The sequence below is a fragment of the Methylobacter tundripaludum genome (assembly GCF_002934365.1).
In the GTDB taxonomy this organism is placed as follows: domain Bacteria; phylum Pseudomonadota; class Gammaproteobacteria; order Methylococcales; family Methylomonadaceae; genus Methylobacter_A; species Methylobacter_A tundripaludum_A.
This window is the reverse complement of sequence record NZ_PTIY01000017.1, coordinates 1-57,671: the sequence shown is the minus strand read 5'-3', so window position 1 is coordinate 57,671 and position 57,671 is coordinate 1. Positions and strand designations below refer to the sequence as shown.

The window sequence follows — 57,671 nt, the reverse complement described above, 5'->3', positions numbered from 1 at the left end:
CACGGCAGATCAAGCCCTGTTTCATCGCTTGCCAGGGTTTCCCAATCAATGATCGTGCGCTGCGGCTGGTAACGGATATAACTGTCATCCGGGCAAAAACTGTTCTCCGTCAGTTTCACCGCCAGAGACTCTGCGCTATTGTCGGAGCCGGTAACAATAAGCTGGGCAATCATTTTCGGATTTTCCAGCCTGGCGGTTTTCAGCAGCCCGGACAGGCCGGCATAGAGCTGCTGTTCTCCGTCCCCGGCCAGCACAACCTGAATCAGCGTGTTCTGGGCATTGTCCGCGGCAAGCCGTTTAATGACGTCGAAAACCTGCATACAGACCGATTGATACCGCTGCGCCGGTGTAGTGCCGGTCGGCTGCAACTCAATACAATCAGAGCCTTGCATCCGCGTTTGAAGGACGGTTCGAACCGTCGCATCCAAGCCGTAATGCATGACCAGATGCCGACCGTAAACCGGCGGTTTTATCGTGGTGTCGGCTGTTTTCTGTTTCCATAGCGGGTGTGCAATCAGCTCCGCATTGGCTGCATCGGCCTGTACAAAGGGAGTCGATTTGGAATTCCGGCTATCGCCCGGCGTTGCTTCGACCCAGTAGCGTTCCTCCGCAAACGGATAGGTCGGCAGACTGATACGGCGGCACGCACTGTCCCGATGCAACAACGACCAGTCAAAATCCAGACCGCTTGCCCAGGCTCTGGCGACTTTATCCAGACGGCCGCGCGCCAGCCATAGGGAAACCAGATCATTACCGTCCTCATGATCGACCGGAAGCGCTGTCGCGTCACCGGCTGATTTGGCTTGTCCCTGAAAGCAGTCTTCGATCGCGGCAGCGCCCGCAGTAAACCGCTTCAGTTTACCGGCCAGTTCGCTGATCCCGGCAACCCGGAACGCAACCCGCCAGGACATGGCCTCCCGTCCTAATTGCAGGGTAAAAGCCAGATCTTGTAGCCTGACTTGCAGAGTATCAAGCTCTGTCTCAATAGTCTGCAACAACTTGGCGGCATAGGTCTTTAGCTGCGCTTCGGTTTTGGCCGACAGCACTATGACCTGATCACCTTGAGCAGGTTCCTGCGGCGTAGCGATGTCGCGTCTTGTCGATAGCGACCGATATTCCTCGAGTATCGCATGCGCATTGGTTCCGCCGATGCCGAACGAACTTAGCGCCGCGCGGCGCGGCTCGCTACCGTTTGGCCATTTGGTCAGCTTGTCGACTACGCGAAAAGCGGAAGATGTAAAGTCGATCTCCGGGTTTGGGGTTTTGTAGTTGATCGACGGCGGAATTTCACCCTGCTGCAAACTGAGCGCAACCTTGATGACGCCGGCCAGTCCGGCTGCGGTATCCAGATGGCCGATATTAGGTTTAACCGAACCGATGCCGCAGAACTGTTTTTTTGCCGTGTAGCGTTGATAAACCTCGTTCAAGGCCATCACTTCGACCGGGTCGCCCAGTTTGGTGCCGGTTCCGTGCGCTTCGACATAGCCGATAGTTTCGGGATTAACGCCGGTGGCGTTCAGCACCTTTTGAATCACATCGGCCTGCCCCTTGACGCTCGGCACATAAAAACCCGCCTTATCCGAACCGTCATTATTGACCGCAATGCCGCGTACCAGCGCATAGATATGGTCGCCGTCCTCGATCGCATCGATGGCTTTTTTGACCATCACCACCGCCACACCTTCGCCGCCGACCAGCCCGTCGGCGGACGCATCGAAGGCCTTGCAGTGGCCGTCGCTGGAAAAGTTCATGCCGGGCTGGTAAACATGGCCCGCGCCCGGTATCGGAAACAAGGTTGCGCCGCCGATCAAGGCATATTTAGCCTCATTCAACTGCAAGCTCTGGTTGGCAAGATACAAGCCGACCAGCGACGACGAACAGTTCGAATGCACCGAAAAACTCGGCCCTTTCAGCCCCAGTTGATAGGAAATCATGGTTGGAATGGTTCCGCCCTGCCCGGCAATCCATGCGGCATACTCGTCCGCGGCGTCTACGGCCCCGGAATTATGCAGCAGCGTTTTATAAAAACTGTTGCTGGCCGACATGAACACCGCTGTCTCGGGAATTTCCCCGGCAACATACCCGGCATCCTCGATCGCCTGCCAGGAATGCTGCAACAGCATCCTAAATTGCGGGTCCATGAAGGCGGCGTTCTTAGGGGAAATATTGAAAAAACCCGGATCGAACAGGTCCTTTCCTTCCATGCTGTATTGCAGCGGGACAAAGTTCGGGTTGTTGATCAATTCTTCGGCAATGCCCGCGTTACGCAGTTCATCGACGGAAAGCAGCGTCGAACTTTCCTTGCCTTGGCGTAAATTCCGCCAGAATTGCATCGGGTTTTTAGCGCCCGGCAAATGACAGGACATGCCGATAATCGCCAGACTGTGCTGATAGTAATCCGGGTAGGTTCTGACATCTGTAGCAATGCGCGGTTTACTTGCAGTTGAAAACAGGCTCAAATTTGGCGATGCCTGTTTCACGGCAGGAGAAACGGTTTCGCGCCCTCCGGCCTTGCCGATGAACAAGCTGATGTCCTGCACGGTCGGATACTTAAACAAATCCGGCGCGCTGAATTTAACATCAAACGCCTCGCTGATCCGTTGCGCCAACATCACCGACAACACCGAATTGCCGCCCAGCTCAAAAAAGCCGTCGGTAACGCCGATGGTCCCGATATTCAGCAATGCCTGCCAGATAGCCAACACCGTCCGTTCTATTTCCGACTGCGGAGGAATGTAGCTGTCCTTGCGCTCGATAACCGGTTCCCGCGCCGCCAGCGCGTTGCGATCCGTTTTGCCGTTAGCCATTAACGGAATTTCCGGAACCGCAACAAAGATTGCCGGAACCATGTAGTCCGGCAATTGTTCGGCCAGATAATTCTGCAATTGCGCCTGCGACAGCTCCTGATCCGAATGCTTTACATAATAAGCGACCAGTTGCTTGCCGCCCTGCTGTTCACGGGCGACAACCACGCTCTGCCGGATTTCCGGGTGCCGGTTAAGCCAGCTTTCTATTTCGCCGAGCTCTATGCGATAACCGCGAATTTTGACTTGATGATCCAAACGCCCCAGATGCTCCAGCACGCCGTCCTCGCGCCGGCGCGCCAAATCGCCGGTGCGGTACAGCCTGCTGCCCGGTTTGAACGGGTTATCGATGAATTTTTCCGCGGTCAGCCCCGGATTGTTCAGGTAACCTTTAGCCAAGCCGTCGCCGCCGATGCAGAGCTCGCCGGGCAGGCCTATCGGCGCCACCCGGTTGTTGTGATCGACAATATAGACCTGCGTATTGGCGATGGGCTTGCCGATATTGATCGGCTCGTCTTTGCTAATTCGGGCAACGGTCGACCAGATGGTCGTTTCGGTAGGCCCGTACATGTTCCAGGCCTCGCTGCCGCCGGCGGCAAATTGCTGTTTTAACGCTTGCGGCAAAGGCTCTCCGCCGCACAATATTTTAACGCCCTGTTCATTACGCCAGCCGCCGTGAAACAGCAGGGTCCAGGTGGACGGCGTGGCCTGAATGACTGTGGGTTGCAGCCGTTTTATCTCCTGTTGCAGACGGGCGCTGTCGTTCAGTTTGTCCGACGCGCAAATACAGCAGCATCCGCCGCGCACCAGAGGCAGCAACAGTTCCAGCGCGGCAATATCGAAACAGTAGGTGGTGACCGCCAACAGCCTGTCACCGGCTTGGAAACCGGGCTCTTTCGCCATTGACAGCAGGAAATTGGTCAGCGACCGGTGCCGGATCATGACGCCTTTGGGAACGCCGGTGCTGCCCGATGTATAAATCACATAGGCCAGATGATCCGCATCCGCCTGCCGGCGCAAATCAACATGCTGCGCCTGACGCTCAATGCCGTCCCATTGGCTGTCCAGAGCAAGCACCGGAATGTCGGCTCGACCGGCTTTGACCGCAATATCGTGCAGCTGTTGTCGGAAATCCGCCTGCGTCAGCACCATCGATGCCTGACTGTCCTGCAACATAAAGCCCAGCCGGTCGGCCGGATAGCGCGGATCCATTGGCAGCCAGGCCGCACCGGATTTAGCGACGCCCAGCAGGGCGACCATCATGTCAACGGAGCGGTCAACGCAAACGGCCACCAGCCGATCCGGCTCCACCCCGGCCTGTTGCAGGTATTTGGCCAGCTGCGTACTTTTTTGATCCAGCTCGGCGTAGCTGAGTTGCTGCTGTTCGAAAACAACCGCGACCGCATTCGGCGTCAGCCGGGCCTGTTGCTCGAATAATTGATGAAAGCACTGCTGCGCCGGGTAGTCTGCTGCGGTGTTGTTCCAGTCATCGATCAACAATTTTTGTTCTTGGTCGGCCAGCATGCCGAGTTCGGCCGGCACTGGCTGCGGATGGGCAATGGCTTGTCCGGCCAGGTTGACCAGATGCTCCGCCAGTCTGGCGATGGTCGACGGCTTGAATAAGGTCGGGTTATATTTCAGGTTCAGCGCAAAGTCGTCCTTGCCTTCCCTGACTTCAAGGACCAGTTCGTACTCCCCTTCCTGGGCGATTTTTTCAATCAGCGTTATCGACAGGACATCCTGGAACTGCCGCTGAAAGGTCTGTAAGTCGCCTGCGGAGAACACGTTTTGATATTCGAACGCAACCTGAAAAACCGGCGCAAAGTCTTCGGTCGGCGCAATACCCAAGTCACTGACCAGCACCGGAAAAGGATAGGCGGCATGATCCAGCGCATCGGTCATGGTCAGCTGTAAGTCACGGATCAGGGCGGCGAACGGTTTTTGCCCCAGATCCCGGCTCCGTATCGGCAGCATATTGATGAAATACCCGACCGCGTTATCGAAACGCTCCTGCGAGCGCCCTTTTTCCGGCATGCCGATAATGATGTCGTCCTGGCCGGTATAGCGATGCAGCAGTACGTTAAACAGCGCCAAAAACAGCGTGGACAGGTTCATCCGCTGTTGCCGGGCAAATGTCCTGATCTGTCCGCTCAACGCCGAATCAAGCCGGATTGAATGCGTCCGTCCCTCGAAACGGCTGCTTGCGGCGCGGGGATAATCGGTAAACAGGTTCAGGCCCGGCAGTGTGCCCGATAACTGCTGCATCCAGTAAGCGCGATGCTGTTGGCCTTCCGCGCCGGACAGCATTTTCCGCTCCCATTGCACAAAGTCGGGGTAATGGTCGATAGCTTCGGCCAATGTTGGCGTCTTCCCTTGCGAAATTTGTTGATACGCGTTCAGCAATGTGCCGACCACAGGCAGGAACGAGCCGCCGTCGAAAACGATATGATGCAGCGTCAGCAACAGGTAATTGTCATCCGGGCCGCGGCTGAACAAATGGAAGCGCAGCAAAGGGCCGGAGTCCAGTTCAAACGGAATCCTGGCTATTGTCCTGATGTGTTCCAGCAACTGCTCGGGGTCCAGTGCTGAAACATCCTGCTGTTCCATTATCGATACAGGCGCCAATACCGGTTCTGTACGGGTTTCCCGGATCAGTTCTCTATCCTGTGAGACGAACGCGCTGGCTAGTATAGGGTATTGCTCCAGCAAAAAACGGCAGGCTTGTTTTAAGGCCCCCACATCAACCGGCTGCGCGATCTGAAAGCACAGCGGGATATTGTAGGCGCTCATATCCGGGACCAGCTTTTGCAAGGTCCACAAGCCTTTCTGGCCTTCAGAAAGCGGGAATCTCTCTGTTTGCCCGGTTGCCTGTTGAGACTGCTCCGGGACTGCCGGACTGCCCGCGACCGGCTGATCCGGCTGCCGGTTTAACTGCCGCCCAAGATAGTGAGCCAAGGCATGTATGGTCGGGTATTCCAGCATATCCCTGCCCTGCACTTCGAGATCAAATGTGCGCGCCAGACCGCGCAACAATTTCATGCCGATAATTGAATCGATGCCGAAATCGTAAAGATGTTGTTCGGGGTTAACTTTCTCCGGCGGCAGTTGCAACGCTTCGCCGAGCATTGAAACCAGGTAGTCCCTGATCCTGTGTTCTGCTGTTTGCCTGTCGTCAGCACAAACCGATGTATCTGCGGTATTGTCTGTGCGTATCCAGTACTGCTGTTTGTCGAACGGATAAACGGGCAGCCGCACACGGCGAGCATTTTTACCGCTGTACAAAGACGCCCATGATACGGAACCGCCATTCACCCAATAGGCAGCCAGCGCATGCAGGTTGTCCCCGGTCAGCGGGTGGGAGCGGCCGGCCGTGGCGTCTTTCGCCTGCCCCTGATAAACATGTCCGCCGCTGGTTTCAGCGGCGCTGCCGAGATATTTCTTCAAGCCGCTAACCAGTTCGTGCTGCGACTGCACGACCCAGGCGATACGGTGCTCCAATGCGTCCCGGCCAACCTGCAGGGTAAAGGCGATATCGCTAAGACTTGCCGGCTGGCCGTCTTGAACTAGAAATTGATAAAGCTGTCCGACCATTGCGGTTAAGCAAGGCGCGCTTTTTGCCGATAATACGATCAGCACCGGTGACTCTTCTTGGTTCACCTGCCCATCTACACGGGCGTCCCGGCTAGCATCTTTGTTTTGTTGGCTACGATCATATTCCTCTATTAATAAATGCGCGTTAATCCCGCCCATGCCGTAACAATGCACACCCGCCAGCCGGGCGACATTTGTCCGCGGCCACGCTGCCGTTTCTGTCGCCAGTGTGCAGGGCTGGTTTTCCCTGTCCATGTCAGGATGATAGTCGGTGAAATTGACAATCTTGTGGATGACGCCGGTCTGCATGCTGCGCACGACCTTGAACAGAGCCCCCAAAGCCGATGCCGACTCCATATGCCCCATCATCGGCTTGACCGTGCTGATCTTGCACATGCCGGGCGCAAGCGAAACCTGCTGTTGCCGCGCCATTTCCTTCAGCGCACGGTTAAATGCCTGCCATTCGGCCAGGTCGGCCAGGACGTTGCCCATGCCCTGCGCCTCGATATAACGCACCTGCCGCGGGTCGATATTGACTTGCCGGTAACAGGTTTTAATCAGTTCAACATGGCTGTCGGTATTGGGCGCGGCAATCGACGCGCCGCCCTGGCCGTTATAGTTGACAGCGGTATTCTTGATCAGCGCGTAAATCGAATCCTTATCGGCAAGCGCCTTGGACAGCGGCTTCAGCAACAGGCTTGCAACGCCTTCCGCGCGCAAGTGTCCCTGCGCATGCAAACCGAATGAATTGACCGAATCAGTGGGACTTAACTGCCCGGAATCCGACAACAACGCAAAAGGCTCCGGCCTTAATAACAGATTGGCAGCGCCTACCAGCGCCTGATCTATTTCTCCGCTGCGTAAGGCACTGACGGCGCGGTGTATTGCGACGGCGGCTCCGGGGCATTGGGCATCGACGACTTCGCTGGCCCCGCGAAAATCGAAGAAATAGGAAATCCGGTTTGCCAGCAGGCAGGTTTGCGCGTACCACTCCCCGGTATCGACTCCTGCATCTTTGAGCAGTTGCAGATACTCGTTATCCTGTATTGCAACGAATACGCCGGTTTTGCTTTGTTTCAGGGATTCCGGCGCGTATCCGGCATCGGCAAATGTCTGATACGCCGACATCAGCAACAAACGTTGCCGAGGGTCCATCGTGACGGCTTCACCGGGCAGAATATTGAAAAAAGCCGGATCGAACCCGGCAATGTCGGGAATGAAGCCACCCCATTTACTCCGGCTTTCCCCCGCCTTTTTACCGGTCGGATCGTAAAATTTTCGCCAGTCAAAGCGGCTGGACGGAATCTCCTCGATTAATGAAACATCCTGATCCAGCAAGCGCCAGAACTCGTCAACCGAGTTGCTTTTCGGGAAAAAGCCGGATAATCCTATGATCGCAATCGGCTCAGGAAGACCGGTATGGACAGGCGCTTGTTCTTGGCTCTGCATACATTTAGCGGCCGGTTGAGTACCGGCGGAGCTTGCTTTTAGTATCGCTTCCTCAATTTCTTTTAATTCTTGTACGGTATTCATTACCAAGCCCCAAGCTCCATCCAATCAGATGCCAGCCTAAATTTGCATAACCATTGGTTATAAGAAACGACTGCTTGAACCAGCCATTCCCGCAGTGCAAGGACGCACCGCCACTGAAAAATCCGGGATGGATTTATTCAGCATTTACTATAACTTCCTTGCAGTAACCACCATGTACCCCAGGTTTTCACTCATATATTCAAACAGGTAAACCCAGTCATCGATTGCTTTGTCGGCAGCGTCGTTAAACAGCTCTGTAATTTCCTGCTTATGCTCGGCAAGGGTTTCCTTGAGTTTGGGAACCAGCCAGGGCATCACGTTTTCCGTAATATCATCGATCCCTACCAACTCGAATCCTGTTTCCGCCATCAAGGCGGGATAGTCTTCTTTAGCAATAAAGCTGGAGTGGATATGTTGCTGAACAAAGGCTTTGAACTCTTCAGTCGTGGTCGGCAGGGTCGGCAGATCAGTCAACACCAACGTCGCGCCGGGCTTCAACACCCGGTTGGCTTCAAGCAGGGCGTCCCGGTGCCCCATGTGAAAAATAGACTCAAAAAACCAGCCGCCGTCATAGGCCTGATCTTCGTTGGGTATGTCCAGAGCGCTGCCGTGAATAAACCGGAGTTTGTCCTGCATGCCTTCGGCCTGGGCTCTGGACGTTGCGCTCTGTTGTTGGAACTTGCTGATGGTGATGCCGTCTACCGAACAGCCTTTGGCCTTGGCTAATTTCATCGCCGGTTGCCCTACCCCGCAACCAAGATCGATAAACCGTTGCCCTTCCCGTATTTGCGTCTTGTCGATCATTATCTGCGCCAGCTTGTCCGCAGCGGCGGCAAAATTGTCATCGGCATTGTTTTCATCCCAATAGCCCCAGTGCAAATGCCCACCAAACAATATCGGTCCCAATTGACCTTCCGGTGAATCATACAGGGTGGCGACTTGTTCCGACTCTGAACCTAGCATTGTGAACATCTCCTAATCTGTTATTTGGCATAAATTATCAAGCCGGCATGCGCACGTATTCAGCTTTGCATTTTCTTTCGTTTAATCTGGACAGATCAAATCACAACGTCATATCAAAAACTGCATATAAAACCGGCTTTGCCCGATTATAAAGGCCCTTATTGCTAAAGACTACTTTTATATCGACTGCCGACTGCCGCTAATAGCCAATGAAAACTATCCAATTTTATAGGCGGCGATCCGCCCTATCAATCGGGCGCGCTGCATTACCAAGATTTTATCAACCAGCATGCCAAACCGGGGTATTTGGCGAAGCCTTTTCAGGGAATAGTTTTGTGTTATTTTCGTCAACCATTCAAGGATTCCAAAATAGTTTAATACTGACAGCGCATTAAAATAATGAAAAATGGATTTCAATCTGTCTGATGCCTATAATGCAAAAAAAACTTAACCGAAAAATGGTATTTATTGGGAGGTCGTGGCAATGCACAATATTCTGAAAGAAAATTATTTTAACGAATACTATTCCAGCGGATTCGTGGAAACAAACTTATCGTTACCCGATGAACTGGTGGATGAAATCAAGCAACACTATCTAACAAAAGCGGAAGGCCATAACGACTTTCCGAAATTTTTCGTTAATAACGAGCATCAGGTCTATATGGAAGGCCGGGCATTAGGCCTTTTTTTTAATACCTTCCCCAATATCGCCAAAAAAATGGTGAAAAAACTTTATGACAAGACCTATAGAAAAGCCGTCTACGGTGAGCAGGCTTATATAGAAAAAGTTTTAAAATACCTGTTGGAAAACGACTTTCAGCGATTCTTTAAAACCCGTTACATAGTCGCTTCTTACGATATGTACCTGCGTAACGACTATCTGCGTTCAGCAGCCGGCATACATACCGACTTTCCCAACTTCCATCATTTTTATGAAACCGAAAATGACATTACCATATACATACCCCTGGTCGATCTCGATGATGAAAACGGCGGCCGGATTCAGGTGCTGCCGGAAAGCAAATTAAAAGTTCCCGGCAACATATTGCTGAAATTCCTATACCAGTATTTTTCAGTAGACAGCAGCAACCTGGACGAAGACGGCTATGTAGACCCTGACAAAATCAGCCCCGCAGCCACTGCCGCTTTTGTCAGGAGCAAGCCGCATCAGGATCTGATGAATCTGTATAAAAGCGTTATCGGTCTGGCTAAAAGCCACTACGCCGACGACTTTCTAATGACTACCGAAACCAAAGGCAAGGTGCTGCTGTGGAACAACAAAAATTTCCATGCCGCCGAACGCTGGAAGAACGAGCAGATAGACCGGGAAGTCTATGTCGTCAGGATGTTCCCGATATACGACGTCAATATCAAATTAAAAAGAAACCTTCACGGCAATCTGTTCAACAACTTCCTGCTGGATACCGAAAAGGGAGAAATCCACCGCTACGATCATCAGATTGACCTCAGCCAAATTCCTGCCGAGGCCAAATTGGAATTATGAAAGCAGGCTGATTACCGGGAACAATGAAGCTCAATCATCATTTTTGTGCGCTGACAAAAAGGCACAGCCCGGTGATTGAGTTCAAGTGATAATAAGTCCACAAGATTTCAGTCAGCTGGACAATATTCAGATTGCCGTTATAAAACTCTTCGTGAATCTTGTTTACGGTATGCAGGAAATGCGCGCCCCAAACCTCTCTGCTGACATCATTGATGATAATATTGCTAAAACCGACCTCGGATAACAGCTCCCGGTATTCATCTACCGTTTCTATATGATTTTCAGGACTTGGAAACACAGCGTGCTGCACCAGTCTTTCCCTGGATGTGAACAGCGTATCGGATAAAACCAGGCGCCCTCCGGGCTTGAGAATCCGATACGCATCTTCAAGAAATTTCCTTCGGGTTTCAAAATGAAATGCCGCTTCGATGCACAGAATATTGTCGAAAAAATTATCGTCAAACTTCATGTCAACTGCATTCATAACCTGGGCATTGCATCCCGGCGCATTCTTTCGAACTGATTCCAGCTGTTTTTCCGATATATTGATCGCCCAGACATTCTCGGCCGGATAATGATTCAACAAACGACGCGTTGACGCCCCCATACCGCAAGCCACATCCAGTATGCGCCCTGATTTTTCCGGTATAAAATCAAGCAAGGCGTCTTGCAGCCGCTCGGACGCGCTGTTCTGCGTGGTCGTCGTTTCATCCCAGTAACCGATATTCCTATACTCGGTTCCGCCAAGCAAAATACCCATGATGCCGTCGCGGCTGTAAAACGCCTGGTCATAATAATTATTAATCTGACTCGCCAGGCTGTCCTTGTCGCAACTGCTTTCGGCTAAACTCGGATCGGCATCCTTGCGGCGTGCAAACTCGACATCATCAGGCGACTGACCGACGACTTCCGTCTCAAATGTAAAATTCTTGACCAGCTTGGCTATATCATCCGGCACATAGCCGATCAAATCGATCTGCGCGGAAATACTGTCGAATAATCGTTTTTTTAGCAGCTCTTTCAAGTCATACTGATCAGTCATCGTTCATCCTTTGTTAATTACTTATAAAACAGATTGTCAAAACCAAAAAATTATTGTTTCCAGCACAACACTCAGTAATGCTAGTGAATTGCCTATTTCTCTATTCAAAATATAGTTAAAATCGCCCGCTATCGAATATTACAAAACAATGAAATAATCTAAATTATTTTTGCGCACTAATAAACAAACAAGCACCCATTACAGCGTTTGCGTTGTAATAATTCCACAATGTTTCAGTTAACTCGATAATACCAATGTCACCTGAATAAAATTTTTCATGAATCCTGTTAACTGCCCGCAAAAAATGAGCCCCCCAGACATCTTTGCTCTTATCAATAATAACGATAGAGCTAAATCCGGCATCCGAAAGTAACTCATAATATTTTTCGACAGTTTCAATATGATTCTCAGGACCATGGTACATAGGGAGCTGTGCCAATCTTGCTCTAGAGGTCAAAAGAATATCCGACAAAACCAGATAACCACCTGGTTTTAACACGCGAAAAGACTCTTCAAGAAATTTCTGCCGGGTTTCGAAGTGCATTGCAGCCTCAATACACAAAATACTGTCAAAAAAATCATTATCAAATCCCATGTCAACGGCATTCATAACCTGAGCATTGCAACCGGGTGCATTGCTTCGGGTTGATTCAATCTGTTTTTCCGATATATTGATCGCCCAAATATTCTCAGCCGGGTAATGATTCAGCAAACGGCGCGTTGAAGCCCCCATTCCGCAAGCCACGTCGAGTATTCGCCCTGATTTTTCAGGTATAAAATCGAGCAAAGCATCCTGTAATCTTTCAGATGCTTGGTCCTGGGAAAGAGTGGCCTCGTCCCAGTATCCTATGTTTCTATATTGGGTATCTTGATAAAGACGCCCCATCATCCCGTCGCAATCATAAAATACTTGGTCATAATGACCATTAACCAGTTCGGCAAGTTTTTCCTTATCGGGCTGATTGCTAGCAACGATTGCTCCATTTTCAAATAATCCGGCCTCAAGTTCCACATCATTTGATGCCCGATCAGCATGTTTCGTTTCAAATGTGAAATCTTTAACCAGCTTGGTTATATCATCCGGCACATAACCGATCAAATCTATCTGTGCGGAAATACTGTCGAATAATCGTTTTTTTAGCAGTTCTTTCAGGTCGGTTTGATTTGCGGTCATTATTAAAAGCCTGGTTGGAAAACAACGGCTGATTTATTTTTAATAAGCCGTATTAATTTTATTTGATATTCGGTAAAACGCTGACATACTCACAACTACACCGAACAAAGTCAAGCTGCGCTGAACGACATAAACCGAAACCCTAGCCATATATAAAAGCGTTGATGCATAATACCGGCATGACGCCACGATAAACAAGGAGATAAATATGCAAAGCATTCTGAATACGCAATATTTTAATGAATACTTTACCAACGGTTTCATTGACACCGGTGTTTCCCTGCCCGACGGGCTGCTTGAGGACATGAAAAATCATTATAAAAATGTCGCTGAAGTCCGCAACGACTATCCTCAGTATTTCACTAAAAACGAACACCAAGCTTATCTTGAAGGAAAAATCACCGGTTCTTTGTTCTCCCTGCTCCCCGGACTGGCCAACAAGATGGTCACAAAGCTGTACAGTAAGTCCTACAACAAAGCCATTCATCTTGAGCAAACCTTTATTGAAAAGGTGTGTTCGCATTTATTGCAGCAGAATTGCCAACGTTTTTTTAAGACCCGGTTTATTGTCGCGTCCTACGATATTTACCTGGGTAACGACCATAATCATCGGTCATTCATAGACATCCATTCCGACATACCGAATTTTCATCACTTTTATGAAACCGAGAACGATATAACGGTATACATCCCGCTTATTGACGTTAACGAAGATAACGGCGGTCGCTTAGCCATTCTGCCGGAGTCCAAATGCAAATTAAAAGTTCCGGGAAATGTGCTATTGAGGTTATTCGAGGATGCATTTTTAAATATCCCGGCCTATCTTGATGAAAACGGCTATATCGACAGCGATAAAATCGACGCCACGGCAATGAAGAATTTTATCAATGGCGCACCCTATAAGGCATTAATGGAGAATTACAAAATCAGTACAAACTTTGTCAGAGATTATTATGCCGACAAGTTTATAAAAAATGACTGGCAAGCAGGCCAAGTTGTTTTATTTAACAACAAAACCTTCCATGCCGCCGAGACTTGGCGTAACCCCGACTATAACCGGGAAATCTATATGATCCGGTTGCTCCCGATCTACGACGCCAAAATTCAATTGAAAAAGACCTTGCACGGCAGCCAATTCAACAAGTATCTGATCGACACGCAAACCGGCAGCATTCAGCTTTATCAAGACAGCGTGGATTTAAGCAAAATTCCGCAACAGGAAAAGCTAAAACTCAGGGCTTAAACACCGGCGACCCATGTCTGAAAATTCCGCAGGCATGGCACAACATAATGGGATAAACGCTACAAAAATATCTGTAACCGCCGGTTCATATAGTCGGCAGACGCCTGCATCAGGTGTTCGCCAATGGCATCGACATGACGATTCCGCCAATCCTCAAGCGATGTACCCTGAACCCATTGGTTAAATGCGCCCAGAGCCGGGCCGGTGTGCACCTGATAATCCACACGCTGTTCGCTGCCGCCTTCCAGGGCAAGACGCATGGTGTGGACAAAGTACCAGCGAAAAATCAACGCCATCATAACCTTTGGGCTGCGTTCCGCTTTTTCAATTTCTTCGGGAAACTGCTGCTGGTAATAGCCTTTTGTTTCCTGATACACCTCGTCAAAACTGCGCCTGAAGTATTTATCCTGTATTTCCTTACGGACCGGGGCGTCGATAAGATCCAGCGAACCGTAATTTCGCCAAAGATCGTAAAGCTTATTGGCCCTGGCAGGAAAAAAAACGCCTTTCTTCATCACCTGAATCTTTGCGCCCAGTTCAAACATGTCTCCGGCCGGAGCATAAGCGGTATCCTGAATGTTTATCCCTTGAAGCATGTCCTTGACCCTATCGCTGGTTCCTGCCTCCACGGTGCACTGGTTAATCGAGCCGGTGACAATAAAATCAGCGCCCAACATAAACGCGCATGCGGCCGACTCAGGGGTACCGATGCCTCCGGCAGCACCTACCCTCACCGGTTTCCGATACTGATATTGTTGTTGCAGACCGTCCCGCAAACGGATAATGGTCGGCAGTAGAACCGAGGCAACGCCCATATCGGTATGTCCACCGGAATCCGATTCCACGCAGACATCCGAAGCGACCGGCAACCGCCCGGATAAGGCCGCCTCCTGTTCCGAAATCCGGCCTTCTTCGAGCAGACGACTGACGATCTGTTCCGGCGCCGGAGCCAGAAAAAGCTGCGCCACCTCGGGCCGTGAAACTTTGGCGATCACCCTGTTCGGGACAATCAAACATCCCTGAGCGTCAGTACTTACCCCCTTCAACCTATACTTGACCAGCGCCGGCGTAATCTGCATATAGGCGGATGCTTCGATATTATGTACGCCGTAACGCAGAAACAGATCCACCGTATCCATTTCCTGTTTCGGCCGGGACAGGTCGGATAACAAATTCATTCCGTAGGCCTCTCCGCGACACAAAACCTGCTGGATATGCGCAATTGCCGCTTCAACCACTTGCAACGACATGCCGCCGGTACCGTAAAAACCGAGATAACCGGCCTGGCCCATGCGAATCACCAGCTCTTTGGAAGCAATAGCTTTGGCCATTGCACCCGCCACATAGGCATAACGCAGACCGTAATCCTGTTTAAATTGCTCGGAACCTAATTTTTCAACTGTAATCATGGCACTACATTTATCTGGTTTTTGATTGCAGGTCAATCGGGAAAAAATTTTAAAACAATAAATTCGACTACACCAAAAACAACCTTGATGCCGCACAATCATTATGCTAGTCTCTGCGAAACAATAACAAACAAGGAGACACTATCGTGACAACTAAACAACCAGCCGAATCAAACGCAGTACAATCTGAAGACACCGAAACTTCCCGCGAGAAGGCCGCCAATCTTGTTATCAGCAAATACACCGGCTGGGCGGCAGGATCCGGGGCTATTCCATTCCCTTTCTGGGACGTGGCGGCCATTGCAGCCATTGAAATAAAAATGGTCAATGAGTTGTTGGATATCTACGAGAAACCTTTTTCCGAATCGAAAACCCGCTCAATTCTCACCATTCTGATCGGCAGCCTTTCGCCTCAACTGCTGGTCGGAGCAACTGCCGTCACACTGTTCAAGGTAGTACCGGGCATTGGTTCTGTGCTGGCGTCGTTGAGCATGCCCATGCTTGCAGCAGCATCCGCCTATGCCGTTGGCAAAGTCATGGTCAATCACCTGAAAAATGGCGGCGACCTGTCTAATTTTGACCCCAAAGCTAAAATAGATGATTTCAAAGCTGCTTTTGACGAAGGCAAGAAAAAAGCCGATCCAGCGGCGACATAAATCCTAGTTGCATTCAAAACCTTTCAGGAGCGTTGTCGTTTAATAACGAGACCCAAAGATGCCATTTTTTTATTTTTTAATGTACCTGCTTTTATGCATGGTTATCGGCCTGGCCGGAAGGAAACAGCCGTTAGGTTTTAACGGCCTGTTTCTGCTTTCTTTCTTCCTGTCCCCGGTCGTCGGAATTATTCTGCTTATTTTGCTTTCGACTTTTAAGGCCGAACATTCACAATCGAAATAAATCTTTACCGGACAGCAAAATACAAACTTCAACCCAGTGAATCTAGTTCATACTTTTCTGAATGAAACCGATGCCCCAAAGGGGAAAATCGCGTTTTATTCAATCCTGGCCGGACTAAGCAACGTTTTACTTCTGGCAATCCTCAACACCTCTGCAGAACACGCATCGAACAGTGAATTCAGACTGATAGGCGTGGCTTTTTTTGCGGTTTGCCTGCTCATTTACATACTCTCCCAAAAGTATGTGTGGCGGACGGGAACAGAGCTTGGCGAAAGCCTGATAGAGGCTATCCGCATTCGGATCTTTAATAAAATCTCCGGCTGTAATTTTGAAAACCTTGAAAAAATAGGCCAGGCGGAACTGTATACCGCCATTAACCAGCACACCTATACCCTGTCGCTGTCTTCATTGCCGATTATTGTCTCGCTACAAAGCCTGGTCATCATCACATTTACCACGCTGTATCTGGCCTATCTCTCACTGGCGGCATTTTGCCTGACTTTAGTATTTATTCTGATCGCCGCCTGGATGTCTTACAAAAGAAGCCAGAAAACCAATAAAGTTCTTGATATTGCGATTGCAAGCGAGCAAAACGTCTACTATTCGCTATCCGACTTACTCGAAGGTTTTAAGGAAATAAAGCTGAACCACGACCGCGAACAGGACTTGCTCCGTTCCGCCGGTGTTCTGGCCGGACGGGCCAAGGACAACCGGATTCGCGCCAATCTGGATATGGCGATCAACTTTATCGCTATACAGAGTTCGTTTTATTTTTTAATGGCGGTACTGGTTTTCCTGGTTCCCCAACTGAGCATTGCCGCCTACCCTGACACGGTTATTAAGATCGTCACCGCCGGACTGTTTTTAATGGGGCCGGTAAGCAATGTTTTCGCCTGGATGCCGACTTTTACCAATGCAGAAAAATCCTTATCGTTGATTTTCAAGACGGAAGCATTACTGGACAAGCATCAGGAGCTGTTAAAAAAAGACTGCGTCCTGTTCCCTGCATTTGAAAAGCTGTCGCTACAAAAAATCCGTCATCAATATCGCGACGAGTTCGACGCTGTCAATTTTTCAACCGGTCCGATCGATTTACACGTCCGGCATAATGAAATCCTGTTCCTTACCGGCGGCAACGGCTCCGGCAAATCCACGCTGATCAAACTTTTGCTCGGACTGTATCAACCCTGCGACGGACAAATACGCCTTAACGATACGCTGATCTCGGCAGCCAACATCTTCGCCTACCGCAACATGTTTACCGCGATTCTTGCCGATTACCACCTGTTCTCACGCACCTACGGTATTCATGAAATCGATCAACAGCGCGTCGATGACTTGCTCAAGCGCATGGGCTTAAAAGAAAAAACCGGCTTGATCAATGGCGAGTTCGACACCCTTAACCTGTCCACCGGACAGAAAAAGCGTCTGGCGCTGATCATTTCGATACTCGAAGACAGACCGGTGATGGTTTTTGACGAATGGGCCGCGGACCAGGATCCCCAATTTCGCAAGATTTTTTACCATGAAATCCTGCCCGAACTAAAAGCTAACGGTAAAACCATTATTGCCGTTACTCACGATGAAAAATACTTCGACTGCTGCGACCGGCACTTCCATATGGAAGAAGGCTTGATCGCCGAAGTAACCCATTCCAGGAAAAAATAAACCATGTTTAACAAAATAACTAACTGGCTTGAAACTCATCGTCTTGAAATAGCAATCGCGCTGCTCTTAGCCGCACTGCTGTTTCTATCCGCCCTGCCCATGATGCTGATCAGCATCGATTCAGGATATAAAGGCGTTCTGTGGCGCCGTTTTTTCGGCGGCACAGAAATGGAGCGCAGCTACGGGGAAGGCACGACGCTGATCTTCCCGTGGGACAAAATGACAATCTATGACACACGACAACAAAGGGAAACCGTTGTGTTCAACACCATCAGCAAAAACGGCCTTAGCGTCCTGGTTGAAGCATCCATTCGTTTTCGCCCCTTAGAAAACTATCTGCCCGAACTGCACCGATATATCGGCCCGGACTATATCAATATATTGTTGATACCGGAAATGGGCAGCCATGTGCGTAACGTTATCGGTCAATATGAACCGGAAGAACTCTACTCCGTGAAGCGAACATTGATCGAAGAGCAAATTCAACAAAGCATCAAAAACGGACTCGGCACCTCAAACACAAATGAATCAGCCGGCCACTATATCTTCGTTGATGAAATTTTAATTCGCGACATCACGCTTCCTGAAACCGTGCGTAATTCGATTGAACAGAAAGAACAGGCCAAACAGGTCGCGTTAGCCTATGAATTCAGGCTGCTGGCCGAAGAAAAGGAAAAGCTGCGCAAAAAGATTGAAGCCGAAGGCATCCGCGACTTCCAGAGCACCATTACCGACGGCATATCCCAAAAATACCTGACTTGGCAAGGCATCAATGCAACGGTCGAGCTGGCAAAATCAAATAACTCCAAAGTCGTTGTCATCGGCTCCGGTAAAAGCGGCCTGCCGATCATACTGGGCAGCGACTATACTGCCGGGCCGGCGGATAAAGCGGATAAATCCGACAAGGCTGACGCGAATAAACAATAGACGCCGGATCAGGCCAGCATCGGCAATCTCCCCCGAATCGCCTTGATATTTTCATTGTCATTACCAAACGGCGTCATAATCGGCATAACCCGGTTATGTAGGCTTGCCGGCAGGTTGTATTTTGTAAACGTCGCCATATTCCCGGACGGCCCTATATCCAGATAAACCGCCTGCGGATTGTTGCGCTGGAATTCAGCCAACGCCTGCCTAAATTCAATCGGTTGCCGTATCACACGCCACCAGTACGCCGGCGAAAACCTTTCCTCCACTTCATCTCCGCCCGTTGACGCAGCACAGGAAACAACCGGTATTTTGGCGGAACGATAAACGCTGCCCGCAAACATCGTGCTAAAGGTATCCTTAGCCGCCTCTACCAACGATGAATGAAAAGCCACGGAAACCGGCAAAAGCTGATGAGGAATATCCTGCCGCCTGAGTTGCCCTGCAATTTGCAGGATTTTGCTTCTGAACCCGGACACGACAAAACACCTGTCAAAATTAACCCCGGCCAGTTCGCAACCGTCTGAAAACGCAGGGTTGGTTTGAAAAGTATCGACATCATCGATAACGGCCAGCATCGCGCCGCCGCTGCAATGCGAATCGAATAACCGGGCCTGCTTGATAATATCAAACAGCATGACCTCGACATCGGCGACATCCGCCAACGCAGCCGCCACAAACTCGCCCAGACTCGCGCCGAACAGATAATCCGGTGCCGGCAAATTCTCGGCCAGAAGCGTTTGAGCCAGCGAGTACTGCACCATAAAAAGCGCCGGGTGCGTATACAAGATCTGTTCAAAAGGCTGGCTTAGAGACTGCTTTTCGTCATACAGCATTTCAACGATCGACTGCCCGACATAATTGGCGGCAAGCTGATCCAGCCTGTCCATCCAGAACCTGAACGCCTCGTTCGTGTTATAAAGCGCGCTACCCATCTGGAAATACTGGGCGCCTTGCCCGGAAAACATCCAGACGATAGGCTTTAATTGTTCAGTTCGAGTATCCTCAGTCATTTATCACCTGTTTCAGACATCCAATGGCGCAACGATGACTCTACTCATCCCTGGCAAACCGGAAATAACGACAGTGTACGCAAATCGCAGGCACGGCGACAACCTATAGTTAGATTCAGAATTAATTGTTATACTCGATTAAACGCTGCACCTGCTTGTTACCCCAATTAATGGTCACATAAAAAAATGAAAACTTACCTGTTTCCCGGCCAAGGCTCGCAACATATCGGTATGGGCGAAAACCTGTTCGATACATTCCCTGACATGACTGCAACAGCGGATGCAATTCTGGGCTATTCCATCAAGGAGCTTTGCCTTCAAGACCCGAACCGGCAACTGGGCCGGACACAATACACCCAGCCCGCACTCTATGTTGTCAACGCCCTCGCCTACAGGCAGCAGCTAAAAGACAACGGCGAACACCCGGACTTTGTCGCAGGCCACAGCCTCGGTGAATATAACGCGCTGGAAAGCGCCGGTGTAATCCGCTTTGAAGACGGCCTTAAACTGGTCAAAAAACGCGGCGAACTGATGAGTACAGCGCCTAAAGGCGCGATGGCGGCGATCATCGGCCTGACCTCAGACAAAATCAGCGACATATTAGCCGATAACGGACTCACGTCCATCGACATCGCCAACTATAACGCCCCCACCCAAACCATCATATCCGGGCTGGAAGCGGATATTCAAAATGCGCAAACCTATTTCGAACAGGAACAGGCCATGTTTATCCCGCTGAATGTCAGCGGCGCATTTCATTCCCGCTATATGCAACCGGTACAGAACGAATTCAGCCAGTTTCTGGACAGTTTCACTTTTGCTGCGCCGAAAATCCCGGTCATTGCCAATATCCACGCCCTGCCCTATCAAGCCGACAGCATCGCCCGGAATCTGGCGGATCAATTGACCCACTCAGTGCGCTGGCTGGACAGCATGCACTATCTGCTGCAACAAGGCGACATGGAGTTTCTTGAGCTTGGCCCCGGCGACGTGCTGAGCAAACTGATCAGAAGCATCAAAAGCCAGTTCAAACCGAATACCGTAGCGCAAAGCAGCCAACCCAGCCCTGCGCCGAAATCCGCCGACAACCAAACCACTACCCAGCCCGATAGAAAACAAGACTTAAAAACGCCGCAACAACGGGTAATCGACTGGAACCGGTCATACCCCATCGGCACACAGGTTAACGCAAAAGGCTACGACGAAATACTGACAACCAAAACCCAGGCTGTGATCCTGTTCGGACACCGCGCCGCCATCTACATGCAAGGCTATAACGGCTATTTTGCGCTGGATGAGGTCGAGCCGGTCAAGCATGCCGCCACGCCTGCATAACCCGATACAACTGACGATTTTTATTGTTCTTCCTCTTTCCAGCCAATAACACAACTGCACACTCAATTTCAGGACTCTAAGTAAATGTCGAGAGTAAAAGACAAAATTGCGCTCATTACCGGCGGAAGCCGCGGGATTGGCGCCGGAACGGCCAGACTGCTGGCCAGTGAAGGCGCTTTCGTCATTATCGTCGATATTCTTGACGATCTGGGACAGGCTGTGGCGGAGAGTATCGGTAGCCAAGCCTGCTATTACCATCTGGATGTTTCCCGTGAAGCGGATTGGCAGGCGGTTTGCGACGTCATCCGCCAACAGCATGGACGTTTGGACATCCTGTTTAACAATGCCGGGATTTCCGGCTTCGAGGAAGAATTCGGCCAGCGACCGCAGGATGTCGAGCACATGTCGCTCGAAGACTGGCATACGATACATGCCGTCAACATGGACGGCGTATTTTTAGGCTGTAAATACGGCATTCAATTAATGAAAGCGCAGGGAGGCTCCATCATTAATATGTCGTCACGCTCCGGCATGGTCGGCATGGCGCAAACGGCGGCCTATTGCTCAAGCAAAGGCGCGGTGCGTAATTTAACCAAAAGCGTGGCGATTTATTGCGCCCAATACGGCTATAAAATCCGCTGCAATTCGCTGCATCCAGGCGCGATCTATACCCCTATCTGGGACAGTGTCATGGGCGACACGCCGGAACAAAGAGCGGAAACGCTGAATTTTATCAAAAGGGGCATTCCGCTGAACGAAATGGGAACGCCGCTTGATGTCGCCTACAATGTTTTATATCTGGCTTCCGACGAGTCCCGGTATGTAACCGGCTCGGAAATGGTGCTCGATGGCGGCATTATGGCGGGCAGCACTGCCACATTGCAGCATACGGATGAAAAAAACTAGGATTGCCCACCGGTTAAACAAACACCTTCCATATCCCCCTTTTTCCGCCAATCTGCCAATATTTGGAAAAACGCCTCCGAGCCGCCGCCATAAAAACCGGCTATTTTGGCGGTTTTACCCTCGCCGGGTTTGCCTTCGTTATTGTAATAACCGGGGGTGCATTCCTGATAATATTTCATACCGGCGGCCGCAAAACTGTTGATGACATCAACCCATTGATCCTCCGCTTCTTGGTTCACTTCAACGGCCTGCATGTTTTGCTTTTTTACCTCGCCGAGGATGTAGGCGATATGGGCGCTTTGCTCATAGAGCATATGCGTGTAGTTGGCGGTATACCCGCCTTGGGTCATGCCCAGAAAAAAACAATTCGGAAAATGACGGGTCTGAAGACCATGCAGCGTGCGCATGCCGTCTGCCCATTTCTCGGTCAGCGTCAAACCGTCCCGCCCATAGACTTCAAAGCCTGATCGTCTGGGATAAGCGGTTCCCACCTCAAAACCCGTGGCGAAAACCAGGCAATCCAGATCATAACTCTGATCGCCGACAATGGCCGCTGTTTCGGTAAGTTGCGCCACGCCTTTGCCCTGGGTATCCACCAGCTTGACATTCGGACGGTTAAAAACCTGAAGATACTCGTCATTAAAACAGGGGCGTTTGCAAAATAAGCGGTACCACGGTTTAAGCGCGGCGGCTGTTTCGGGGTCGGTTACGATACTGTCGATACGCGCCCTGACCTGTTCCATCTGTTCAAAATCAAGCATTTCGGACAGTTTTTCCATGTCTTCCGCAGCCGGCTGTTCCCGATAAAGATGTTCGGGGAGCTTGCTTAAGTTACGCATGATGTTAGTCAAACCGTCATTAACCTGGTCCTCGTCCTGGCCGATGCCGGAGGTAACCCGGTTAAAATTTTGCATGCGCGCCTGCTGCCAGCCCGGACTCAACGTTGTCGCCCATTCAGAGTCGGTGGCTTTATTATCGCGCACGAGGACCGAAGAAGGCGTGCGCTGGAAAACATACAATTGCCCGGCGGATGCTGCAAGATAGGGAATGCACTGAATGCTGGTGGCCCCCGTTCCGATGATGCCGACCCGTTTATCATGCAGTTTGTCCAGCTTGCCGCAGGCATCGCCGCCCGTATAGCCATAGTCCCAGCGGCTGGTATGAAACATCTTGCCTTGAAAAGTCTCAATACCCGCTATACCGGGCAATTTAGGCTGGCTGAGCGGACCGTCAGCGAGACAGATAAAGCGCGCTTTCATGCTATCCCCACGGTCAGTCGAGACGATCCAGCGTAATAAGGCCTCGTTCCAGCGCAGCTCGGTCACTGAGGTATGAAAACAGGCCTTATCATAAAGCCGGTAATGTTCAGCAATGGCGCAGGAGTGGGCAAAAATTTCCGGCGCATTGCTGTATTTCTGTTTGGGGATATAGCCGATTTCTTCAAGCAACGGCAGGTAAATATAGGATTCAATATCGCATTGCGCACCCGGATAACGATTCCAGTACCACGTACCGCCAAAATCGCCGCCGCGCTCGACAATGCGGACATCCTCAATGCCCGCCTCCTTCAGCCGGGCCGCCGCCAACAAGCCGCTAAAGCCGCCGCCGACAATCAATACCTCCACTTCATCATGCAGCGGTTCACGCGCCTGAACCGGCGTATAAGGATCTTCCTGAAAACGGGCGTACCGGCCGTCTATTTTTATATATTGCTCGTTACCTTCCTGACGCAGGCGTTTATCCCGTTCTTCGCGGTACTTCGACCGCAATTCATCGGGATTAAATCGCGGCTGTTTTGCTTCTTGGTTATTTTTCATCGGTAAACTCGCCAAACGGATAACTCTTAAGCTACGAATCTGCCTAAGAACATGTATAGCAGTTACCATGAAGAGCATGAAGGACATGAAGATTTAAATCCTTCATGTCCTTCATGCTCTTCATGGTTTAAAAATAAAACGGGCTCACGTTATTTTATGCACGTTCCTATGAATGCCCGGCTCCGTTTAATAAATCCAGGTCAGGACTAAAGTTGAAGTTAAGCGGCCGAATATCTCCCGCACATTCCGGGAAAAGATGTTCTATTTTTTTCCTCTGCCGTTCAGGCCACTGAGCCACAAGCAGATCATTCGGGACACTGCACCCATCGAATTCCCTCTCCCGCATGAAAATACTTTTTATTCTGGCCTGCATGCCGGCAGGCAGAGCAGGAAAATCGGGATTAAAATTGAGGCTTAACAAAGTTCTGTTTTCATTCGATGTATTGGCGTAGGCGCTGTGCAATAATCGCGTATCCTTGACGACAACGTCGCCCGGTTGAACCTCGATTGCAACCTCCCCTTCCCATGATTGATAAAGCGGGTGCTCGAGGTTCTCCACTCTGGACAGAGATGAACCGTATACCGCTGGAACTTCATGAATCGGGTGCCTTTGATGATGACTGCCGGGTATAACCCGAAGGCAGCCATTGTCGGGCAAAGTCGGGGAAAGATAAATCATCATGTTGACCTGGGGAATCCGGTCGGTATAGGAAAGCGGATCATCCCAGCCCCACCAGTCATGATGCCAGAACAGAGGCGGACTGGCGGGCGGTTTGCTGATAATAGAACCGCTGCTGAACACATGGCCGCCTAAATCCAGCTCGTCAAACAGCGCCGCCAACGCCTCGTGGCCGATGATTTCAGAAAAATCGGGATAGTCCGATATATCGACCAGACAACCCTGGGACTTGAACTGGGAGCGATGGTTTTCAGAAACATGCTCCAGCGCCTTATCGCACCATTGGCCGATTTTTTCGATCATGGACTGATCAAATAGGCTCCGAACAATACAATAACCCTGCCGTTCCAGCTTTTCCCTGTTTGTTGATTTCATTATTTATCCCCCTGTAAAACACACGATGTAGTTGCCGTCTCAAAGAAACGCCTCAGCAGTAGTTAGACGTCAACCGTTTAAGATAGGTCAGGGACTCCCTGACCACCGAATAGTCCACACCAAAATCGACCAGACAGGCAATTTCATTGACGCCGGCCGCTATCGCCTGATCGACAATATCCCGGCCGTCTTCGACGGTGCCGAAAATTGCGCCGGTTTTAAAGTAACGCTGGTAGGCGTATTCCAGCATCTTGCCTTTTTCCGCCTCGTTAAGCGGGGTACCGCCGTTTTGATCGACGGCCGCTTTCAGGTGCGCATCCAGCGAACTTTTTATGTAATCCTTAAAAGGCGCTTCCACGGCCTGTTGCACCTGCGCCCTGTCCCCCAGCATCAAGGTATGCAGCATTAATGTGATAACCCCTTGCTCCGGGTCAAGCCCCGCCTCCTGCCGGGCGCTTCTGTACAACGCAATCTTTTTTTGCATCGCATCCAGGTTGTTGCCGTACAGCATCGTAAAAATGTTATAGCCCTGCCTGCCCGCATGAATAAAGCCTTCATCATTCTGCGTAACCAGCAGCCAGACCTTCAGTTCCGGTTGCAGCGGACGGGGATAGACCGCAATCGGTATCTGTTCGCCGCCGGGCCCGGCAAACGGCACGGTTTCGCCGCGCCACAGCTTTTGCACGATCGGAATGGCTTCGCTGCATATTTGCCGCCGGTTCTCGTAGTTTTCCGGCGACAGGATAAAATCGGGCTTGTTCCAGCCGGAGCCGAAGCCCAGGTCGACACGGCCTTGCGACAGCACATCGTTCATCGCCCACCATTCGACCACTTCAGCCGGGTGATGCAACGGCAGCGAGATACCGGCGGTTCTGAAACGGATGCGTGTCGTCTGGGGTATTAAATGCGCCGCCATAATCGCGGAGTTGGCGTAAATGGAGCCGAATTCATGAAAATGCCGTTCCGGCAGATAAACCGCCTCAAAACCTTCCTTGTCCGCAAACAGCGTTATGTCCCGCATGAACGCGTATTTTTCCGCATCGGAAATATCTTTCCGAACATCCGAAAAAAACAGGAAACTGAAACTGATGTCCGCCTTCGCTTGTTTCGCCTTATGCGCGGCGGGCTGAATGCCCAGCAGCTGTTCTATCGTTTGTGTCATGGTGTGTTTTTATTGCAACAGGGACTTGCTGTTCTGCGCCGTTAAATGCCTGGACAGCGTTTCGACCGTGGAAAAATCGATCAGCCATTGCGGTTGCACCGGCTGTTTCAGTCTTTTCTCCAGCCGGGTCGCCAGCACCATCGCCGAGATCGAATCCAGCCCGTAATTCTGGAACGGCTGGGTAGAGTCGAAACTCTTCAGTTTCAGCACTTCCAGCACGGTATTTGTGATCACCTGCGCCATATCAACCGGTTGTTCCTGCGCTGCCGGTTGCGCTACCCCGGCAAACAGCAGCTTGTGTATCCGGTGTATCAGGTTCGGTTCCAGGTGTTTGATCCGGTCCAGGCTGATCACGTCGGTGATCCTGTAGACCGGCACCTCAAGACCCGAGCGTTTTTCAGCTTCCCATTGATCCAGATGATGCAGGATTGAATTTTCCGGGACGGTTTCAACAGGCGCCTCTGGCTTGGCCGCCACAGCCTGTTTTCCGGCTTCAACGGCATTGAGGTTCGCATACAGCAATTGCAGCCTGACCTGCTCAAACTGCTGCCGGTCGAGATAGCCGATAAACACCCTGCTGTCCTCCGTGCATGCCAGCGCCTGTTCAAACAGCGCCCGGCCTTCCTGATTGGAAAATGTCCGTATGCCGAGCCGGTGAAAATTCTCTTCTATCGCCGCAACCCTTTCACCGGCAATCCGGGTAATGGCTCCGCACTGGTTCCAGTCCGACCAGATGATCGTTTTGTAACACGTATGATTGTTTTGATGGTGCTGATAAGCGCTGAAAAAATCGACAAACGAATTGGCCATCGCATAATCGCCGGCGCCGCGGGCCAGATGCGGCATAAGCCCGGTCATCGACGAAAACGATACGAAAAAGTCCGGCGCATCCGCCTTGAAAAGCGCATGCAGGCTTTCCAGGCCGTTGACTTTAGGCTCCCACACCTGCTTCATCCGCTCCAGATTTTTGCTGACAAATCCGGGGTTATCTGAATCGGAATAAACGCCCGCACTGTGAATAACCCCTCTGATCGGCCCCAATTTGGCGCGGATTTTTTTGAAATAACGCTTCAACGCGTGCTGACCGCTCAACGAGCCGGTATAAATCTGAAGATGCTCAACCGCCTTGTCCAGCTCAATCAGCTCGAGCAGTTTATTTTTGATATACAAAGACAGGCTGTCGTTATCGACCGCCTTCGACCACGACTCCCGTGGCGGAAGTTGTGTAATCCCCATCAACACCAGCTTATTGCAGCCTTTGGCGGCAAGATACTTGGCGATTTCCAGCCCGACGCCGTTGGTTCCGCCGCTGATCACATAAACGCCGTCCTGCGCAATCGGCAATGCCTCTCCGGCTCCAGCTTCGACGGCCGATAGGACAGGCGCAAAACGCTGCCCGTCACGGTAGCACAGTTCAGTTTCCTGCAATTCGGCGTCAAACTCCTGCATGATGATTTGCCTTAATTGTCCGGGCCGGTCATAAGCTGTTTGGTCAATATCGATAAACCGGGCGCTGACATGCGGATAATCCGCGCTGAGCATTTTGACCAAACCGGCAAACTTTGCGCCCGCCAGGCTCATCTGCTTGTACTGAAAATGCTGCAAGCCTTTGGTGAAGTATAAAATCGCAATGTCGTTATAAGTGCCGATGAGGGTTTGATAGAAAACGGTTTTGCCCGGATTGTCGGCATCGCTGTCTTTGGCCGTATCGTAAAGATCGCTCAAATCGATAATGTGGCTAATGTTATCGTACTGGTCGATCAGGATGTGGGCGCTGATTCTGACCGATTCGGCATCCTTGTAGTTGATCGAATTCTGGATCTGACTGGGCAGAACGCTGTTGTCGCCGATCAAAATGACTTTGTTAAAGTCTTCCGGTTCAAGCAGTTTCCGGGCAATTTGCAGGGACTCATGGTTAACCAGAATCAGCACCGTGCCGCGATCGGCCGGGTGCGTCACCGGTTGCGGCTGTTTTTCCCGCCATTCCTTGTTAATCAGGCAGATATGCTCCGCGACCTGTTCGGCGCAGCCGTTCCGAGCCAGACGCTGCCCTGCGGCATAATGGATTTGCCTCAACTTGGTGAACGGTTCAGTCTGCGCGCCGAAAGCCAGCCATTCCCTAAACAAACGCTGCATTGCCGCGTTCAAGTCGCCACAATCATCCTGAGTAACCAGCACACAGCGCGACTGTTCCGGTTTGACGGCTTTGCTGATCAAGTCTGCCAGCCGGTCGGCCGCAACCGGGTCGGTCTGCATGAAAAACAAGACGTCCACTGGGCTGTCGCTGCCTTGATCGGACAGCACTTTCAGGCATTGCTCGATCGCCGATGTATCGGTCGGCTGTGTTCCGACGCCTCCCAGAAACAACAAACAATCGGGCCGTTTCGCTGCCAGCCCGTCGTTGATTTCAGTGACGGCGCAATAACTCACATTCGAGGAATCATCGAGGCCGGACGCCTGCTTCAACTGCGTCAGCAGGTTACTGAATGCAAGGCGTTCGCCGTCATCGGCGTAGATAACGGTAAGCTGTTTGCCTTGATAATGCTGCAAGCGGTTTTGCCAATCAATCGTGTCCGGCAACTCGCTGCCGCGCCACAGCTCGCTATCTATCACCGGTGTTTCGCTGCTGCGGCAGGGCTTGCTCTCAACGGTGTCGTCTTCAACGGCTTCGGTTTCCGGTATCCAGTAATGTTCGCGGGCAAACGGATAGGTCGGCAAACCGTGCTTTCGCCGCGCCTGTCCGGGCCGGTATAACGACGACCAGTCGACCGTTTCGCCGACAACCCAGCGTTCAGCCAATTGCCGTAGCTGCTGCGTTGTAGCTTCCCCTTGAATTGTGCCATCGGCAGCTGCGGCCTTTTTGCCGACTTCACCGGCAACACAATCCTGATCGCTTGCGCCGGTCAACGCGTAGTTTGATAACCTTGTTCTTAATTCGTCAGCCGTGTTCGCGACAATCGCCAGACGATGATTCAACGCCACCCTGCCGACCTGAAAGGTATAGGCCATATCGCTCAGGTTGATTTCCCGGCTGTTGTATTGATCGGCCAGATAGTCGCTGACTGCCTGCGCATAAACCGCCAATTGCTGCCCGCTTTTTGCCGACAACACCAACAGCACCGGCGTATCCGCTGCAACTGCGGCCGCAACCTGCGGTAAAGGCTCTTCCAGCACGATATGGGCGTTGGTGCCGCTAAAACCGAATGAGCTGACTGCAACATGACGCTTTTGCCCGACCGGCGCGTCCCACGGTTTACACTGCGTATTCACGTAGAACGGGCTGTCCTCTAAATCGATATGCTCGTTCAGTTCCTGATAATTGATGGTCGGCGGCAATTGCCTGTGCTGTAGGGCCAGCACCGATTTGATCACGCCGGAAACACCGGCGGCCGTCGCAAGATGCCCGATATTGCTTTTTACCGAACCCAGCGCGCAAAAATGCTTCCGGTCGGTAAACCGGCGGAATGATTCGCGCAACGCGTCCACTTCAATCGGGTCGCCAAGCTTGGTTGCGGTGCCGTGCGCTTCAATCAGCTGGATATGCTCCGGGTTGATGCCGAATTTTTTGTAAATACCGGTTTCCAGGCGGGTTTGCGATTCCTGGTTCGGCGCGGTAATGCCGTTGCTTTTACCGTCCTGGTTGACGCCCCAGCCGCGAATCACGCCGTAAATATCATCGCCATCCTGCTCGGCCTGCTCCAACCGTTTCAGCAACAGCACGCCTACGCCTTCTCCGGGGACAAAACCGTTTGCGCGCTGGTCGAAGCTGTAACAGCGCCCGTCCGGCGACAGCATGCCGGCCTTGCTCATTTTGACATGAATCTCCGGGCCGTTGATCACATACACGCCACCGGCCAACGCCAGATCGCTATGCCCCAGCACCAGACTGTCACACGCGTTTGCCAACGCGACCAGCGACGAGGAACAAGCGGTATCGATGGACAGGCAAGGCCCTTGCAGATTCAGGAAGTAAGCAATACGCGCGGGCAGTATTGAAACCGACTCGCCCATCAGTGCCTGCGCGCACTGCGCCTGGCCGGCCATCAGCTGGCTGTAATCGCTGGCCGTGCAACCGACAAATACGCCGCACAAGCTTCCCGACAAATCGGACGGGTTGTAACCGGCGTCTTCAATGCAGCTCCAGCTGGTCTGCAAGAACAAACGCTGCTGCGGGTCCATATATTCCGCCTCCGACGGCGAAATATTGAAAAACAGCGGATCGAACACATCGACATCATCGAGCAGCCCCATGCGTTTGCATACGGTTTTGCCGGGCGCATTCCTGTCAGGATCGTAATATTCGTCAACCGACCAGCGCGTGGACGGAATGTCCGAAATACACTCGCGCCCCTGCACCAGATTCTGCCAGAATTGCGTCACGTTATCGGCTTTAGGGAACTGCCCGGCCATACCGATAATGGCAATCGACTGGGTTGCGCTATTTTGATTGCGGTTTTGCTGCGGCTCGGACTGCGCCGCGCCCTCGGCTCGAACGGGCGGCACAGTGACCGGTTCCTGCTCAACGAGCTGCCGATCAGCGGAGCCCGCCAATGCAAACGAACAAACCAGAACCGGTTCGGTTACTTGTTTACGGGGCTGCGCCGCCATTGCCGCAGCAACTGCCTGTTGAGGCTGTTCCTGATTTTGGAACTGGCCCTGTTCTCTTCCCGACTTCAGCAGGTACTGGCAAAACTCGGCCAAGGTCGGATAGCTGTAGACCTTGGTCGCGCCGATGGATAAGCCATAGCGTTTATTGATCGCCCTGATCCAGGTGACCGCGGTAATCGAATCCAGCCCCATGTCGATAAACTTCATGTCATCGTCGAGCGTATCCGGGCTCATCAACAGCTCCCTGGCCAGGGTTTCTCTGAGCCATGCCAGCAGTTGATCGCCGTTTTCCTGAACCGTTCCCGTATCGATAGCTGTATCAACACAGGGCGACGGTTGCGGGTATTCCATTTGCGACAGCACAAACTCGGTAAACCGGGTCAAGGTCGAGTAACTGTAGACTTTGGTTGCGCCTATCGACGAACCGAACTGTTTATTGATCTTTCTGATCCAGGTGACTGCGGTAATCGAGTCCAAACCCATATCGATAAAGGCCGTCTGATCGTCGACCTGTTCCCGCTGCATTTGCAGCTCCTCGGCCAGACTTTGCCTCAGGCTTTCAAGCACCTGCTGCGGCGACTGGTGGCTAGATGCCCGCGCGCCGCTCATTGACGGTTGAGCCGGTTGGTCTTGCGCGGCGGCCTCATTGAAATGGCGGTTGATGTTATCGATGACGTCCTGATTGCCGACGAAGGTCTTGTCGTGCATCGCCAGTTCCTGCGTAAAAACGCCCGGCAAGCGCTGCCGGATCGACTCGCTGCGCCGGTTCTTTTGCTGCACAAGCTGATCTCTGGTCGACAACGCCAGATGGTTGGCCAGCGCCAGCGCATAATCGAACACTTCGCTACGGGGCATGACCGGCATAGCAATGCCCCGCCGCTTTAACTCCCGGCCCTGAAACTCCCGGGCGGTCAATAAAACTTCCCGGCTTAAATCGTGGCCCAGCCGCTCCGGGAAGATCAGCGTCGAGCCCGCGCCCGGCGTAAAACCATAGAGCATATACGGACTCTGATAGACGCTTTCCTCGCTGTAAACCGCCCAATCGCAGAACAGCCCCATCGCCCATCCGGCCCCGATCGCGTGTCCCTGCATCGCCGCAATCACCGGAATCTCGCAGGCAAGCGGCATACTGTAACTCTGTTCGTCGGTAAACCGGGCGCTGCCGTTCTGGATGGCCAGCAGCCCCTGTTTGGTGCCGCCGCAGGCAAAATAATTATCGTAACCGGTCAGCACCACGGCCTTGTAGCCGGGCGTGTTGTTAATATGGTCAAAAGCCGCAATGACGCCGCTGACAAACTCCGGCGAAAAGGTGTTTTTGCTGGATCGGTCGCACAGATTCACCACCACCACGCCGTTGCGGTACTTTTGCAGCGTAACTACATCGGAATCGAGCTTGACCGGCTCCGGCGATTCCGCACCGGCAGTTGCGCGGCCTGGAGACCAGACAAACCCGGCATCCGGCCTGTTCGTATCAGCCTGCCCTGGCACTCCGGCTACCGGCGTAAACGGAGCGGCAAGGTTTCCAGTCAACTGCCTGATCCGTGAGGATAAATGTTTTTTTAGTTCAGCCGACGCCGTGCCGGATATTTGCGCGATGCTGCGGGCTGTTTCGAGCGCATAGCCGTCGATCTCGGCCTGCCCGACAACCGGCATCGTCAATCCGGCCTGCCTTAATGCAGCACCGCTCAATAGCCCTGAACCCGATACCAGGCTACCGGCGCAGGCTTCGCCAAAGCGTTCGGCAAAAAGCCGGTATTCCTGCTCGGAAACAGCGGTCGAATGAAAGCTGTACGTCCCTTCCGAACTGCAAATCATGACCTCGCCGACGGCAGCCATCAGCATCGCGTTGTAGCTGTTTTCACCGGTCAGCACGGCGATCACGGGAACGGCACAACCTGCTATGGCCGAAGCCGCGTTACTGATAGAACGCTTTGCCGCCGGGTCATCTTCAGCGGCAAACAGTTGGTCCAACCCGGTCAGCAACAGCACTTTTACAGCGCCATGCGCCGGCTTGTCTTCGGCCAGCATGTTAACTCTTTGTAAACATCCGATCAGCCCTGCGCAGGCGCTGTCTATCGCAATCGGCTGTCCGTCCGCGTTATCAGGCTTAACGGCAAAAACACCCTCGCCGTAATCGTAAAGCGCAATGCAGGGATTACCTCCGGCGGACGCTACCGCCTTAGGAGTGTCAGAGGCTGAGTCGTAACTTTGCAATAACCTGAGGCTGATCGGTTTTATTATAGTTTGCGTCTGGAACGTTGCCGGACACAACGCAGGTTCCCGCAATGAAATTCCGTCCGGCTTCGCAGGAACGACGGAATCGGAGCAAGGCTGCTGCGCAGGAACTTCGGATATGGTGCGTTTCATCGGCTCTACGGCTGCGGCTGATGCCTGCGGTATCGGCAGCGGCGCTGGGGCGCTGGCAACGTCAACAGTCTTCTGAGGCGTTTCATCCACCTCAACCAACGGCAACCAGTAACGGGTCGCCGCGAAAGGATAGGTCGGCAGGCTGATGCGCCGGGGGACGCACTGCCCCTGATAAAGCCTTGCCCAATCGATGTCCATGCCTTTGGTCCAGAGATTCAGCAGCCTGGAATACTTGCGCTGCCTGAACCACGCATCCACCGTTTGCTGCATCGATTCATCGCCGGCAAACGCCGCAATCAGCTCCTTGTGGCGCTTGACCTGACCCTGATAAAGATCCGCTACCTCATCTTGACCGCCGATATAGGCTTTGAGTTTTTCCTGCAACTGGGCCGGCGAGTGCGCGACCAGCGCCAGACGCTGATCCATCTGCTCGCGGCCGACCTGAAGGGTGTAGGCCAGATCCGGCAACTCAAGCTCGTCAGCATCGGCGACACGCCGACCGATAAAGTCATGCAGTCTACCCGCATAGGCTTTAAGCCGTTCCTCGTTTTTGGCGGACAACACAACAACGCAGCCCTGCCCGGCATCTGGCGGCAGGCGTTCCGGTTGCCGGTATTCTTCGACCAGCACATGGGCGTTGGCACCGCCTGCGCCGAACGCGGATATACCGGCTATGCGCGGAAATTCCTTTAGCTCGCCCTGATCCTCCAGCAGCGGCCGTTGCCAGTCCGCCAGCGTTTGCTGGACGACAAACGGGGTCTTGGCAAAGTCGATATTCGGGTTCAATTCGGCCGCATGCAGGCTGGGCGCAAGCTGTCCATGACGCAGTTGCAGGATGACCTTGATAAACCCGGCGATTCCGGCCGCCGCTTCCAGATGACCGACATTGGCTTTCGCCGAACCCAGCGCGCAAAAGCCGGTATCCTGCGTAGTGTGCCGGAAGGCCTGGGTCAGGCCGGACACTTCAATCGGGTCGCCCAATTCCGTACCGGTGCCGTGCGCTTCAATATAACTGACCGCACGCGCATCGACGCCCGCTTTTTGCAGCGTATCCCTGACCAGTTCGGCCTGGGCCTGCGGATTGGGTACGGTATAGCCGTTGGTTTTGCCGCCATGATTGACATGGGTTGCGCGTATCGTTGCATAAATCCGGTCGTTATCCGCTATCGCCTGAGACAAGGGCTTCAGCAAAACCGCGCCCGCGCCTTCGCCCGGCACGAAGCCGTTGCCGCCTTTGCCGAAGCTTCTGCAAACGCCGTCTTTGGATAACATCCGCGATGCGCTGAGGCCGACATAGCCGGACGGGTGCAGGTAAATATTCACGCCGCCGGCGATCGCCAACCGGCATTCGCCGCTGCGCAGGCTTTGACAAGCCTGATGGATGGCCGTCAACGAGGACGAGCACATGGTATCTACCGGCACACTCGGCCCCCGCGCGTTAAGGAAATAGGACACGCGGTTGGCCGCCGAACTGAACGAGGTATGCGGGTAGACCGTCGAGCCCTGCCGCCACAACTGGGGCCCGAACAAATCGAAACCGGTTCGGGTAATGCCGGCAAAAACACCGACCTGCTGCTTAAAATCGTTGACCAGACGCTCCCGTGTGTAACCGGCGTCTTCCAGCGTCTCCCAGGCGGTTTGCAGGAACAGCCGCTCTTGCGGATCGATCGCGATGGCCTCTTTCGGCGAAATATTGAAAAACAACGGATCGAAATCGGTCACGTTATCCAGGAATCCGCCCCATTTGCTGTAGCTTTTTCCCTGCTCGACCGCCCGGTCCGGGTCGGCATCAAAGAAGTCCTGCATCGGCCAACGATCCGCCGGAACTTCCCGAATGCAATCTTGCCCGGACTTTAGTATTCGCCAATAGTCATCGACATTATCCGCCTGCGGAAAGTGACAACTCATGCCGATAACGGCGATAGCGTCCTGCCCGGCGTCCGGTTTGTTATCGGATCTGTAAAGCTGGGCCGTATCATCGCGCCCGGCGTTTTTTTCCGCACTCGCCTGAACCTGAGGCCGCGAAGTTTCCGATGCGGCGGCTGGTACCTGCAAACCGGTCAGCCGGATTAACTCGTCTTTATTGTTGTTAATGAAATAATCGCTCAGCGCATCGATGGTCTGGCATTCAAATAACAGCGTGCTGCGGACGTCGGGAAATATTTCCCGCAAGGCATTGGTAATCTGCACCACCAGAATCGAGTCGATGCCGTAGGTTTCCAAAGGTTCCAGCGCATCAATATCGTGGCTGTTCATTCTAAGGGTCTTGGCGGCCAGTTTTTTCAAATGAAAATTGCTTGCCTCTTTTAACCCCTCATCAGAACTGATAACGGCCGGTTTCGGAAGTTCATCCGCAGAGCTCGGCTGCACACATGGGGCTGGATTAACCAGATGTTTTTGCGCCGTTTTTTGCTGCCGGACAACCCCGTCGCTTTCCGCAACGATGACCTGCTGACCGAGTACATGCGCATCCGGCGCCGGAAACAGCACGTTGGCAAAACCTTCCTGCCCCAGAACCTGCTTCCAGGTCTCAGGATACAATCCAGGCGCATCGGGAATGCGCAACGGCTGGTCTTCCGACAACCACCATCCTTCCAGCAAACCGAACGTCAGGTGCGCGAACAGCGACTTGCCGCTGATTTCATTCAGCAGCAACAGACCGTTTTTGCGTAACGCCGCCTTGGCGTTCGACAAGGTCTGCCGGATATTTCGCGTGGCATGCAGCACATTGGTGGCTATCACCAGATCGTAGTGCTGCGCGGCTATGTCCTGTCCGGCAAGCGGTTTTTCGACATCGAACAGTTTCGGGCGGACATACGGATAGTCCTTAACAAACTGTTCTTCGGCATGAAACAGAAACGCCTTGGACACATCGGTATAGGCATACTCCGCAATATGCTGCCGGTACGGAGCCAACAGCGGCAGGATCATCGCGGTAGTGCCGCCCGCGCCCGCTCCGATTTCCAGGATGCGCAACTGTGCATCCGGGTCTTTTTGCAAGCGGATCCCGATGGCCGCAACCAGGGATTCGCCCAGAATGCGGTTGAAATAATCGGCAACCGCGTTGTTCCGGTAAATGCCTTCGACGCGCCGCATCGATGAGTCGGGAAACAGAATATCGGTCGCGCGCCTGCGGCCGGACAGAATATCCGGCAGCGCCCGCAAACAGGCTTCCGCCAGCTCGATCGCGGCGCTTAAGTCCGCATCAGCAAAGCTTTCTTGCTTGGCCTTTTCCCATGCCTGCCATAATTGCTCGGGATTGCCTGCTGCGCTCCGGCTAAGCCCCTGTTCGGCCAGTATTTTCCTGCCGGCCTCCAGCCACTGACTGTAAAAACCGTGCGGACTTTCGCCGGATTCATCAAGCAGACCCAGCGACTGCAACGTACCTGCAAACAAAGGCAATAACTGCGCTTCCAATTCCGCGTTGTTGAAAATACTTAACGGTTTAAGCGTTTCAACCCGCTTGTTCAGTTCTTCCGAAACCGGCGGAATCAGGTCAATGCATCGGGGAATGGTATTCACGTAGATATTTAGGTTTTGATCCGGGTCGATCATCGGCAGTACATCGAGCCGTGAAGTTTTCAACAAGGCCAGCTGGTTTACCGGTGCGGTCAGCAATCCCTGCAACACGGACATGGCCTCGTCCGGTTGTATCGGAATAATGCCGCTGAGTTGCAGACGGATTTTCGTGGCCGCAGAAATGGCATCGCCGGTGCCAATATCCCAATGCCCCCAGTTAATGACTTTAACCGCGCAAGTCCGTTGTTTGGCCAGATGCAATGCAAACGCATCTTCAAATGCGCCGCCGGCGGCATAACCGCTGAGGCCGCCGTTTTTCTCCAATGCCACGACGGAGGAAAAATACAGCATGAAATCCAGCGGTTCGTACTTGAACACCTGCGCCAGATTCACGCTGATGTCGATTTTGGCCGAAAGAATGTCCCGGAACCGCTGTTCGTCCATCTCGACCAGACTATGATCGAACAGCCCTACCGCAGAATGGATGACCCCGTGAATGACCGGCCAGCGTTGCTTGATTGTTACATAGGACGCCCGCAACGACTCAGGGCTCGACGCATCCGCAACCACATAGACCGGCGCAGGGCCGAAGTCGGCCAGCGCATCCAGCTTCGCCTGAATCGCCGCATCCGGCCGGCGTCTACCTATCCAGATAACCTGCGCCTGATAATGCTGTATCACATGACGCGTCCACGCCTCGCCTATGCCTCCGGCTCCACCGGCCACCACATAAACGCCGCGCTGCCGATAAACGGGTGTCGATTCGGGCAGTTTTTCGACCGGACTCAGGAAACGCTTGAACCACTGCCCGCCGCGAAAGGCCAGCACATCGCCCTGCCGGTCGGCCGGTAAGCTCATCAACTCGCGCACGGGCCAATCCAAATGATTTTCCATATCCAACGCCCGAATCGACCAGCGGGGATATTCCTTCGCCAGCGCACCGGCCAAGCCATGCACACCCGCATGCGCGGGATCCGGCGCATCTTCGTTGAATACCGCTTGCGTCCGGCAGGTTATCACCGTCCAGCTCAGATCCCTGTTACCGTATGACTCGGCCAGCAAGGCCTTGACCAGTTTAAAAACATACAACAGCCCGGAATTTTGCTGCTCGACCAGCGTCTCGTTAAACTCGGATGCTGCATCCGGCTTTGGCGCTATCCAGATAATATGATCCAGATTGCCAAGCTGCCGGAGTTGACGGCTTAATGACTCGATGGTGACCGCAGGATCGATGGCTATCGATTGCGCAGCCGTATAAACCGACCGTATGGCCTGTTGTTGCTCTAAGCTTCCGCCGATAATCAGCACGCCGTCGTCATGATTGGGGAACAAGCCTGCATTTTTACTGTCGATAACAGGACGCCACAGCGGAGCCAGTACGGTTGGAAGCACGTTTTCAACTGCCGCCTCAACCCAGGCTTTACCGGCAGTATTGCGTTCCTGCGGTAACTCGGCATTCGGCAGCCAGTAGGCATGCTTCGCAAAAGGATAGGTGGGCGCTGCAATCCGCCGCGGCTGCCTGCCCCCGACAGCTTGATCGCCATACAGCAACGACCAGTCCACTTCAACGCCGGACAGCCAAAGCAATGCAATTCTGTCCCAGTCGCGCTGCGCGACCAGCGAGCGGATAAACGCCCGCCCTGCATCGCCTTCGGTCAGTTCCCTGAATTGGGCCGGGACGGTTTTGCTATTGAAGACCTGGGCATGACTCTCCTGATTCGAGCAAAAGGAGCCCAGTTTACCCAGCAGATCCTCACGATCCGTAATCACCAGCGCCAGACGCTCCTCCATAGCCTGACGGCCTGTCTGCAAGGTATAAACCAAATCTGTCATCGATACCGACCGGCTACTGACATCGCTCAGCCAGTCGATATATTTCTGCGCATAAACCTGCAATTGCGGCCTCGTCTTGGCCGACAGCACAAACACCAGCGGCCTAGCCACATCGTCGGCAACTGCGTCAACATTCAATGGATACTCCGCCAGAACCGCATGCGCATTGGCGCCGCCGGAACCGAAACTGCTGACTGCGGCGATTCGCGGCCCGCCGTCTGTCGGAGGCGTCCAGGGTTGCAAGCGGTCGACCACATATAAGCAGGAATCGGATAATTCAATATGTTCATTAAGCTGATGGAAATGCAAGGAGGCAGGCAATTGGCGATGTTGCAGGCACAGTACCGTTTTCAACAAGCCGGTAATTCCGGCCGCCGCTTCCAGGTGTCCCAGATTGGTTTTTACCGAGCCCAAACCGCAGCTTTTTTCGGGCTGCATGCCGGGCTGTGCGAAAGCCTGTTTCAGGCCTTGAACTTCAATCGGATCGCCCAGCGAAGTGCCTGTGCCGTGCGCTTCAATGTATCCCAACGAGCGTGGGTTGATTTTTGCCGACTGCCACGCGGTTTGCAATAGCTTGGCTTGCTGCTCGGGGTTGGGAACGGTCAGTCCGCCGGCCTGCCCGCCGTGGTTACAGGCCGTGCCTTTAATCACGGCGTAGATTCTGTCGTGATCGGACACCGCCGAGGCCAGCGGTTTCAGCAGCACCATGACCGCGCCTTCGCTACGCACATAACCGTTGGCCTGTTGGTCGAAGGTTTTGCAGCGACCGTCTTTCGCCAGCATGCCGGCCTTATAATAAGCGATACTGTTGGCCGGATGGCAAATCAGGTTGATGCCGCCGACCAAGGTCTGCGACGATTCTCCGGTCTGTATCGACTGCACCGCCTTATGCACCGCCACCAGCGAACTGGAACAGGCGGTATCCAACAACAGGCTGGGGCCATGAAAATCGTAAAAATAGGAAATCCGGTTGGCCAGCACCGCCATTGAATTGCCGGTGCCGTAATGCGCATCGACAGGGCTTCGGAACTGATCCAAAAGCCGGGCGTAATCGGAACCGCTGGCGCCGATAAAAACCCCGGTATTGCTCCCTGCCAGCAAATCCGGCGCATACCCTGCGTGCTCGATCGCCTGCCAGCCAAGCTCCAGCAAGATGCGCTGTTGGGGATCCATGGATTCCGCTTCCGCAGGCGATATACGGAAAAAAGGCGCATCGAATGCCGCCACGTTATCCAGAAAACCGCCCCGGTCAATACCCTGATGCTTATGCGCCGGATCGATTTCGTCGGGCCACTGCCAACGCCCTGCCGGTAACTCGCCAACAACTGAAGCACCGCTCAGCAAACACCGCCAAAACTCCTCGGGCGTGCCGATGCCGCCGGGCAACCGGCAGGCCATGCCGACGATTGCAACATCCTGCGTACTGGCCTGGCCCTGCGGTTTTGTTACTACACATTTTGCCTGCTGCGCTTCGCGCTTATTATTCTGCTTTTGCTCCGGGACAACATGCTCACAGAGATACCCGGCTATTTTGTCGGCCGTGTTGTACTGAAAGAAAAAGGCCGGGGTTAGCGGCAGTTGATACCTGAACGCGATTTTCTCGTTCAACTCAAGCAGGTCGGCGGAATCCAGGCCCATCTCCATCAGCGGCCTGTCGAACGAAAACGCCGATTTCCGTTGTTCACCCAGGCAATCGCTAAGCGCATTTTGCAGATAGCCGCGAATTTCGGAGCGCGTAAATCGTGTGTTTTTTGCAGCATCAATGCGCATGTCGTTGCGGCTGCGATGATGAATATCGTAGCTGACCAGCACGCCGCAGCCTTCGTTTTTGTGGTCGTGGGGCCTGTAGCCCGGCATCACCCGCTGAATTGTCGCGCCATGCAGCTCATGGAAGCGCAAAATAGGGTCCGACAGCACGCCATGCTCGTTACGCTGCCGAATATAGTCTTCAAGCGCAAGCCCGGCCATCCGGTCAAAATTTTTGCACAGCGTAATCGCCACCACGGATTGCACGTCTTTTTGCAGACTGCGGTAGATCAGCATAAATTCCAGCAGCTGATCGCCCAGATTTTGCTGCTGCATGTCCGGCAGGATATTAACCGCCAGAAGTTGCACCACCGTGGCCTTTGGATTATGCAATGAGTCAACCTGCGCAACCGTTATTCCGTTTAATGCCTCTGCGCTATCGATGCGTTGGGAATAAATGACGCCGACAACCGCATCACCGACTGTCAGCACCAACTGTCCTTGCGGGTAGCGGGCGATTCTTTGTTTCAAAACAGCTTCAGGCGTGCGCAGCTGTCCGGCCCAGCAACGCTCCTCCAGTAACAGCAATGCCGGCAAGTCATCGGACTGTGCGGCTCGAATGCAGTATCCCCTGCGCTCCAGATGCTGTAATAGGTATTGATTGCAGGATATGCCGTCGAAAAAATGCGCAGGCGGCTGGTGAGAAGGGACCAACCCTGCGGCTGAAGCGGCCATCAAGCAGTCAACCGGGGCTATGGCTGAATGTTGCAATAACCGGCCGATATCATGTTCAGCCGTGGACGCAACGCCGGTCGAAATAAAGCAATCTGCAAACCGCGTCTGACCGCGCTTTATCATTTCAATAGAACACTGTTTAAACAGCTCTGATAAGTTGTCGGTCATGATCTGTTCGGAGGTTTCCCTGGTCGATGGTTATCGTAATAAACAGCATTTTTGTCTGTCCGATTTATGCACGACCAACATTCGGAACTCAACCGAAGCCAATCGCTCTTCCTTTGTTAGAAACTAACACGAAACAGCCACCACACTCAAGGTAAAGGGTATAAAAAATCGGTGTAAAACGCCGCCGCATAAAGTCAGGCTTTCTGTTCCGATACATTATCAGGGCTGAGAGAACCCTCTTTATATATAACAGGGTTCATGCTTATAGAGACCGTTTGTAGCAGACTTTCAGCTTTCAACGCACTTGTTCGCAAATGTCGCAGCATCACGGCTTCGTCATCAAATCCGACACAACCCACGAGAAATTCTGGCTGGTGTTGCCTTTTACTGAAGGCTTCGATTAAGCTACGAGCTCAAGCCGAAGCGCTTTGGGAGTTTTGCGTAGTTCCCCGTTAAGCCAAGGAAATAACGCGGGATGAACCGTCGAGATGATTTTCGCGATACGGCGCCGGTTGTATCCTGCACCGGCCCTGAATTCCCGCAAATCTTCCCGTTCTAAACAACGTTACCTTAACGTCAAGCCTGAAATCAGTACGCCTCATGAGTGAATTACATCTGCGAGACAACTGCTTGATCCCATTGTTTCTGGATGGGGTCTACTGCAAGGAAGTTAAAGCCGCGCCCTATTACACAATCATTAATCATTGAACAACACTTGCAGGCGACAAAATGTTTACACGACTGATTGTTTATTTTGCTTACTTCCTGAAAACATCAAAGCGTTACCAACGCGCCAAGCTGTTTTTCTATGATTTGCTGGAGAATCCAAACAGCCGGCTTAAATCCTATTTTGATGTTTTTATGATTTGCCTGGTAATGCTCAGCGTTTTTCTGCTGATTTACGAAGTGGATCATAAGTTGGATGCCGGCGCAGTGCTGTTCGAACACTGTGTAATCAGTCTGTTTATCGCTGAATACCTGTTGCGGGGCTGGTTGTACAGCGACAATCATAAGATCATTCTCGAACATTATGAAAAGGCCGACTATTTAAAACTCTCTTTTCGTCCGGGCAAAGTCGCCATGATCATTCTTGCCAAAAAAATCGAGTATGTTTTTACGCCTCTGGCCTTGATTGATTTGCTCGCTATTTTGCCTACATACAGGCTGTTGCGGGTCATGCGGATATTGCTTCTTTTCCGATTGTTTAAGCTTTTCCGTTATTTTAATAGCATTAAACTGTTTGCCAACATATTAGCCAGTAAACGTTTCGAACTCATTACGCTGGGCATTTTTCTCGGTTTCCTGGTGTTTGTCGGCAGTACAGCGATTTATTTATTTGAAAATCCCGCCAATGGCGGACAAGTTAAAAACCTGTTCGATAGTTTTTACTGGGCGATAGTGACTGTGGCAACCGTCGGTTATGGCGATATATCGCCGCAGACGACCGGTGGCCGAATCGTTGCGATGGTATTGATCTTGGCCGGTCTGGGCGTATTGTCTTTTCTTGTTTCCATCATTGTCACCGCATTTAACGAGGAGATTGAAGCGTTGCGTGAAAACAGCATCTATACCGAACTGAACCGGTTTGATCACTTTATTATCATTTGCGGTTTTGGCCGGGTTGGGCAGCATATCGCCCGGCAACTTGAAAAAGACAAACAAAATTTTGTTGTCATTGATCCCAGAGAATCGTACATCTTGAAAGCAAAGCGGCTGGGTTTCCTGTTCATTCACGCGGATGCCAGCAAGAATGACGTGATGCATAATGCGGGCATCAATAATGGCGCAACAACTGTTATTTGTGCGACCGGCGATGATGTGATCAATGTTTATATCACGCTGACCAGTCGGCATTTAAACCCGGAGATCAGAATTATCTCCCGTGCTAACAACCAGGATAACGTAAAGAAACTCTACCAAGCCGGCGCCAGCAATGTGATTCAGCCGTTTGAAATCGCCGGGATGGCGGTCGCCGAATACATCGGCCAGCCTGTGGCTTTTGAGGCTATTTTGGGCATTATCCGCGAGGAAAGCCATATCATCATGGAAACATTGTGCGTACATCCCGGTTCATTGATCGAGGGGATGAACATAGCCGAGGTTGGCTTTGAACAACGGAAATTAATGTTGATGGGTATTGTCAGCGCCAATCCGGTACATCAAAAACATAAGAACAGCTATCCGATAAAGAATCAACATTTTTACTTTAATCCCGAGCCGCACTTTGTATTGCGGGACGGCGATCTGTTGGTCGTTATCGGCAGGGAGTACGCCATCGACTATTTTCGCGATCAAATAGAAAAGAGCCGGCTAAAAAACGGGAGAAAACAATGAAGCGCATTGCCGTATTCGGTTACAGCGTGATGTCTTTGGAAGCGATGAATCGATTGAATCCAGAGCAATACAGCATTATCTTTATAGCAAAAGACGATGCCGAAGCCTCGCTGGTCGCGGAAAAAGGTTTTGATACCAAAGTCATCGATTTTCGCAATGATGATGCGCTCAGATCAGTCGGCATAGGCACGGATGTCGACACCCTATTCTGTTTTTATCCCAGGGATTTCGACAATGTATTTTTAACTATTTCGGCGCGGGCGATTGATAAAAATCTTACCATTGTCGCGATTGTCGACGACCCGGAATCGGCTGAGAAATTATTGGCCGCAGGCGCTAACAAGATCATTGACCCTTATGAAATTTGCGGCAGAAAAACCCACGAAATGTTAACCAAACCGGATATTACCAACATTCTGGATAATACGGTTTTCGGTCGGCATGACTTGAATATGGCGCAAATAGAAATCCCTAAAGGCTCTTGTCTGGAAAACACCAGAACCAGTGATTTAAAGTTGAATGAAAAGCACAATCTGATTCTGATCGGTGTTGTAGACAGGGAATTAGGCGATCAACTGCATTTTGCAATCGGAGAAAAAGAGCACTGCTTGAATGCGGGCGATGTGCTGGTGGTCATGGGACCTGCCAGGGAAATAAAAGCGTTCAAAAAAGAAGTCGAGCAATGTTGATGTCGGTGTAAAGCCTCAATTTATATCAATAGGCGGTTAACCCGCTATTTTTCCGGTAAGTTTTGCATGGCGATTAACAGAGCTGATGCTAAAATCGCCGCTCCAACACGTTTAATTTTTTAGGAACAACATGAGCAAAATTACCATCGAACACAATCCGAGTGAAGAACGCTTACAACAACTGGGGGTTTCCAACTGGGAAATCTGGGAAAAAGAAGTTTCAAAATTCCCAATCGATTTTGATGAAACTGAATGCGCCTATATCCTGGAAGGCGAGATTTTGGTAACCCCGGCAGAAGGCGAGCCGGTACGCATTCTGCCGGGCGATCTGGTAGCGTTCCATGCAGGCCTGGACAGTCAATGGGAAGTGGTCAAGCCGCTGCGCAAGCATTACAGCTACGATTTTCCCAACGGCATTTAGCCGGTGGCTGCGCCTCGCAAAAGCACTCGATAGAAGCGGCTTGGAATAAAAAACCGATACTGAATTTGACCCGACAGATGCTTCTGTTAACACGGTATCTGCCGGGTTAAGTCTAAACTGCAATCTCGTTTTTCAGCTCTGGAAAACAATACATTATCCGTCAATTAAGCCAATGGTATCCATGCGCCCCTGCCACGGCGCCGAAAACCGTCAGCAAGCTAAGCGCCAGTAAAACCTTGTGTATTTGATGAACCAGGGCAAAAGCTTTGATGCTGTTTTTTTCCGCCTGTTGATGAAACCAGCGATGCAAAAACAATGGCTCCAGCACAAATAAAACAAGCGTGAATAAAAACCAGATTAACGTCATCAGGTGCACCCACCAATATTCCAGCTGCTGATAACGCTCCCAAGCGTTCATAACGTCCAGCATGTAGAAGCCGGAAATTCCGGTAATCACTGTTGCCAGCTTTGCCTGAGCCGCAAATTCCCCTTCAATTTGTTCGAACAGCTCCAGCTTGTTAGTTGAATCCGTTCTTTTTTTCAGTGCGGGAATCAGCACGGTCGTGACAAACGCCATACCGCCGATCCATAACACCACTCCAATGACGTGAAAAGAACGGGCAAAGATAAAATAATTGAAATTTTCCATCGTCGTTTCCCGATAGCCCCTTAATGAAGTCAATTAAGCCCTAAATAATACCGTCTGGCGTCGCACGCCAAACCGAAGCCAACGCTGGACAAGCGATTGCCGTCAGAAATTCCGGCCTGTGGAAATATCCGTCGAGTGATTTTTTGGATCAGCGGAATAGCGGTGCCGCCGCCGGTCAGGATGACCAGGGCAACGTCGTCCGCTTTCACCCCCGCCATCATAATGCAATCGTTGATAGTTGTTTGAATGCTTTCAAGACTCCCATGCAGACTATCCTCAAATTGCGCCCTATCGGCATACGATTGCAACCCGGCTTCAATGAAGGAAAGGTCGGCCGTTGTCCGCTCGCATGAACTCAGGTTAATTTTGTTTTCCTCAACGGCTGCCATCAAGGCATGCCCCTGCTCTTCCTCTACGATGGACAGCAATCTATGGGTAAGGATCTTGTCATTCGATTGAGCGATTAACGCTCTTAAATCCCGCTTATATTTTTGCGTATACATGTACTGAATTTTGCTCAATTCCGACAGGTCAAAGAAAGGCGTTACCGGAAAACCCAGCCCTTTGGAACCCCAAAGCGAACCCAGCCCCAATAACGGCATAAAGCATTTCAAACTCAATGCCCGGTCAAAATCGTTACCGCCGATTCGAATCCCGGCATTAGACAGAATGTCCTCATGGCGGTCGGGCTTGTTGATATAGCGCTCCGATAACCGCATGATCGTAAAGTCGGATGTGCCGCCGCCAATGTCCATAACGACCGCTAAACGCTCTGTATAGCCCATATTTAATTCATGGGCAAACGCGGCGGCAATCGGTTCATATTGGAAGCGTATGTTTTTAAACCCGGCGGCTGAGAATATGGCTTCGAGCTGGCTTTGCGCCTCTTTATCCGCTTTGTCATTGCCGTCGACAAAATGTACCGGCCTGCCCGCAACGACATTGTGAATGTCCCGGTCTGCCGATAACTCCGCTTTATTTTTTATATCCTCAATAAAATGCCCAATGATATTCTCGAATTTTGTTTTTCTTCCGCCGATATGGGTTCCTTCTTTCATCAGCGAAGTGCCAAGCACCCGCTTAAAACTCCTCATAAACCGGCCATCTTCTTGGGCGATATGGGCGTTAATCGCTTTACGGCCAAACACAACAGCCGGGCTTTCTGCCGGAAAGAAAATGGTCGAAGGGATGGTTAAATGCTCGTCTTCGACCGGAACCAAGGTTATTTGATCGTCATTCTGCCGGGCAATCGCCACCGTTGTGTTCGAGGTGCCAAAATCGATGCCACACGCAATCGATCCATCCATTGTAGGTGCTTTCATACTAAGTTTTCTCGTGAACGAGCGGCTGCTGATGGACAACGGCCTGGAATAGAACGGGGAAGTTTGATCGTGGGGAGAACTAAATGACTGGAGCAACAGCTCTCGGCTTTGCCCCAGTCTATTCGTTTAAAGATGCAGGCCTAGGGTTTAGCCTTATCGGAATTTAGAACACATTGGTACAGGTATCCCGCACTTCTTTCAGCTCCAGGGCGATTTCCCTGCGCATACGAAAATCCCGGCGCGTGTGCGCAATACTGTAAGGAATATTAGGATTTCTTTCATATTTAACAGCGGTGCGAATAATGCCGATCCATTGCCGGTCATTGTCTTCCATTTCTTTAAACCGGTTGCGGATGCGCTCCAGCTCTTGATTACAGTAGGTGATGAACCCTGCGGCATAAAATACGCTGTTTTTCAGATAGTCTTGCAACGCGTCTATATCGCCGGTGATCTCCTCTACTACTGATTCAAAATTAGCCGGCTCCAACATTTTTTCCGATCCTTCCAGCACTTTTTTAATCGGCGCCGCTTCTTGAGCCGGAGTTTTAGCGCCGGGTTTTTCCTGTGCTCTAGTGCGGCTAATGTCGGCATCGGTATTCGCGGGTTCCGTCCAGACGCCATGACGCAAGTAACAGGTCAGGCCGCCCTCGCGTTTGACTTTATCGCTGCCTTGATAAAACGCTTCCAACGTCTTGATTTCCGCCGACCGTTCGTTCAGCAAGCGTTCTCTCGCCTGCAAAGGCTTAGCGATAAACGCTTCCACGGCCCCGCGGCTAAAGCGCAAAAAAAGCACTTGGAAGCCGTTGCGTATCCGCGCCTGTTCCAAGGCTTCGTCCGCGTCCGAGTGCAGCAGGGTTTTGCGCACTTCTTCGGTCTCCCAAAGCAGAGTTTGAGTTTTACGGGCGATTTGATCAATCAAGGTTTGCAGCGCCAAGGCCAGTTGGTCGGTCAATTCAGTTTCAAATTTTTTCTGGATTTCCCGAAACAGCTCTTCCCGGATTTTATAATTGCCTTCCCGAGGATCGGGCATGGAAATGGTGCCTCCGGCCGTATAGATGCGCTTCAGCTCATCGGGTTTGGCTGTCTGGAGGTTTGACAGTATCGCTTCGATCTTTTCGTCATAAGCCGCGCGCAACGCAATCAGCTCTTCATGCTCGGAGCCCGCGGCATCGGCTTCTTTCCGCCCCTGAATGACTTCGGCATACCAGGTATCGAAATCCTTTTTAATGCGTTGCCACTCCCGCCCCCACCATTGATTAAACTCTTTGCCGAGCAGATCGTCTTCATGCAGTTCGGTTTCATCGAATACGCCGTAGATCGGTTCCAGCTTGAATAAAACTTCATTGGCAATCTGGCGTATGGCGCCGACCAGCGCGTCGCAACGGCGTTCCAGCACGCCTGCACGCTCATTGTCGATGTAATAGTTGATCGAATCTTTAAGAATCGCCATGCCGTCGGTAATGCCCAGTTTTTTCATCTTGGCTTTATCGTCAGCGCTTTTGGTGCGTCTGAGCGTGTCTTCGGACGGTATGCCAAACTCGACCAAATGAGCGCGGGCACAGACCGGAATCATGCGGCGTTCAGGAACGGAAGGCCAGTAACTGCGATGCTTGTCATAGGTGTCTTTGAAGTCGATTTGATCATCCATCGCATCGGCTTGTGTCAGCACCACAAACACTTTATCGGAGACTTTAACACTGGGGTCTTCGGAATCGGCAATGGCCAGCATTTCTTTTTCCGGGCCGGTCACCGAGGGTTGTTTCATTTCTTTGGCGTAAATAATCGCATCGCAGTTTTTCAGCCGCTCGATGGCCTGTTCCGCATGCATCAATATCCCGGAGTTAAAACCGGGAACATCGTGAAAAATAATGTCGCGGTCGCTACGCAAGCGTACTGTTTTTAACTGGATGCGTTTAATCGCTAACGATTGGGCGCGGTTTTTAAATACCGCCGATTGCAATTGTTCGCTGATTTCGCCTATATCGATAAACTTCTGAGTAAAACCGGCCTTTTGTTTGCCGAACTCTAAGATTTTGCTTAGGTGTTTTTCGGTGTCGTCAAAATCTTCCTGAATTTCCTTGCGCTCGCGCTCGCTCAAAGTGCCCAGCAACGCATCGCGGCGTTGTAATTGCAGCTTGCTGATTTCTTCTTTGCTGTAATACTGGATAAAAAGTGCTTGGTCCTGCTCGGTTTGCGCCGACCAAATTTCGGTGCTGGTAAATGTGCAACGCTCTCTTGCCGAGGGCAAAATCTCTTGTTCCAGCCACGCATTGAGTAACGCACTTTTGCCTGCTTTTTCCAGTCCGATGACCGCCACCTCGAAACGATTGGCATGCAGCCTGTCTAATTGCCGATTCAGGCGGGGCCTTTCAATATTGAGCCGATTTAATAAATCAGAAGGAATATCAACTCCGGTTTTATTAGCCAAAGTAATCAGCTTATCGGCCAGCACCGAGGTTTTCTCCAGCCTGAGCAATTGTTGTTGACAGGTTTCTAACCAAGTAGTCATAAGTATTCCGACGTTATAAACAAAAATAGGTAATTTTACTGCATTGTTATACTTAGCGCCTAAACAAAAAACGATTCGTCATAACCGTCCAACAGCGTTAAGCCATTTTAAATCAATATGTTGAAATATCACCAATTTGCAGGCAAGCCCATGCGGTTTGTAAGCAAATGATTTTTAAGATTTACTTAACACTCATGATTATTAAATCATTCCTTTGACAATCAATATTCGTTGGCTGCATTCATAGCAGCTGCTTGAAAAATAATCAGTAATCGCCGGTATAATCCTTTTTCCCTATTTCCACGCCATTATGCCGAAGTATCGCGTAAGCGGTGGTCAGGTGGAAATGGAAATTGGGCAGTACAAAATCAAGCAGGTAAGCTTGGCCTAGGAGGTTGAGTTCCCGGCTGCCGAATTTGAGGGTGATTTTGCGATCTTCAGAACCGTCTATTTGCTCAGCGCTCACACTTTGTAAAAATGCTTTAGTCTTCGCGATACGCGCTTGCAACTCGGCAAAGGTGGTTTCGTTATCTTCATACCGAGGTACTTCGATGCCTGCCAGCCGGGCTGCGCAACCTTTAACCATATCGGTCGCAATTTGTACTTGGCGGCTAAGCGGATACATGTCCGGCGCCAGACGCGCATTGACGAAGATGGCCGGATCGATTTTCTTCGCTTCGGCGTGAGCGGCCGCTTTATCGAGTATCGCGGATAAATTTCCCAGCATACGCACAAAAACAGGGATAGATGCGTGGTACATAGTCAGTGACATAATGATTGCTCCAGTGAATGATGAAATATTGCGGCAAATATTGGCAAGCGATAGCAGAAAAATGTCAGGCGGTTACACGTTAACCGGGTTCAGTCATCAGAGCAATGTTGAAAAAGAAATCAAGCCAATCCTGATAACGCCATTTGGACGGGATCATTATAAAACCAACTTCAAAACGCCAACCAACTACTGACAAGCTATTTTTACAATATGTTATTATTTATCCCATATTTTTAAGCAAATGACTTTTTCGTGGTGAGTATGCGCAGTTCATTACCGGTTGTGGTTCTCTCAGCCTTCTTATTCATATTGTTCGCCGGTCACGCCGGCGCTGAGCCAAACGCCGTTGAAAATATAGAGCGGCAAATACGCATCAAGGCGGAACAGGGCGATGCATCGGCTCAAACCGATCTTGGTGTGATGTATGCCAGCGGCAACGGCGTGATCCAAGACGATAAACAGGCCGCGTTTTGGTTCCGCAAGGCGGCTGAACAAGGTTATGCGAAGTCGCAACTGATCCTCGGCTTGATGTATAACGAAGGCCAAGGCGGCGTAGCCCAAGACTACAGTCAGGCCGTCTCATTGTTCCGTAAGGCGGCGGAGCAAGGTTTGGCTACGGCGCAATATAATCTCGGCGTGATGTATGCCAGAGGCGAAGGCGTAACGCAAGATAACGAACAAGCCGTTGCTTGGTATCGCAAGGCCGCCGAACAGGGCGAAGCTATCGCTCAAAATAACCTCGGTGCAATGTACGCCAATGGCGAAGGCGTGGCTCAAGATGAGAAACAAGCCGCAATTTGGTATCGCAAAGCCGCAGAACAAGGCTTGCCAACGGCTCAAAACAACCTCGGCGCGATGTATGTCAAGGGCGAAGGCGTGGTACAAAATGATAAACAGGCGGCCGAGTGGTATTGCAAAGCTGCGGAACAGGGCGATGCAGAGGCGCAAAACAATCTCGGTGTGATGTATGCCAATGGCAAGGGCGTCGCGCAAGACGAAAAACAAGCCGTGTTTTGGTTTCGCAAGGCCGCCGATCAAAACGAAGCCATGGCGCAACTCAACCTCGGCCAGATGTATTTCAACGGCACAGGCGTGCCGCAGGACTATGCTCAAGCTTATATATGGACCGACCTCGCCGCGGCGCAAGGTTTAGAAAAAGCGGTTAAGGCTAGGGACAGCTTGGCCAACGTGTTGACACCGGCGCAAATCGAAGAAGGGCAAAAGCTCGTCCGTGAGTGGGTAGCCACACACCCATAAGCAGGGCAATAATTCCAGATATTACAAAGTCCTTAAATTTTCACCCCCTGGACCTGTAGCCGATTATGAAGTAAACCCCGGAATGACAAGGCGTTTCTCTATCAGACGGGCTGCAATCACAATCACCGAAACCAAGGCGAGATAGACAATGGCTGCCAATAAATACGCCTTAAAGAACTGAAAGTTAGTGGCAGCCAGCTCTTGTATCCGGGCAAAAAATTCAGTGTACTGAATCAGGAATGCCACCGAACTGTCTTTCAAATTACCAATCACCTGATTTGTCAGCGCCGGTACTGACAAGCGCATGACTTGCGGCAAGGTGATCAATTTAAAAATTTGCCGGGGACTGAATCCCTGGGCTCTGGCGGCCTCCATTTGTGCGTGATCCAGGCCGTTATAAGCGCTGGTCAGGTAGGCCGCGTTATAGGCTGCGACATTCAAGCTGAAGCCAAACACGGCGACCTGAAAAGGAGACAGCTTAATTCCCCACTGAGGCAAGCCAAAATAGATTAGAAACAGCAATACAATCAGCGGCATGCCGATAAAAAACGAAATATAGGCATTGATAAAACAACGTAGCGTATTGTTCCGGCTTAAGGAAGCATAAAAAATCACAATGCCCAAAAGCAGACCGCTCAAACTAATGATTGCCGTCAGCTGTAAGGTTTTAGTCAGCCCCATCAGAATTAGCGGACTCTGCTCAAGCAAATCGCTGTGGAATGTCGCCCATCCGTTCATTAATAATCCGCCTCACGACCAAAGAAAGCGCGAATACGCTCATCGGCATGATCCTGGGAAAGCGTTTCTATCGAAGCTTCGGCCCGCACAACGCCTTTATCCAAAAACACCACTTTATCCGATATTTGTCCGGCCAGTTTCAGGTCGTGTGTCACGCAAAGCATGGTAACCCCCTCATCGTGAAGACGATTCATCATGTCCGCCACTTCACGCGTCATCAAAGGATCGAGCGCCGAGGTAGGCTCATCAAAAAAAACCACCGCCGGGTCCATGGCCAAGGCACGCGCAATAGCAACCCGCTGTTTTTGTCCCCCCGACAACTGACTGGGATATTTACCGGCATGGGAAGCCATATTAAGACGCTCTAATTCGGCCAGCGCTTTATCTTTCGCTTCCGCAGCCGGCAATTTCTTAAGCTTACGCAAGGCCAAAGTGACATTTTCTAAAACAGAAAGATGGCGATAAAGCGCAAACTGCTGAAACACAAAGCCTATGCTTTGTCTCAGCGCCCTTACGTCGACATCCGCAGCCATAATATTTTCACCGCGAAAAACAATCTTGCCGCCGGTAGGTTCTTCAAGGCGGTTCAGGCAACGCAGTAAAGTTGACTTTCCGGAGCCTGATGATCCCATCACGACTTTCAAATCGCCTTCGTAAATATCGAGATTCACGCCGTTAAGGATAACCTGGTCGCCGAATTTCTTGACTAAGTCGCGCACCTCGATTAATGCCATGACAAATTCTCCATTAGATACTGCTGCGCTGCTTCAATACCAGCCCAGGGATGCGATACCGCTTCTCAATAAATTGCACGGCAAACAATAAGATACGGAAGGTCAAAAAATATAAAACCCCCACCGCAAAATAGATTTCAACGCCGTGCAGCGTCACCGCTGAAAGCGTCATCGCTTGTTTGGTAATTTCAGGAATACCAACCGTGTACGCGAACGGAGAATATTTCAAAACCGTCGTAAATTCATTGATCATTCCCGGCAGGGAAAAGCGCAACATCTGCGGCAGCTCGATACAATTAAAAACCTGGAGTCGGCTCAGTCCTATCGCCTCGGCGGCCAGAATTTCATCAGCATCGACAGAATTTAAGGCGCCACGAAATACTTCCGAGAGGTAAGCGGCGGAAATCAACCCCAAACTAAGCACCATGGCTAATAAGGGGGTGACTTTCAGCCCGATGCTGGGAAAGCCGAAATAAACGATGAACAGCAACACCAGAACCGGAATGCCGCGAAAAATATAGGCATAGGCGTCCAATAATGGCCTGAGCCAGTAAAAACCTATCCTGCGAATACAGGCAATGACCAGCCCCGCCAATACCCCTGTCACGCTACAACATAAGGTAACAAGGAGTGTATAGCCGAGGCCGCGCCCAAGCTGAATGACTATATCGAGAAAACTCAAAGGTAATTAACCGATCCTTTATTTCATCCATTTATCCATGATGGCTTTGATTTTTTCCGGGCCAAGTTGGTTAAGATAAAGATCAAAATCCTCCCGCATCTTTGAACCTTTAGCAAAAGCAAAACCGTATTTGTCGAAACCGGTAAAAACATAGCTGCTTTCAAAGGGCAAATTCAGCTTGGATTTATAGTTGGCTAGAACCGGTTCTTCAATAAAGGCAAGATCAAGATTGCCGTTTTGAAGATCGGCCGCCACTTCGGTGTAAGTAGGATAGAGCTTGACTTGGCTGAGGCTATAATAGCCTTTAGGCTCCAGCTCATTTTTAATCAAGTCGTTATAAGCCATTCCCCTGGGATAACCGATTGAATATTTCTTAAGCTCTGCAAGATCGTTAATTTTAATATTGCGGCTTTTAAGGCTAACCAGATGCCAGGCATTGTCGTAATAGGGTTGTGAAAAATCCATCGCCTCTTTGCGTTTATCGGTAATAGAGATGCCGGAAAATGCAACATCGGCCTGTCCGCTGGAAACCGCACCCAGCATGCCCTGCCAATCATAAGCGGTCACCTGCATGGCAAGTCCCTTGGACTGACAATAACCATCAAAAATTTCCAGATCGGAACCTTTGATGACACCATTTTCCTCATAGAGCATAGGGGGTGACGTCGATGAAACCGCCACCTTAACTATATTCGTTTGTTCCTGCGGCTGTTCACAACCGATTAATGCCAAAACGCAAAGACTCAGCAAACCCATCAGCCAATATTTCTTATTCAACCCAAACACTCCAATCCAAAAATGATTTATCCCGCTCAAATTCTAAAATTCGCACCAGATTTATACCAAAATAGCACCGCATAGCCCATATAGCAAACGCTACTGCTCATGAATCTCACGATCAGTGATTTAAAAATCGGCTTTTCACACCGAACACAGCGGCTGAGTAAGTATTTCCAAAGAGGACTTTCAGAAAATCAGGATTTATGACGCATTCACGCATAGTTCGCCAAAATGATTCCTTATCTAATTTTTCTACAGCATCGTATTGTTTATTGATGAGCACGGATTTAAAGGCCTGCGCTAAATAGGCGCCCAACCACTCCTTCATCAATCCGGCAACTGAAGCCGCATAGCCTTTGACATAGTAAGCATTACCATCGGATGCATTGCATAGAAAAGGAGTGGTTCTGCCTTGGTCGGCTGGCCTGATAATTTCTTCGATTTCCAGCACGTACTAGCCGACCTGTTCATATATCTGTTGAAAAACGCCCTTCCCTTGAGCATTCTTCTTTTCCGCCATTAAAAACAGACATTGACCACCGCTTTTCTTGGCCCACAATTCGCCAACGGCGCGTTTTTCTCTGGAATCGTCATTCGTTGCATACACCTTGCCTTTGTACTCAACGACCAATAACCTGCCATCAACCAACTCCACGACAAAATCAGGATAAAACCAGTTTTTTGCTAAGGGCAAACGAAACGCCGCACCATCCCGATTCACTAAATTTCTAATCCAGTATTGAACTTTAGGATGACTGTCGATTAGCTTGGCACACTCAAATTCTTCTCCGTCTTCCTTTAAATCCTCAATTTCCGGGTAGAAATGCTTGGAAAATTGATAACGTCCCTGATAGAAAGGCGGCCTAGCCGGATAATAACCGGGGGAAAACTCAAACACATGATCGAACCGTGTTTCCAAATCATCGGTTTCCTCGAACAAGGCATATTGAAACCCCTTGTCCGCCGCTTGTTGCCGATAGATTTCAATTTGTTCGCGAACCGCTCGCGCCAACACATATTTACTGCGGACTAACCCTGTCAACGGTAATCCGCGCGATTTAGTCAGATTGGGAATCAGCTTAGCTAAGAATCCGCGTAACTGTGATGGAATCAGCCCAATTTGTCGAACTTGAGGCTCCAACCAAAACAGTAAATCGTTTTCGGTATAACCGCTTTCCACCCAATCCAGGTTATAGGCTTGATTTTGGTCGGCCAGCCGATAACTCAATTTTTTGCCGTCCATATCAACTTCAAAGGTATGCGCGGTTTGAACCAAGTTAAAATTCGGCAACTCAGCCGGAAAATCCAGTAACGACCATTCCCCGCGCCAATGCAAGAAAGCATCGGTATCCAGCAACTCCCACAATTCACCTTGTTTGCAACAAAGTTGCGGCAATGACGCAAAGGATTTACCCGATTGAGACGGCGCGCGAGCCACCGCTACCCGTAAATTATGATGCTCAATTTGCGCGCTCAACTGTTGCTTTTGTGTGCCGGTGACGGTTTTCAGTAATTGCGTCTTGGTTTCGGGCGACACTTCGCCTTTAATCTCGATACTAAAGGTGTTTTGCGCTGTCGGTGTGACGGTCACGTTGGTTGAGGTTTCTAACGTTAAATCCGGCTTTGCTTCCACTTCAAAACGAATGGTCGGCTCTGTCCGTGCAACAACGTCGTCTTGGCCGTCGAACGCATCGCTTTGGTTCGGATTGCCTTGGGTAATGTTTGCAGCGGCTTCCAATGTCTCAAAGCCCATTTCAATCAATTTATCGGTAAGCTGTTTGGCGACCACGGCAAAATCCGGCGAAGCCAAATGCGCATAAGCGCGATTCAACGCATCACTGGTGCGCCGCTTGGCATGTGGCATCCGCAACACCCGCCCTAATAATTGCTCGGCATCCTTGCTGGATCGAACGTCTTTTACCGAACAAAACACATAGGCAAACGAACAATCCCAGCCTTCTTTTAACGCTTCGATGGTAATGATGTATTTGATTGGGCAGGTTGGAGAAAACAGATTCAACCCGTCCAATTCGCGTTGCTTGCCGGTGGCTATGGCTATTTCCCGTTCATCGACATGCAGTTGCCCGATTAAATGCGTTTTTAACACCTCAACCGGCACTTCGCCGTTTTTGGCGTCGGCCTGAAACAACACAATAGGCCGCACAAAGTCGCTTTCTTTTTGTGCTTCCAAGGCCAGTTTTTTACCGGTTAACACTGCGTCGCGCACGGCGGCTTGCCAATCCTTGTGCTCGGTCAACACAATCGGCAGTTTAATCATATTTTCGGCTTTTAATTCCGAAGCCGAACAGCGGTAAAGGATATTTGAGGCTGACGTAACACTGCTGTCCGGCGTTGCGGTGAACTCCACGATACAAGCCGGATGCAGTCGCTTCAACGTATCAAAGGTCAGCTTCGTCCGGGCGTTATGCGCCTCGTCCATAATCACCAACGGTTGATGCAAGGCCAGCAAATTAGCGAACGAGGCTTTGATTTTGCCTATATCCTCGCGCCGCAAACCGTTTTCCTGTAAATCCTTTTCGCCGATTCGTTCCAGCCGACAGTCCGGGTCGGTAATACCGACAAAATGCGGTTCAAAGTCTTCATGATGCACATACACTTTGCGCCCGCTGGTATCTTCCACCCGTAACGCGGCCAAGGTGCCGACGATAACCAAGGTCTTGCGGCCTATATCTTGGCGGCGAATCTGGGTAACCTCGCCAACATCAAACACCCGTAGACGATCCAAGCCAAATTCATTTTCCAGCGCCTGCCGATACGGATGCCCCACGGTTTTCAACGCCTCCAAAGTTTGCTCACGGATAGTATTGGTTGGCACCAGCCATAGCACCACCGGATAATCCTGTTCCAGATAAGCTTTTTGCACCACACTGACAGAATAAGAAGCCAGCACGGTTTTGCCGCCGCCTGTCGGCAAACGCATACAAACATAAGGCATTTCACCAAAATCATAATGACGGTAAGGAATCGGCGGCAATTGCTGTTCGAGATAGCTTTGCTTAAACGCCTCGTCAACCGTGCCACTGCGGGCTTCGGTTAAGAAATGCGACAAGGCGGCCAAGGCGCGGGTTTGATAGTCTTTTAATGTGAACATAATTCTCAAAATGTAGGCCCAACTCCCTCTCCCTCCGGGAGAGGACTGGGGTGAGGGGATAAATCAATAACAGCCAACCGAATGGCTTCCAAAACAGCTTCCGTTTCTTGCAACACTTCGTTATTCCAAAAGCGCAATACCCGATAGCCGACAGACTGCAAATACCGACTGCGTTGCTCGTCATATTCCTGTTGCTCCCAATGCTGGCTTCCATCAAGCTCGATAATTATCTTCGGCTCCATGCACAGAAAATCGGCAATATAAGATCCAATCACCTGCTGCCTACGGAATTTGCAACCCAGCATCTGCCGGTTTCTGAGTCGGCCCCACATTACCTGTTCGGCATCGGTTTGGTTTCTGCGTAATGATCTGGCTAATTCTTTCATTGGATGGACTCCTGTTTGCAGTCCCCTCACCCCAACCCTCTCCCGAAGGGAGAGGGAGTTTTATTCGTGCCATAGTTTTTCTCTCCACAAGATGAATCTAGCGGCACTAAATTTCTTCTCCCTCAGAGAAACGGAGTTTCATTCGCAGCACCGTTTTTCTCTCCACAAAATGATGAAATGGTCTAATTAAACAGGACACTTCTAAAGACAGATTTATAATGTCATCAGAGGTGAATATGAGTAATCAAAATAAACACAAACGTCCGAA

Annotated in this window: 32 protein-coding genes (1 of these 32 running past the window's edge); 11 read left to right on the top strand and 21 right to left on the bottom strand. The window is 51.3% G+C overall.

Annotation, left to right across the window (positions count from 1 at the left end):
• Both B0F88_RS16685 and B0F88_RS16680 read right to left on the bottom strand, forming a co-directional pair.
• Positions 1 to 7,928, bottom strand: partial view of a non-ribosomal peptide synthetase gene (locus B0F88_RS16685; protein ID WP_104425077.1) — the beginning only. Its footprint begins 18,205 nt before the window's first position; the window shows 7,928 of its 26,133 coding nt (coding positions 1-7,928); it begins with the start codon at positions 7,926 to 7,928; its stop codon lies beyond the left edge, outside the window.
• 147 nt (positions 7,929 to 8,075) lie between these two features.
• Positions 8,076 to 8,891, bottom strand: a complete 816-nt coding sequence (locus B0F88_RS16680; protein WP_104425076.1) for an SAM-dependent methyltransferase — start codon at positions 8,889 to 8,891, stop codon at positions 8,076 to 8,078.
• A 484-nt stretch (positions 8,892 to 9,375) separates the two neighbouring features.
• On the opposite strand from B0F88_RS16680, the gene B0F88_RS16675 reads away from it, so the two are divergent.
• A complete protein-coding gene (locus B0F88_RS16675) occupies positions 9,376 to 10,395 on the top strand; it encodes a hypothetical protein (protein WP_104425075.1) in 1,020 nt (339 codons plus the stop codon).
• A 37-nt stretch (positions 10,396 to 10,432) separates the two neighbouring features.
• On the opposite strand, the gene B0F88_RS16670 is transcribed toward B0F88_RS16675, so the two are convergent.
• Both B0F88_RS16670 and B0F88_RS16665 read right to left on the bottom strand, forming a co-directional pair.
• On the bottom strand, positions 10,433 to 11,437 hold the full coding sequence (locus B0F88_RS16670) for a class I SAM-dependent methyltransferase (RefSeq protein ID WP_104425074.1): 1,005 nt from the start codon (positions 11,435 to 11,437) through the stop codon (positions 10,433 to 10,435).
• Positions 11,438 to 11,600: 163 nt separating this feature from the next.
• Positions 11,601 to 12,611 (bottom strand): class I SAM-dependent methyltransferase, encoded by a 1,011-nt coding sequence (locus tag B0F88_RS16665; protein WP_104425073.1) that lies wholly within the window; start codon positions 12,609 to 12,611, stop codon positions 11,601 to 11,603.
• Between the two features lie 208 nt (positions 12,612 to 12,819).
• On the opposite strand from B0F88_RS16665, the gene B0F88_RS16660 reads away from it, so the two are divergent.
• Complete coding sequence (locus B0F88_RS16660; protein WP_104425072.1) at positions 12,820 to 13,854, top strand: phytanoyl-CoA dioxygenase family protein; 1,035 nt, start codon at positions 12,820 to 12,822, stop codon at positions 13,852 to 13,854.
• Positions 13,855 to 13,913: 59 nt separating this feature from the next.
• Here the strand turns inward: B0F88_RS16660 and B0F88_RS16655 are convergent, their stop codons facing one another.
• Positions 13,914 to 15,263, bottom strand: a complete 1,350-nt coding sequence (locus B0F88_RS16655) for a PfaD family polyunsaturated fatty acid/polyketide biosynthesis protein (protein ID WP_104425071.1) — start codon at positions 15,261 to 15,263, stop codon at positions 13,914 to 13,916.
• 146 nt (positions 15,264 to 15,409) lie between these two features.
• Here B0F88_RS16655 and B0F88_RS16650 point away from each other — a divergent pair, with 146 nt between their 5' ends.
• The 3 genes from B0F88_RS16650 (at position 15,410) to B0F88_RS16635 (ending at position 18,755) form a co-directional block, all read left to right on the top strand.
• Positions 15,410 to 15,919 carry a YcjF family protein gene (locus B0F88_RS16650; RefSeq protein ID WP_181049938.1) on the top strand — a complete coding sequence of 170 codons (510 nt, stop codon included), beginning with the start codon at positions 15,410 to 15,412 and terminating at the stop codon, positions 15,917 to 15,919.
• A gap of 277 nt (positions 15,920 to 16,196) precedes the next feature.
• Positions 16,197 to 17,828 (top strand): cyclic peptide export ABC transporter, encoded by a 1,632-nt coding sequence (locus B0F88_RS16640; protein ID WP_181049937.1) that lies wholly within the window; start codon positions 16,197 to 16,199, stop codon positions 17,826 to 17,828.
• 3 nt (positions 17,829 to 17,831) lie between these two features.
• Positions 17,832 to 18,755, top strand: a complete 924-nt coding sequence (locus tag B0F88_RS16635; RefSeq protein ID WP_104425067.1) for a prohibitin family protein — start codon at positions 17,832 to 17,834, stop codon at positions 18,753 to 18,755.
• Between the two features lie 8 nt (positions 18,756 to 18,763).
• On the opposite strand, the gene B0F88_RS16630 is transcribed toward B0F88_RS16635, so the two are convergent.
• Positions 18,764 to 19,768, bottom strand: coding sequence for an acyltransferase domain-containing protein (locus tag B0F88_RS16630; RefSeq protein WP_104425066.1), 1,005 nt, complete (start codon positions 19,766 to 19,768; stop codon positions 18,764 to 18,766).
• Positions 19,769 to 19,954: 186 nt separating this feature from the next.
• Between B0F88_RS16630 and fabD the strand changes: the two genes are divergently transcribed.
• Both fabD and B0F88_RS16620 read left to right on the top strand, forming a co-directional pair.
• Positions 19,955 to 21,103 carry an ACP S-malonyltransferase gene (gene fabD, locus B0F88_RS16625; RefSeq protein ID WP_104425065.1) on the top strand — a complete coding sequence of 383 codons (1,149 nt, stop codon included), beginning with the start codon at positions 19,955 to 19,957 and terminating at the stop codon, positions 21,101 to 21,103.
• Between the two features lie 84 nt (positions 21,104 to 21,187).
• Positions 21,188 to 22,009: an SDR family oxidoreductase gene (locus tag B0F88_RS16620; RefSeq protein WP_104425064.1), complete on the top strand. Its 822-nt coding sequence runs from the start codon at positions 21,188 to 21,190 to the stop codon at positions 22,007 to 22,009.
• On the opposite strand, the gene B0F88_RS16615 is transcribed toward B0F88_RS16620, so the two are convergent.
• The 4 genes from B0F88_RS16615 to B0F88_RS16600 all read right to left on the bottom strand — a co-directional run bounded on the left by B0F88_RS16615 (position 22,006) and on the right by B0F88_RS16600 (position 41,018).
• Entirely contained in the window at positions 22,006 to 23,826 is a 1,821-nt protein-coding gene (locus tag B0F88_RS16615) for a flavin-containing monooxygenase (RefSeq protein ID WP_104425063.1), read from the bottom strand. The two genes, B0F88_RS16620 and B0F88_RS16615, sit on opposite strands and share 4 nt — an antisense overlap.
• A gap of 166 nt (positions 23,827 to 23,992) precedes the next feature.
• Positions 23,993 to 24,880 carry a phytanoyl-CoA dioxygenase family protein gene (locus B0F88_RS16610; protein ID WP_104425062.1) on the bottom strand — a complete coding sequence of 296 codons (888 nt, stop codon included), beginning with the start codon at positions 24,878 to 24,880 and terminating at the stop codon, positions 23,993 to 23,995.
• A 52-nt stretch (positions 24,881 to 24,932) separates the two neighbouring features.
• Positions 24,933 to 26,042: a MupA/Atu3671 family FMN-dependent luciferase-like monooxygenase gene (locus B0F88_RS16605; protein WP_104425061.1), complete on the bottom strand. Its 1,110-nt coding sequence runs from the start codon at positions 26,040 to 26,042 to the stop codon at positions 24,933 to 24,935.
• A 9-nt stretch (positions 26,043 to 26,051) separates the two neighbouring features.
• Positions 26,052 to 41,018, bottom strand: coding sequence for a beta-ketoacyl synthase N-terminal-like domain-containing protein (locus B0F88_RS16600; RefSeq protein WP_104425060.1), 14,967 nt, complete (start codon positions 41,016 to 41,018; stop codon positions 26,052 to 26,054).
• A 729-nt stretch (positions 41,019 to 41,747) separates the two neighbouring features.
• On the opposite strand from B0F88_RS16600, the gene B0F88_RS16595 reads away from it, so the two are divergent.
• The 3 genes from B0F88_RS16595 to B0F88_RS16585 all read left to right on the top strand — a co-directional run bounded on the left by B0F88_RS16595 (position 41,748) and on the right by B0F88_RS16585 (position 44,462).
• Positions 41,748 to 43,352 carry an NAD-binding protein gene (locus B0F88_RS16595; RefSeq protein WP_104425059.1) on the top strand — a complete coding sequence of 535 codons (1,605 nt, stop codon included), beginning with the start codon at positions 41,748 to 41,750 and terminating at the stop codon, positions 43,350 to 43,352.
• Positions 43,349 to 44,041, top strand: coding sequence for a potassium channel family protein (locus B0F88_RS16590; protein WP_104425058.1), 693 nt, complete (start codon positions 43,349 to 43,351; stop codon positions 44,039 to 44,041). The genes B0F88_RS16595 and B0F88_RS16590 overlap by 4 nt, the downstream gene beginning before the upstream one ends.
• Positions 44,042 to 44,171: 130 nt before the next feature.
• On the top strand, positions 44,172 to 44,462 hold the full coding sequence (locus tag B0F88_RS16585) for a cupin domain-containing protein (RefSeq protein WP_104425057.1): 291 nt from the start codon (positions 44,172 to 44,174) through the stop codon (positions 44,460 to 44,462).
• Positions 44,463 to 44,622: 160 nt separating this feature from the next.
• Here the strand turns inward: B0F88_RS16585 and B0F88_RS16580 are convergent, their stop codons facing one another.
• The 4 genes from B0F88_RS16580 to B0F88_RS16565 all read right to left on the bottom strand — a co-directional run bounded on the left by B0F88_RS16580 (position 44,623) and on the right by B0F88_RS16565 (position 49,714).
• Positions 44,623 to 45,111: a hypothetical protein gene (locus tag B0F88_RS16580; protein ID WP_104425056.1), complete on the bottom strand. Its 489-nt coding sequence runs from the start codon at positions 45,109 to 45,111 to the stop codon at positions 44,623 to 44,625.
• Positions 45,112 to 45,140: 29 nt separating this feature from the next.
• Positions 45,141 to 46,433, bottom strand: a complete 1,293-nt coding sequence (locus B0F88_RS16575) for an Hsp70 family protein (RefSeq protein ID WP_219820899.1) — start codon at positions 46,431 to 46,433, stop codon at positions 45,141 to 45,143.
• A gap of 163 nt (positions 46,434 to 46,596) precedes the next feature.
• Positions 46,597 to 48,942 carry a dynamin family protein gene (locus B0F88_RS16570; protein WP_104425054.1) on the bottom strand — a complete coding sequence of 782 codons (2,346 nt, stop codon included), beginning with the start codon at positions 48,940 to 48,942 and terminating at the stop codon, positions 46,597 to 46,599.
• Between the two features lie 265 nt (positions 48,943 to 49,207).
• Positions 49,208 to 49,714, bottom strand: coding sequence for a DUF1993 domain-containing protein (locus B0F88_RS16565; RefSeq protein ID WP_104425053.1), 507 nt, complete (start codon positions 49,712 to 49,714; stop codon positions 49,208 to 49,210).
• Positions 49,715 to 49,975: 261 nt separating this feature from the next.
• On the opposite strand from B0F88_RS16565, the gene B0F88_RS16555 reads away from it, so the two are divergent.
• Positions 49,976 to 50,971 (top strand): SEL1-like repeat protein, encoded by a 996-nt coding sequence (locus tag B0F88_RS16555; RefSeq protein WP_104425051.1) that lies wholly within the window; start codon positions 49,976 to 49,978, stop codon positions 50,969 to 50,971.
• Between the two features lie 63 nt (positions 50,972 to 51,034).
• Here the strand turns inward: B0F88_RS16555 and B0F88_RS16550 are convergent, their stop codons facing one another.
• The 7 genes from B0F88_RS16550 to B0F88_RS16520 form a co-directional block, all read right to left on the bottom strand.
• Complete coding sequence (locus tag B0F88_RS16550) at positions 51,035 to 51,709, bottom strand: amino acid ABC transporter permease (protein WP_104425050.1); 675 nt, start codon at positions 51,707 to 51,709, stop codon at positions 51,035 to 51,037.
• Positions 51,709 to 52,443, bottom strand: coding sequence for an amino acid ABC transporter ATP-binding protein (locus B0F88_RS16545; protein WP_104425049.1), 735 nt, complete (start codon positions 52,441 to 52,443; stop codon positions 51,709 to 51,711). The genes B0F88_RS16550 and B0F88_RS16545 overlap by 1 nt, the downstream gene beginning before the upstream one ends.
• A 13-nt stretch (positions 52,444 to 52,456) precedes the next feature.
• A complete protein-coding gene (locus tag B0F88_RS16540) occupies positions 52,457 to 53,125 on the bottom strand; it encodes an amino acid ABC transporter permease (protein WP_104425048.1) in 669 nt (222 codons plus the stop codon).
• Positions 53,126 to 53,143: 18 nt separating this feature from the next.
• Positions 53,144 to 53,902 carry a transporter substrate-binding domain-containing protein gene (locus B0F88_RS16535; protein ID WP_219820897.1) on the bottom strand — a complete coding sequence of 253 codons (759 nt, stop codon included), beginning with the start codon at positions 53,900 to 53,902 and terminating at the stop codon, positions 53,144 to 53,146.
• Positions 53,903 to 54,023: 121 nt separating this feature from the next.
• Entirely contained in the window at positions 54,024 to 54,356 is a 333-nt protein-coding gene (locus B0F88_RS16530; protein ID WP_104425046.1) for a HipA family kinase, read from the bottom strand.
• A gap of 3 nt (positions 54,357 to 54,359) precedes the next feature.
• The gene (locus tag B0F88_RS16525; protein WP_104425045.1) at positions 54,360 to 57,017 is read right to left on the bottom strand and encodes a DEAD/DEAH box helicase; all 2,658 of its coding nucleotides are present in this window, start codon (positions 57,015 to 57,017) and stop codon (positions 54,360 to 54,362) included.
• A 5-nt stretch (positions 57,018 to 57,022) separates the two neighbouring features.
• Positions 57,023 to 57,403, bottom strand: a complete 381-nt coding sequence (locus B0F88_RS16520) for an endonuclease domain-containing protein (protein ID WP_104425044.1) — start codon at positions 57,401 to 57,403, stop codon at positions 57,023 to 57,025.
• Positions 57,404 to 57,671 lie beyond the last annotated feature (268 nt).

Excerpts from the sequence above, each read along its gene's own strand:
- B0F88_RS16575 (WP_219820899.1), bottom strand. The coding sequence starts at position 46,433 with ATGAAAGCACCTACAATGGATGGATCGATTGCGTGTGGCATCGATTTT.
- B0F88_RS16585 (WP_104425057.1), top strand. The coding sequence starts at position 44,172 with ATGAGCAAAATTACCATCGAACACAATCCGAGTGAAGAACGCTTACAA.
- B0F88_RS16615 (WP_104425063.1), bottom strand. The coding sequence starts at position 23,826 with ATGAAAAATAACCAAGAAGCAAAACAGCCGCGATTTAATCCCGATGAA.
- B0F88_RS16525 (WP_104425045.1), bottom strand. The coding sequence starts at position 57,017 with ATGTTCACATTAAAAGACTATCAAACCCGCGCCTTGGCCGCCTTGTCG.
- B0F88_RS16675 (WP_104425075.1), top strand. The coding sequence starts at position 9,376 with ATGCACAATATTCTGAAAGAAAATTATTTTAACGAATACTATTCCAGC.
- B0F88_RS16680 (WP_104425076.1), bottom strand. The coding sequence starts at position 8,891 with ATGCTAGGTTCAGAGTCGGAACAAGTCGCCACCCTGTATGATTCACCG.
- B0F88_RS16550 (WP_104425050.1), bottom strand. The coding sequence starts at position 51,709 with ATGAACGGATGGGCGACATTCCACAGCGATTTGCTTGAGCAGAGTCCG.
- B0F88_RS16635 (WP_104425067.1), top strand. The coding sequence starts at position 17,832 with ATGTTTAACAAAATAACTAACTGGCTTGAAACTCATCGTCTTGAAATA.
- B0F88_RS16555 (WP_104425051.1), top strand. The coding sequence starts at position 49,976 with ATGCGCAGTTCATTACCGGTTGTGGTTCTCTCAGCCTTCTTATTCATA.
- fabD (WP_104425065.1), top strand. The coding sequence starts at position 19,955 with ATGAAAACTTACCTGTTTCCCGGCCAAGGCTCGCAACATATCGGTATG.
- B0F88_RS16595 (WP_104425059.1), top strand. The coding sequence starts at position 41,748 with ATGTTTACACGACTGATTGTTTATTTTGCTTACTTCCTGAAAACATCA.
- B0F88_RS16655 (WP_104425071.1), bottom strand. The coding sequence starts at position 15,263 with ATGATTACAGTTGAAAAATTAGGTTCCGAGCAATTTAAACAGGATTAC.
- B0F88_RS16580 (WP_104425056.1), bottom strand. The coding sequence starts at position 45,111 with ATGGAAAATTTCAATTATTTTATCTTTGCCCGTTCTTTTCACGTCATT.
- B0F88_RS16590 (WP_104425058.1), top strand. The coding sequence starts at position 43,349 with ATGAAGCGCATTGCCGTATTCGGTTACAGCGTGATGTCTTTGGAAGCG.
- B0F88_RS16605 (WP_104425061.1), bottom strand. The coding sequence starts at position 26,042 with ATGACACAAACGATAGAACAGCTGCTGGGCATTCAGCCCGCCGCGCAT.
- B0F88_RS16545 (WP_104425049.1), bottom strand. The coding sequence starts at position 52,443 with ATGGCATTAATCGAGGTGCGCGACTTAGTCAAGAAATTCGGCGACCAG.
- B0F88_RS16670 (WP_104425074.1), bottom strand. The coding sequence starts at position 11,437 with ATGACTGATCAGTATGACTTGAAAGAGCTGCTAAAAAAACGATTATTC.
- B0F88_RS16565 (WP_104425053.1), bottom strand. The coding sequence starts at position 49,714 with ATGTCACTGACTATGTACCACGCATCTATCCCTGTTTTTGTGCGTATG.
- B0F88_RS16570 (WP_104425054.1), bottom strand. The coding sequence starts at position 48,942 with ATGACTACTTGGTTAGAAACCTGTCAACAACAATTGCTCAGGCTGGAG.
- B0F88_RS16600 (WP_104425060.1), bottom strand. The coding sequence starts at position 41,018 with ATGACCGACAACTTATCAGAGCTGTTTAAACAGTGTTCTATTGAAATG.
- B0F88_RS16610 (WP_104425062.1), bottom strand. The coding sequence starts at position 24,880 with ATGAAATCAACAAACAGGGAAAAGCTGGAACGGCAGGGTTATTGTATT.
- B0F88_RS16630 (WP_104425066.1), bottom strand. The coding sequence starts at position 19,768 with ATGACTGAGGATACTCGAACTGAACAATTAAAGCCTATCGTCTGGATG.
- B0F88_RS16665 (WP_104425073.1), bottom strand. The coding sequence starts at position 12,611 with ATGACCGCAAATCAAACCGACCTGAAAGAACTGCTAAAAAAACGATTA.
- B0F88_RS16520 (WP_104425044.1), bottom strand. The coding sequence starts at position 57,403 with ATGAAAGAATTAGCCAGATCATTACGCAGAAACCAAACCGATGCCGAA.
- B0F88_RS16660 (WP_104425072.1), top strand. The coding sequence starts at position 12,820 with ATGCAAAGCATTCTGAATACGCAATATTTTAATGAATACTTTACCAAC.
- B0F88_RS16620 (WP_104425064.1), top strand. The coding sequence starts at position 21,188 with ATGTCGAGAGTAAAAGACAAAATTGCGCTCATTACCGGCGGAAGCCGC.